This is a genomic window from Bradyrhizobium sp. JR4.3 (genome assembly GCF_040547695.1).
In the GTDB taxonomy this organism is placed as follows: domain Bacteria; phylum Pseudomonadota; class Alphaproteobacteria; order Rhizobiales; family Xanthobacteraceae; genus Bradyrhizobium; species Bradyrhizobium canariense.
Genome location: NZ_JBEPQF010000027.1, coordinates 1 through 56,661 on the forward strand (window position 1 = coordinate 1; position 56,661 = coordinate 56,661).

The following is a 56,661-nucleotide window of genomic DNA, read 5'->3' on the forward strand; positions in this document are numbered from 1 at the left end:
ATCGACCAGATCGGCGAAGTGCTGCGCCTCGCCGAGGACGGCATGGAAGAAAACCCCGTCAATCTCGACCCCCGCATGGCCAAGCTCGCCGGCGGCGTCCACCGTCTCGACGGCCAGCTCATGGTCGTCCTCGACGTCGACCGCGTCCTCGAGCTCAAAACCGAAGTGCAAATGGCTGCGTGAGCCCCAAAAACATCGAAGCCGGAGAACCAAAATGAAGACGTGCTTGGTGGTCGATGATTCCAGCGTCGTGCGCAAGATCGCACGCCGGATCCTGGAAGGCCTGGAATTCGAAGTCACGGAGGCCGAGGACGGCTCCAAGGCGCTCGAGGTCTGTCAGCACAAGCTGCCCGACGCGGTGCTGCTGGACTGGAATATGCCGGTGATGGACGGCTTCGAGTTCATGGGCCACATGCGCCGCCTGCCGGGCGGCGACCAGCCCAAGGTCGTGTTCTGCACCACTGAAAACAACGTGGCTCATATCGCTCAGGCGCTCAGCGGCGGCGCCAACGAGTACATCATGAAGCCCTTCGACAAGGACATCATCGCCGACAAATTTGCTGAAGTCGGCTTGATCCCGGTCGGACAAGCCATGGTCTGAGTGTCTGGCGGAGTGTTCCGGCCATAGTGTTCCCAGTACAGCTTCCGAGAGGCCCATCCGTGACCCCGACCGAATATGAGTATCTGCGTAAGTTCCTGAGGGATCATTCCGGGCTCGATCTGTCCGCAGACAAGCAATATCTGATTGAAAGCCGGCTGTTGCCGCTGGCGCGCAAGGCCGGGATCTCCGGCATCGGCGAGCTCGTGCAGAAGCTGCAAGGCGCTGGCTCGGGCGCGCTCGTCACCAGCGTGGTCGAGGCGATGACCACCAACGAGACCTTCTTCTTTCGCGACAAGGTCCCGTTCGATCATTTCCGCGACACCATCATGCCGGAGATCATCAAGGCCCGCGCCGGCCGCCGCAGCGTGCGCATCTGGTGCGCCGCCGGCTCGACCGGGCAGGAGCCCTATTCGCTGGCGATGAGCCTGAAGGAGATGGGTGCGGCCCTGACCGGCTGGCGCGTCGAGATCATCGCCACCGACCTGTCGCAGGAGGTGCTCGAGAAGGCCAAGGCCGGCATCTACAGCCAGTTCGAAGTGCAGCGCGGCCTGCCGATCCAGATGCTGATGAAATATTTCAAGCAGACCGGCGAGACCTGGCAGATCAATCCCGAGCTGCGGGCGATGATCCAGCACCGGCAGCTCAATCTGCTGCACGATTTCGCTCAGCTCGGCACCTTCGACGTCATCTTCTGCCGCAACGTGCTGATCTATTTCGACCAGGACACCAAGATCAACATCTTCAACCGCTTGGCTCGCCAGATCGAGGGAGACGGTTTCCTGGTGCTGGGCGCGGCCGAAACGGTGGTCGGACTGACCGATACGTTCAGGCCGATTCCGGAGCGGCGCGGTCTCTACAAGCCGAACGACGCGCGTGCCGCGGCCGCCAAGCCGGCTCTTGCCGGCGCAGCGCCGCGCGTCGCGGTCATGGCAGGACGATAGGCATGGCCGAGGATGGCAAGGGCGCGGAACGCGTGACGTTCAGTCGCGGCTATGATGTCTGCATCATGGCCATCGACGGCACTTGGCGCCGCGACTGCAAGCTCAACGCGATCTCCGACACCGACGCCATCCTGACGGTGGAAGGCTCGATTCAGGGCCTGAACCTCAAAGAGTTCTTCCTGCTGCTGTCGTCCACCGGCCTCGCCTACCGCCGCTGCGAACTGGTGCGCGTCAACGGCGTCGAAATGGACATCCAATTCCTGCGTGGCAAGAACCGGAAGAAGCGCGGCGCGGCCGGGGGCCGTGACGAGGCGGCGTGATCTTCACGTGCGTCTCGTCGCCGTTTTCCGCGATGTTGGTTCACATTTGCTGAAACATCCGACTGAATTTGCCGTCGCGGCTTTACATCGCCTAAGCGCGAACCGTGTATCCATTGCCGGTCTCAATCTCAGGATACAGTAATGCCCAGAAGCTCTTTCTCACCTCTCCCGTCAAACCTGCCCGACAGCGCCGAGCGGCGCGCGCTTCAGCTTCTGGTGGTCGACGACGACGCCACGCAGCGCAGCCTGATCACGGTCGCGGCCAAGCAGGCCGGCCACGAAGTCACCGTGGCGCCGTCCGTGGCCGAAGCGATCGAAAAACTCCGCACTGCGCGCTTCGATTGCGTGACACTTGATCTCGTGCTGGAGGATGGCGACGGCATCGACGTGCTGGGCGAGATGGCGAAGGCGAAATTTGGCGGCGCCGTGATCGTCGTCAGCGGCATGGACGGCAAGCGCCGCAGCGCCGCCCGCAGCTTCGCCCGTTCCGTCGGGATCGAGCTCCAGAGCCTGCCCAAGCCGCTGGATCTGGCCGCTTTGCGCATCAGCCTCGCCAATCTCGGCAAGACTGCGATGGGCCTGCCGGCGATCCACACCTGGGGTGGCGTCGCCACCGACGCGATCGTGGAGCGGCACCGCGCCTGAGCCGCGGGCCGGCCATGCGATGAAACAATGCGGTCGCCGCGTCGCAGCGATCGCGATTTACACCGTGCGGCCGGCTTCCCACAGGCATTCCAGGGCGTGGCCAAGGCCGGCCCGGCAGGCGTCGAGAGCGGCGATCGCCGTGGCATACCGGAGTGTGACATCGTCGAGTACGAAGACGTCGGCGGAACCTTCCGGATCGCTCCCGTGTTCTTGATCCATGGTTGTGGCCGTCCGGCCCATGCTGGTCTCGATCTGCGAGATCAGCTTGCGAAGGTCAGCCGCAATCAGCTCACGGCTATCGACTTCGGGCATTGCGACGAGAGGCGGCGTAGCGGCCAAATTTAGCATGGATATTCTCCGTCCTCCGCAATTAGGCGCCCTGCCGCTACTTGTGCGTTAAGTCCATGTCCCGTACAAATACGGTGGGCCGAATCCGCGCCGAACGCCATAACGGTTGGGGCGGACGCGAGTCCTTCATGCCAACCGGATGTGTGGCACATGGCCGAACAAAGCTCTCGCGGTGAAATCTTCGTGGTCGACGACGACGCTGCCGTTCGCGACACCTTGTCGATGGTGTTGAAGGCGGCGGGCTATGAGGTGATCTGTTTTGCGGACGGCGCAGCATTGCTCTCGGTCGCGCGAAACCGCACACCTGCAGCGGTCCTGCTCGACGTGCACATTCCCGGCAAGTCGGGCCTCGATATTCTCAATGAGCTGCACGGCGAGGACTATCCGGCACCGATCTTCATGATCTCCGGACAGGGCGATATCGCGATGGCGGTAGGGGCCATCAAGAGCGGCGCGCTCGACTTCATCGAGAAGCCGTTCCGCGGCAGCGAGATCGTCGGCCGGCTGGACGAGGCGATCGGTGCTTATGCACGCAGGCAGTCGGAGAACGCGGCGCCGAAGTTCGGCTCGCTGCATTTCCCCGGGCGCGAGCCGTTGACGCGCAGGGAGCGCGAGGTGCTCGAGCAGTTTGCCGCCGGCGCCTCCAACAAGGAGGCCGGCCGCACGCTCGGCATCAGCCCGCGCACCATCGAGGACCACCGCGCCAACATCATGAAGAAGCTCGGTGCGCGCAATGCCGCCGATCTGATCCGGATCGTGATGACCGCGGCGCAGCGCGCGTCGTAAATTCCGTGGGTGACATTTCGTAGCCCGGATGAGCAAAGCGACATCCGGGACTTGGCTCGTAGTGTTCCCGGGTATCGCTTCGCTCACCCGGGCTACGGGTTCTCACCCAGCCCGACGCACCATCAACTGCTCAGCGCCTTGCGGATGGTCCGTGCCAGATCCGATTTGCGATAGGGCTTCGCCAGCAGCAGAACGCCTGAATCCAGCCGGCCGTGATGGATGATCGCGTTCTCGGTATAGCCGGACGTGTAGAGCACCTTGAGATCCGGACGCGTTCTCTGCAGTTCGTCGGCGAGCTGCCGTCCGTTCATCTTTCCGGGCATGATGACGTCGGTGAACAGGAGGTCGAACGGTTTTCCGGCGGCGACGATGGCGAGCGCCTCCGCGGCGTTCGCAGCCTGCAAGGTGACGTAACCGAGCGAATGCAGCTGCGCCAGCACGTAGTCGCGCACCAGCCGGTCGTCCTCGACCACCAGGATCGTCTCGTGTCCGCCCTCGATGGTCGCCGGCGTCACGCCCTCGCCGACCACCGTCGGCGTCTTGCCGGGCGGCAGGTACATCTTGATCGTGGTGCCGTGGCCTTCCTCGCTGTAGATCTTGATATGGCCCGCGGACTGCTTGATGAAGCCGTAGACCATCGAAAGCCCGAGTCCGGTGCCCTTGCCCGGTCCCTTCGAGGTGAAGAAGGGGTCGAACACCCTGGCCAACATGTTGGCGGGAATTCCGCTGCCGGTGTCGCTCACGGCGATCAGCACGTAGTGTCCCGGCGGGACGTCGTTGACGCTGGCATAGGCCTCGTCGAGATAGGCCGCGCCCGTCTCCACGATCAGCTTGCCGCCGCCGGGCATGGCGTCGCGGGCATTGAGTGCGAGGTTGAGGATCGCGGTGGTGAGCTGGCTTGGATCGACGGTCGCGACGCAGTTCTCGTCCTCGAACACCGATTCGATATGGATCTGCTCGCCCAGCGTCGGCCGCAACAGTTTCGCGGTGTCGATGATCAGCGCGTTGACGTCGATTTCGCGCGGCTGGAGCGGCTGCTTGCGCGCAAACGCCAGCAGGTGCTGAGTCAGCTCGGCGCCACGCCCGGCGGCCTCGTCGATCATCTTCGTGATCGCCGCGAGCTCCGGCTCCCCGGCCACCGCGTCGGCCAGGATCTCGATCGTTCCGGTGATGACGGTGAGGATGTTGTTGAAGTCGTGCGCCACGCCGCCGGTGAGCTGGCCGACCGCCTCCATCTTCTCGGCATGGCGGATGCGCTCGTCGGCCGTGATCTTGTCGGTCAGGTCGCGGTAGAACGAATTGAAGAGGATACCTTCGCGTCGCCGGAGCGCCGTGACGCTGAGCTCGGCCTTGAATTCCTTGCCGTCACGCCGCCGCACCAAAACTTCGCGCCGTGGATTAGCCAGCGATGGGTCGGATTCGAGAAAGAGCTTCAGTCTGGCCGTGACGCTTTCGCGCTCAGTGGGGGCGACAAAAAGTTCAATCGCATTCTTGCCGATCGCCTCCTCACGCGTCCATCCGAAGAGCTTCTCGGCCTGCGAGTTCCAGCTCAGGATGGCACCGGTGTGGTCTGTCTGGGTGAACGCGTCGAGCGAGGTCTCGATGATGTTGCGCGCAAGTTGCTCGCTCTCCCGCAAGGACTCCTGTGCAAGCCTCGCCTCCGTCATGTCGCGCCCGACGAAGAAGTAGCGCTTTGCCTGGGCGGACCAGCTGCCGAGCCAGGACAGCCAGACCTCGTGGCCATTCTTGTGGAAGCAGCGGGTGTCGGCGAGCCTCGGACGTTCGCCGCGCCGCAGCGCGCGCATCTCGTCGCGGGACCGGTCGAGATGGCTCGGATGAATGAAATCGGCGCCGCTGCGGCCGATCATCTGCTCCGGCCGGTAGCCGAGAATGGCCTCGCTGCTCGGACTGATCTGCGCGATGTGGCCGCGCGCGTCCATCACCATGATCAGATCCTGCGAGGTGTCGAAGAGCTGTCGCCGTTCCTCCAGCTGCTGCTGCAACGCCCGCTCTGCCCGCCGCGCCTCGGTCAGGCTGCGCGCGGTGCCGGAGGCGCCGATGATCTCGCCCGATGGGCCCCTGATCGGCGACAGGCTGAGTGAGATCTCGACCGGCGTGCCATCCTTGCGCAGGCGCACCGTCTCGAAGCGTTCGATCGGTTCACCTCCGGCGATCCGCCGTAAATAGTCCTTGCCTTGCTCGCGTCGGTCGGGTGGGACGATGATCGCGGTGGATTTCCCAATCGCCTCATTCGCCGAGTAGCCGTAGAGGCGCTCGGCGGCGGCATTCCAGCCGGTGATGATGGCGTCGAGCGATTGCATCACGATTGCGTCGTCGGAGGATTCGACGGCGGCGCTGAACAAGCGCTCGCGCGCTTCATGATGGCTTCGCGCGGCCTCGGTGCGGCGATGCTCCTCGATCTCGCGCTCAAGAGCGGCCGTCTTCGCTCTCGTTTCTTCGACCATTTGGGCGAATGCCCGCGCCAGCACACCCGTCTCTCCGCTCGCATCGACGGGAATCTCGGCGTGCCGTCCGCTGCCGATCGCCTCCACCGCCGCAGTCAGGCGCCCGATCGGCCATGTCAATGAGCGCGCCAGCAGCACCGCAAGCAAAGCTGCGGCAAGGACAGCAAGCAGGCCGACCAGCGAGGAGGTTTTTTGAATGGCCGCCGGAACGCGGCTGAACACCGACGGTGGGGCCGTCTCGATGATAGCCAACCACTCCTTGCCGGCCAGCAGCGCCGGTGCGATCGCCGCTCCACTCGGCCGGCCCGCTTGGTCGCTCGTAAGCTGCGTGGAACCTTGCGGCAGGCCGGCCCGGGCTGCAAAGAAAGGAAAGTCACGACGCCAATCGTTGCCGTTGCCATGCAATGCACCGAATTCCCGCGTGCGATCGGGATGGACGAGATAGTCGCCACGCGAGTTCACGACATAGATCTCTCCCCCTGCGCTCGCGGTCGAGCGGATGCGGTCGAGCGCGGGACGCATGTCGATATTGGCGATGACGATGCCGAACGGCTTGCCATCAGGCGTGAACAGCGGCGTCGCGACGCGCATCGTGGGAATGTGAGGGTCCGTGGTTCCTCCCTGCCGGGTGGCGAGATCGATGGGCGAAACATAGATGTCGCCCGGCGCCAATCGAATCGTCTCCTGGAAGTAGGTTCGGTCGCTCTTGCGTTCCAGTTCGTCGTTGGGGACAATCCGTGCTGCTCCGTTCGGGCCGGCGCGATCGACGCGGACCAGTTCGCGCTGGTCGTCGTCAAGGCCGATAATTCGAAATTGCCCGTAGCTCGGCTTCGCGTCGATCTCGGCTGCGAACCGCGTGGCGATGCGCTCGCGCCAGGTTTGCTCCGAAACGCCGTCGACAGCGTCGATGCCTCCACCGATATGAGCGCGGATCATGCCATTGATGGCAGCGGCGGAGCGATAACCGAGCAGATCGCCACGAGCGCCGGCCACATAAGATTCAAGATGGGTGGCCAGCAGGCTCGACTGGGCTTCGATCCGTTCCAGGACCCGCGGAATCACGGCCTGGGTGATGTTGCGATAGCCGAGCCAGCCGACCGCGGCCACGGTGACCGCCACCAGCAGGATCATCGCGATGGCGAGCCGCGTAGCGAGGGTCATGGCGAAATTTGCACCGCTTCCTGAATGGCCGCGCTCGTGCTCGGTTGGAACAGAATGAAGGTTCTTGTCATCGGCGGCCGGTGCTGACATCCGGATTCCTCGCCGACGCCGTCCGCGCCGCGTCCAGGCAGCCGGCGACGGCGGCGAGCAGCGCGTCGGCCCGGAACGGCTTCTGCAAGCTTGCCACCGCGCCGAGCTTGGTCGCCATCTTGAGAAAGTCCGGCTCCGCATGGGCATCCGGCGCGGACGAACGGCCGGAAATGACGACGATCGGAATCGCCGGCTGCAGCGCCCGGACGTGGCGCATCGTCTCCAGGCCGTCCATGCCGGGCATGAAGATGTCGAGAAACAGAAGGTCGAACTGGCCGGCTTCGAACAGCGCAAGTCCCTTGCGGCCGTCTCCGGCGACGGTGACATGATGACCGGCCCTCTCCAGGAGCAGCCGGATCGTCATCTGCACGGCCGGGTCGTCATCCACGATCAGGATGTTGGCCACGTCTGGTATCCTCCGGGCTGGATGGGTTTTCCCAGCGACCGCAAATCAAACCATCAACTCTGAAATTGTTGCGCGGATTGCATCCGGCCTGCAAGCACTTCGCCATCGATCCGACGATTGCTCGCAAAAGGCGAACTCGGTTTGCGCCAACTTATGCACGGTGACGTGCACAAGCGCTCGCGACAACCGCGCGCCATAGGGCCTAGTCGGTCAAATATTCCGGATAGTGGCTTCGGATCGTGTCGAGCTCGCTCAACGCGCCCGACAGGTGCTTCCGCAGATGCTGTTGCGCAGCATCGGCGTCGCCGGCCTCGATCGCGCGCGTGATCAGCTTGTGGTGGCGGACGATGTTCTGGGCCTTGCCGGGTGAGGGCAGATGCAGCCGGCGCAGCCGGTCGATATGTCCGCTGCGGCTGCGCACCAGCGTCCAGAGTTCCTGCTTGCCGGCCGCGGCATAAAGCTGCGCGTGAAAATCATTGTCGCCGGCGATGAAGCTCTGGAAGTTTCCGGCCTTGGCGAATTGCTGCTGGAGCGCGATCGTGTGGTCGAGGCGTATGACCAGGGCTTCGCCGTGCTGCTGCGCGAGCAGCCGCACGATTTCGAGCTCCAGCGCCTGGCGCAGGAAATGGGCCTGCTCGGCCCGACCGACATCGACCCGGCTGACGACGGTGGCGTGCTGCGGAAACACGTCGACCAGCCCTTCTTCCTCCAGCCGCATCAAGGCGTCGCGGATCGGCGTCGAGCTGACGCCGAATTGTGCGGCGAGATCCGTGCGCGACAGCGGCGACCCCGGCGGCAGTTCGAGCGCAAGAATGGCGTTGCGCAGCCGCTCGAACACTTGCGGCGCGGCCTGCCGGGCCCGGTCGAGCCGCGCGCCGGGGCGGGTGATCCTGCGGGGCGCAGGGTGGGCTGGTTCCATGCGAAGAGCTCCGGCCACCTTGCCCTTGATGCACTAATACATTAGTGCATTAGCGGGATCGCTCGTCAATGGCGGCCGGAGGAAACGAACAACAATGATCAAGCAATTGCAGTGTGGCTTCACGGCCATCGCCCTGATCGCCGCATCGGCGCTGACGGTTTCGCCCGCGAACGCGCAGCAAAAATCCGAGATCTCGCTGTCGCGCCAGCCCGGCATTTTCTACATGCCGAGCCACATCATGGAAAAGCAGAAGCTGATCGAGAAGCACGCAGCTCAGCTCGGGGTCGCGGGTGTCACCACCAAATGGGTCACCTTCTCCGGCGGCGGTGCGCAGACCGATGCGCTGCTTGCGGGCGGCGTCGACATCCTCAACACCGGCACCGGCAATCTGCTGCTGCTGTGGGACCGCACCCGTGGCGGCGTCAAGGGCATCGTCGCGACCTCGGCACAGCCGATGACGCTGATCAGCCGTGACGCCAACATCAAGTCGATTAGGGATTTCGGCCCCGGCGACAAGATCGCGGTGCCGACCGTAAGAGTCTCGACCCAGGCGATCGTGCTCCAGATTGCCGCTGCCGAAGCCTTTGGTGCCGACCAATGGTCGAAGCTGGACGTCAACACGGTGCAGCTCGGTCATCCCGACGCCTATGCGGCGCTGTCCAACGCCAAGCACGAGGTGCACACCCACTTCTCGATTCCGCCCTTTTCGTTCCTGGAGCTGAAGAACGTGCCGGGCGCACATGTCGTGCTGTCGTCGCCTGACGTGATGGGCGGCCCGCTCAGCCAGGCGCAGTTCTTCACCACCACGAAATTTGCCGATGCCAACCCGAAAATCATCCAGGCCGTGCGCGATGCAACCAAAGAAGCGCAGGATCTGATCCGCAGCGACACCAAACAGGCGGTCGAGATCTACAAGGAGATCACCGGCGACAAGACCTCGGTGGAAGAGCTGCTCGAACTCCTGAAGGAGCCCGGCATGATGGAGTGGAATCTCGAACCGCAGGGCACGATGAAATTCGCCGCCCATCTGTTCAAGACCGGCACGCTGAAGACTCAGCCCAAGGCCTGGACCGATTACTATCTCCCCGTCGCCCACGACCTGAAGGGCAACTGATGGCGCTGCTCGACGTCAGCTCCGTGACGCTGCGCTACAAGACCTCCAGCGCCGTCGTCACCGCCACGGAAAGGGTGAGCTTCACCGTCGACAGGTCCGATCGCTTCGTGCTGCTCGGACCGTCCGGCTGCGGCAAGTCGACCCTGCTCAAGGCCGTCGGCGGCTATATGAGCCCGAGCGAAGGCCGCATGACCATCAACGACCGCGAGATCCACGGTCCCGGCGCCGATCGCATGATGATCTTCCAGGAGTTCGACCAGCTGCTGCCCTGGAAGAGCGTGCTGGCCAACGTGATGTTTCCGCTGCTGACCGCGCGAAAATTGTCGCGGAAGGACGCCGAAGCGCGGGCGCGGGCCTATATCGAGAAGGTCGGCCTGACACGCGTCGTCGATGCCTATCCGCACACGCTCTCCGGCGGTATGAAGCAGCGCGTCGCGATCGCACGCGGCATGGCGATGGAGCCTGATATCCTGCTGATGGACGAGCCGTTCGCCGCGCTCGACGCGCTGACGCGCCGGACCTGCCAGGACGAGCTGCTCCATCTCTGGAGTGAGACCAAATTCACCGTGCTGTTCGTGACCCACTCGATTGCGGAGGCCATCCGCATCGGCAACCGCATCCTGCTGCTGTCGCCGCATCCCGGCCGCGTCAAGGCCGAGGTGGTCGACGTCGACAAGGTCTCCAATGACGATGGCAGTGCCGGCCGGCTCGAGAAGGAGATTCACGATCTCCTGTTCGCCTCCGAAGCAACGGCGCATTGAAGGAGGCTCTCATGGGCGAAGCGAGAATATTGCTGCGTGAGGCGCCGGTCGCCGGCAGCGCAGCCGAGGTCGAGCGCAAGCTGAGTGTGCTTGAGCTGTTGTGGAACGACGGTTTTGTCCGCAAGGCCGTCATTATCCTGTTCCTCGCGGCGGTCTGGGAGGCCTACGGCCTCACCCTCGACAATCCCCTGCTGTTTCCGACGCTGCACGACACCGTCATCACGATGTTCGAGCGTGTGAAGGACGGCACCATCCCGATGCGCGCCTGGGCTTCGCTCAAAGTGCTGTTCATGGGCTATTCGGCCGGCATTGTGCTGGCCGCGATCTTCACCGTGCTCGCGATCTCGACCCGTATCGGCACCGATTTCCTCGAGACGGTCACGGCGATGTTCAATCCGTTGCCGGCGATCGCGCTGTTGCCGCTCGCTTTGATCTGGTTCGGTCTCGGCAATGGCAGTCTGGTGTTTGTGCTGATCCATTCGGTGCTGTGGCCGGTCGCGCTCAACACCCATTCCGGCTTCAAGAGCGTGTCCAACACGCTGCGGATGGTCGGCCGCAATTACGGCCTGCGCGGATTGCCCTACGTGGCGAAAATCCTCATCCCCGCGGCGTTCGGCTCGATCCTGACCGGTCTCAAGATCGGCTGGGCTTTCGCCTGGCGCACGCTGATCGCGGCCGAGTTGGTGTTCGGCGTGTCGTCGGGGCAGGGCGGGCTCGGCTGGTTCATCTTCGAAAACCGCAACCTCCTCGACATACCTGCGGTCTTCGCCGGCCTCTTGACGGTGATCATCATCGGGCTTTTTGTCGAGAACCTGATCTTCCGCGCCATCGAGCGGAACACCGTGCAGAAATGGGGCACCCAATCATGACCAAGAAGAAACTAACGCCCGACCAGCTCCGCAGCGCGCGCTGGTTCGCACCCGACGATCTCCGCTCGTTCGGCCATCGCTCCCGTACCATGCAGATGGGCTACGCGCCGGAGGAGTGGAAGGACCGCCCGATCATCGCGATCCTCAACACCTGGTCGGACGCGCAGCCCTGCCACATGCACTTCAAGTCGCGTGTCGATGACGTCAAGCGCGGCATCCTGATGGCCGGCGGCCTGCCGCTGGAGCTGCCGGCGCTGTCGCTGTCGGAATCGCTCTTGAAGCCGACCACGATGCTTTATCGCAATCTGCTGGCGATGGACGCGGAGGAGCTGCTGCGCAGCCATCCCGTTGACGGCGTGGTGCTGATGGGCGGCTGCGACAAGACCACGCCGGCGCTGCTGCTGGGCGCGACATCGATGAACATTCCGGCGATCTATCTGCCGGCCGGCCCGATGCTGCGCGGCAATTGGAAGGGCAAGACGCTCGGCTCGGGCTCGGACGGCTGGAAATATTGGGACGAGCGCCGCGCCGGAAAAATCTCCGAGAAGGACTGGCTCGACATCGAAGCTGGCATTGCGCGCAGCTACGGCACCTGCATGACGATGGGCACGGCTTCCACCATGACCGCGATTGCCGAGGCGATCGGCATGACGCTGCCGGGCGCCTCCTCGATTCCCGCCGCCGATGCCAACCACATCCGCATGGCCTCCGAATGCGGTCGCCGCATCGTCGAGATGGTCTGGGAAGATCTGACGCCGAAGACGATCCAGACCCGCAAGGCGTTCGAGAACGCGATCGCAGTGGCGATGGCGATGGGCTGTTCGACCAATGCGATCATCCATCTGATCGCGCAGGCTCGCCGCGCCGGTCTCGACATCGGTCTCGACGATTTCGAGATTGCGAGCCGCAAGGTGCCTGTCATCGCCAATGTGCGGCCGAGCGGTGATACCTATCTGATGGAGGACTTCTTCTATGCCGGCGGCCTGCCGGCGCTGATGGGGCAGATCAAGCCGCATCTGCATCTCGATTGCATCACCGTCACCGGCAAGACTCTCGGCGAGAACATCGCGCAGGCCGAGGTCCACAATGACGACGTGATCCGCTCGATCGACAATCCCATCTACAAGGAAGGCGCGCTCGCCGTGCTCAAGGGCAATCTCGCGCCCGACGGCTGCGTCATCAAGCCGAGCGCCTGCGCGCCGCGCTTCCTCAAGCACACTGGGCCTGCGCTGGTGTTCGACGATTATCCGTCGATGAAGAAGGCGGTCGACGATCCCGATCTCGACGTCACCGAAGACCACATTCTCATCTTGCGCAATGCGGGGCCGCAGGGCGGACCGGGCATGCCGGAATGGGGCATGCTGCCGATCCCGACTAAGCTCGTGAAGCAGGGCGTGCGTGACATGGTGCGTATCTCGGATGCGCGCATGAGCGGCACCAGCTACGGCGCCTGCATCCTGCACGTCTCGCCGGAATCCTATATCGGCGGTCCGCTGGCGCTGGTGCGGAACGGCGACCGCATCACGCTCGATGTCGCGGCCCGCACCATCAATCTCGACGTGTCGGAGGCCGAGCTCGACAAGCGCCGCGCCGCCTGGAAGCAGCCCGAGCGCCGGTTCGAGCGCGGCTATGGCTGGATGTTCACCAAGCACATCAAGCAGGCCAATGACGGCTGCGATTTCGACTTCCTCGAGACCGATTTCGGCGCGCCGATCGGCGAGCCCTCGATTTACTAGAGAGCGTGAAAATGACGAAACTTACCGAAGCCACCCGCAACAAGCTCAAATCCGTCTCCACCGCCACCGTCGCCACAGCGCTGTTCAAGCGCGGCCTGCGCATCCAGATGATCCAGGATGTGCACCCGCTCGGCGCCAATCAGCCGACCATGGTCGGTGAAGCCTTCACGCTGCGTTACATGCCGGCGCGCGAGGATCTCAACACCATCGACGTTTTCAAGGACCGCTCCCATCCGCAGCGCAAGGCGGTCGAGGATTGCCCGCCAGGCAGCGTGCTGGTGATGGACAGCCGCAAGGACGCGCGCGCCGCTTCCGCCGGTGCGATCCTGGTCACGCGCTTGATGAAGCGCGGTGTCGCCGGTGTCGTCACTGATGGCGGTTTCCGTGACTCGGCCGAGATCGCCAAGCTGGGGATCCCCGCCTACCACCACCGCCCGAGCGCACCGACCAATCTGACGCTGCATCAAGCCATCGAAATCAACGTGCCGATCGGCTGCGGTGACGCGCCGGTGTTTCCCGGCGACGTCATTCTTGGCGACAGCGACGGCGTGATCGTGATTCCCGCGCATCTTGCTGACGAGATCGCCAACGAGACCTTCGAGATGACCGCGTTCGAGGACTTCGTCACCGAAGAAGTCAACAAGGGCCGCGGCATTTTCGGTCTCTATCCGGCGACGGACCCGCAGACGCTGACCGACTTCGCCGCATGGCGGAAGGCGAACGGAAGGTAAAGGCCGACAACTCGTCCCACAATCTCTGTCGTCGTCCTGGCGAAAGCCAGGACCCATTACCCCAGGGAGTAATTTGGCGAAGACCCGGAATTGTCGTGTTTTCGCGCGGTACTGACACCGACCTTCTTCGGATAGATCACGCGGTATGGGTCCTGGCTTTCGCCGGGACGACGATGGGGAGGCATATGAACGCCTACACCCCGGCCTCCGCCATCCCAGCCGCCCACAGCGCGAACGCATAGACGATCGCGACTTCATCGAGCCGGTTGAAGCGTCCCGAGGCGCCGCCGTGGCCGGCGCCCATGTTGGTGCGCAGCAACACCGGGCCGCCACCGCTCATAGTCGCGCGCAGGCGCGCGATCCATTTGGCGGGCTCCCAGTAGGTGACGCGCGGATCGGTCAATCCGCCCATTGCCAGGGTCGCGGGATAGTCCTTCGCCGCGACATTGTCGTAGGGCGAATACGACAGGATGGTGCGGAAATCCTTTTCGCTCTCGATCGGGTTGCCCCATTCCGGCCATTCCGGCGGCGTCAGCGGCAGCGTGTCGTCAAGCATGGTGTTGAGCACGTCGACGAACGGCACTTCGGCGACGATGCCGGCGAACAATTCTCCGGCGCGGTTGGCGACCGCCCCCATCAGCATGCCGCCGGCCGAGCCGCCGTGACCGATGATGCGCTTTGCGCTGGTGTACTTCGCATCGATCAGTGCGCGGGCGCTGGCGGCGAAGTCGTCGAACGAGTTGGTCTTCTTCTCGCGCTTGCCATCGAGATACCAGCCCCAGCCCTTGTCGGCGCCGCCGCGGATATGGGCGATGGCATAAACGAAGCCGCGATCGACCAGCGACAGCCGGTTGGCGCTGAACGAAGCCGGCATCGCCATGCCGTAGGAGCCGTAGCCGTAGAGCAGCAGCGGCGCCGCGCCGTCGAGCGTGAGCCCGCGGCGATGGAGGATCGAGACCGGCACCTCGGCGCCGTCATGCGCCTTCGCCATGATGCGCGTCGTAACGTAGTCGCTCGCATTGTGGCCGGACGGAATCTCCTGCCGCTTGCGCAGGGTACGCGTCCGCTTGACCATGTCGTAGTCATAGACTTCCGACGGCGTCGTCATCGACGAATAGGCGAAACGCAAATTCGTCGTCTCGAATTCGTAGGAGCCCATCGTATCCAGCGAATAGGCCGCTTCGTCGAAGGCGATGGCGTGCTCCTCGTTCGAGGCGAGGTCGCGGATCACGATGGACGGCAGCGCATTGGCGCGCTCCAGCCGCACCATGTGGCCGGCATAGAGATCGAGATCGATGATGTAGATGCCCGGGCGATACGGGATCAGATCGCGCCAGTTCTTGCGCTCGGGTGATGCCAGCGGTGCGGTGACGATCTTGAAGTCGATCGCGTCGTCGGCATTGGTCAGGATGAAGAGTTCGTCGCCACGGTCGGCGAGCGAGTATTGCACGCCTTCCTCGCGTGCCGCGACGAGGCGCGGCGGTGCGTCCGGATGGGCGAGGTCGATCAGCCGCTGCTCGGAGGTCTCGTGGTCGCCGCCCGCGATGACGCAGAAGCGCCCGCTGGTGCTCTCGTGCAGATGGGTGAACCAGCCGGAATCCTGCTCTTCGTAGACCAGCGTGTCGTCGGCCTGCCCGGTGCCGAGCTTATGCCGCCACACCTGCATGGGGCGATGATTGTCGTCGAGCTTCACGTAGAAGAACGACGTCGCATCCTTGCTCCAGACCACGCCGCCGTCGGTCTCCTCGACGACGTCGTCGAGGTCCTTTCCGGTCGTCCAGTCGCGCACGCGGATGGAGAAATATTCCGAGCCCTTGGTGTCGGCGCTCCAGGCCTGCAGCCTGTGGTCGTTCGAGTGCCGGCTGCCGCCGAATTTGAAATATGTGTGGTCCTTGGCGAGCGCGTCGCCATCGAGCACGATGTGGCCCTCGCCGCCATCGCGCGGCATGCGGCCGAACAGCTCGTGCTGGCCGCCTTCGCGGAACTTGCGGAAATAGGCGAAGGGACCATCCGGCGACGGCACGCTGGAATCGTCCTCCTTGATCCGCCCCCGCATCTCGCGCACCAGCGTCTTCTGCAGGGCTGCGGTATGGCCGAGCAGGCTCTCGGTGTAGCCATTTTCTGCGTCGAGATATTTGCGGATGTCGGGATCGAGCACCGCGGGGTCGCGCAGCACCTCCTGCCATTTCTCGTCCTTCAGCCAGGCATAGTCATCGGTCACGGTGATCCCGTGCCGCGTGAAGGAATGCGGCCGGCGCGGGGCGACGGGGGGCTGGGAAGGTGGTTTGGCTTGTGTCACTCGATCCTCATCATGTCACGTTCGCGCGCGGCCTCTTCTTCACCTCGCCCCGCTTGCGGGGAGAGGTCGGATTGCATCGAAGATGCAATCCGGGTGAGGGGGGCTCTCCGCGAGTCTCGCTGTCACCGTCCTCGTGGAGACTCCCCCTCACCCCAACCCTCTCCCCGCAGGCGGGGAGAGGGAGAAGATGCGTCCTGCCTTATATCGTCCCGATTCCACGGATTGCCAGCGCCACTGCGCCAAGGACTGCGCCAGAATAGCGTCAAGTCGCCGGGTTGTTGATCGGTCCCTTCTATGCTTTAGGCTTCCTAATCCCCGCCGCCGGTCCAGCCTGATGCTGTTCAATTCCTACCCGTTCATCCTGCTGTTCCTGCCGGCCGCGCTGGCTGGCTATTTCTGGCTGGGGCGGCGCAGCAATCTGGCCCCGGTGATCTGGTTGGCGGCGGCCTCGCTCACTTTTTATGCCATCGGCAATTGGCAGTTCGTGGCCCTGTTGCTGATATCGATCGCCTTCAACTATGGCATAGGCCATCTTCTCATCGTGGCGAAGCTCACTTCGTCGCAACGCAAGGCGGCCCTTGCCCTCGGCGTCGCCGGCGACCTCCTGGTGCTTGGCATCTTCAAATACGCCGGCTTTGTCACCGAGAACATCAATGCGCTGGCCGGCACGCACTTCGCGGTCCATATCCTGCTGCCGGTCGGCATCTCCTTCTACACCTTTACCCAGATCGCGTTCCTGGTCGATGCCTGGCGCGGGCAGGTCGCGGCCTACGCGCTGCCGCACTACGCGCTGTTCGTGACATACTTCCCGCATCTGATCGCCGGACCGATCCTTCACCACAAGGACATGATCCCGCAATTCGAGCGGGAGGAAACTAAGCATCCGCATGCGCATCTGATCCTGTGCGGCCTCATCATCTTCGCGATCGGCCTGTTCAAGAAGACGTGCCTCGCCGACGGAATCCAGCCGCTGGTCGCGCTCGCCTTCGATGCGCGCGCGCCGAGTTTTGATCAGGCCTGGCTTGGCTCCCTCGCCTACACCTTCCAGCTCTATTTCGACTTCTCGGGCTATTCGGACATGGCGATCGGGATATCGCTGATGTTCGGCATCTTCCTTCCGGTTAATTTCAACTCGCCCTACAAGGCCACCAGCATCGTCGAGTTCTGGCGGTGCTGGCACATGACGCTGTCGCACTTCCTGCGCGACTATCTCTACATCCCGCTCGGCGGCAACAGGCGCGGCCGCGTGCTGCGCTACGTCAACTTGCTGCTCACGATGCTGCTCGGCGGGCTCTGGCATGGCGCGGCCTGGACGTTTGTCATTTGGGGCGCGCTGCACGGCGCCTATCTCTGTATCAATCACGCCTTCAACGCGCGGGTGCCGAATGTTCCGAAATTGCTCGCGCGCCCAACTCGCGTCGCCGGGGCCGTGCTGACCTTTCTCGCCGTCGTTGTCGCCTGGGTATTCTTCCGGGCCGAGCGGGTCGATTGGGCCATGCGGATTCTGAATGCGATGGTCGACCCGGCGAATATCGTGTTCGGCCGCGAGGAGATTGCGGCGTCGGTGATGGTCGCAATTTATGCCGCGCTGGTGTGGCTGGCGCCGAACACGCAAGGAATCATGGGGTACGACCACGCCAATCGCAGGGTCGGCGACGGCCTGATGGTCGGACGGATGCGGCCGCTGGTCCTCTATGGTGCGTCGCTGGTGCTTGCGTTCGGGATTTTGGGTATCCAGAGCCACAGCGAATTCATCTATTTCCGGTTCTGATGCAAGGCGCGTTCACACATCCAGGGCGTCTTCTCCTCGCGAGCATCGCGTGCGTGCTGGGCGCGGCTGCGCTCACCTATGTCATCGATCCCCTGCAGCTGTTTCGCCCCTCGCGCCTCGTCGCGCCGTTCTATTCCGATGACACGCGCGTGCAGAATGCCGGGCTGATCCGTAGCCAGCCGTTCGACGCCGCCTTCATGGGCACCTCGCTCGCGATCCATTTCCGCCAGAGCGACATCGACCATGCGCTCGGCGTGCACTCGCTCAAGCTGGCGATGACCGGGTCCAATTCGCGCCAGCAGGGTTTTGTGCTGGAGCAGGCCATCGACCGCGGCGCAAAGCGCGTGATCTGGGCGATGGACGACTTTATTTTCGTCGATGCGGCCGACATCGAGACCGATCCTTATCTCTCCGCCGATCTCTATCGCGGGACGGCAAAGGGCATCGCGTCCTACCTGTTCAGCGCGGCGATGGCGAAGGAATCCCTGTTCGCATTGCTGCGGTCGGTTCCGCCGCTGCGGGAGCCGCTGACCCGGGCCGCGCCTTATCTGCCCGTCAAGTTTGCGTTGGCCGACGTCGACGACATCTATGCGCTGCCGCGCGATATCGACGTCGCGCGCGCCTATAATGCGAAAAGGACGCTCGCGGCCTTCGCCTATATCACCCATCCCGTGCGCAGCCACTTTCTCGGCGAAGGCTATCGCTACGACGCCATGGTGCGGCATTTCGAGCATGACGCCGTCGGCCTGATCGCGCGCCATCCGGACGTGACCTTCGACATCTACTTCCCGCCCTATTCGATCCTGCAGTTCGTCGCGATGCGCGACGCTTCGCCTCCGACGCTGAAGATCGTTACCGACCTCACCGCCGTCATCGCGCAGCGCCTGACGCAGCTTCCCAATGTGCGCCTCTACGATTTCCGGGCGATCAAGGACGTGACGCATAACCTCGACAATTACGGCGACGTCATCCACCATTCGCCGATCGTCGATGCGAAGGTGCTGTCGTGGCTGGCGCGTGGGGAATATCGGGTGGATCCGAAGGCGCCGCTTGCCTCGCTGGAGGAGCTGAAGGTGCAGGTCGAGGCGTATCGGATCCCGCCGCTGCCGTAGCCCGCATGAGCGAAGCGACATGCGGGGACTCACGCAAGAATCCCGGGTGTCGCTTCGCTCACCCGGGCTACAAGATTGCTCCCCCAAGGGGAGAAGGAAAAAAGACGCTTACGCCGCCACCTCTTCGCCGAGATACGCAACCGCCGCTTCGAGCCCGCCCTTGCCGTGCGGGATCTTCAGCGCGTTCAGCCCGACCTCGATCACCCCCAACGTGCCGAGCAGCATCGGGGCGTTGACGTGGCCCATATGGGCGATGCGGAAGGCTTGTCCCGAGAGATCGCCGATGCCGGTGCCGAGCACGACGCCGCACTTCTCCTTGCAATAGCGTTGCAGGATTGCCGGATCGTGGCCGTTGCTCATGGTCACCGTGGTCACGGTGTTGGAGCGTTCGCTGGCTTCGGCGATGTTGAAGCCGAGCACCTGGCCTTCCGACCATGCGCCGACCGCGCGGCGCGCGGCTTCGCCGAGCAGGCTGTGGCGGCGGAAGGCGTTCTCCAGCCCTTCCTCGTGCAAGAGGTCGATCGCCTGACGCAGCGCGAACAGCAGATGAACCGGCGCGGTGCCGGCATATTTGCGGTAATGCTCGCTGCCTTCGCGCTCGCTCCAGCTCCAATAGGGCGTCGCCATATTGGCCTTCTTGTGGACCTCGAGCGCACGCGCATTGGCCGTGACGAAGCCGAGGCCGGGCGGCGTCATCAGGCCCTTCTGCGAGCCCGACATCGCGACGTCGATGCCCCATTTGTCCATCTCGAACGGCATGCAGCCGAGTGAGGCGACAGTGTCGACCATGTACAGCGCCGGATGGCCGCTCGCCTTGATCGCCTTGCCGATCGCCTCGATGTCGTTCTGCACGCCTGAGGCGGTGTCGACCTGGACGACGACGACGGCCTTGATGGTGTGCTCCTTGTCACGGCGCAGGCGCTCATCGACTTCGTGCGGCCGCACCGCGCGGCGCCAGTCACCCTTGAGCACCTCCACCTCGGCACCCATCAGCGCCGCGGCATGGCCCCAGCCGATCGCGAACCGCCCGCTTTCGAGCACCAGCACCTTGTCGCCGCGCGACAGCACGTTGCTCAATGCTGCTTCCCAGGCGCCGTGACCGTTGGCGATGTAGATGTAGGACTTGCCCTTGGTGGCAAACAGTTTCGAGATGTCGCTGAGCAGGCTCTCGGTCAGATCGGTCATCTGCTTGGAGTAGATGTCGATCGCCGGACGATGCATCGCCCGCAGCACCTCGTCGGGCATATTGGTGGGCCCGGGGATGGCCAGAAATTCCCGGCCCGCGCGAACGGTCATTGCTGTTGGTCCTTGTTGCCTGAGAACAGGATGGTGGGTCGCTGATTCACACTTTTACGCGGCGCTGCGGTGCAAGAAAAGGCCGGAAAACGCAGGTCTGACGTGGGTTATCTCTTAGTCTCGCGGCAGCCCGCATCTTCCGCTTCCTCCACCGAGCAGAACCAGCGCGTGCCCTTGCTGATCTTCATCTTGATCTGCGCATACCAGCGGCTGGTCGGCCGGTGATAGATGCACTCGCCGGCGGTGTTGACGTTGCCCTTGATGGTGCAGTCCGGCGAGGGCGCGACGGGCCCCGAGGCCGAAGCGAGCAGGATCGCATGCGCGCCGTCGGGCGGCTTGGTGGCGCCGAGGATGGTGGTCTTCTTGTTGCGCACGCGCCAGTCCCAGGGCGCGATGAAGGCGCCCTGCCACATGCCGGCCTTGGCCTCCCGCGCGGCCTTCTCGTCCGCCTCATAGTCGTGCGACATGCGGGTGTAGGCCAGCGCCCAGCCTGCGCGCACCAGCCATTTCTGGATATCCTCGCCGCCGACATCGCAACGCGCCACGGTGCGGCCGCGCCGGTCGATCGACCTCGCATGGCAGACCCAGTTCTTGCCGTCGACATATTTGGCGAGCTCGTCGCGGGCCGCGATGCCACAGGTCCAGCGCTCGCCCTTGTTGTTGAGGCAGAGCTGGTCGACCGCGGGCGCGTCGATGCCGCCGAGCCTGATCCGCGTGTTGCCGATCACCACGGCATCGCCGGCGCGAACCTTTGCAGGCCCGGTGATGTCGGCGGCCTCAGCCTGCGACGCCAGGCCGGGCAAGGACAAGGCGAGCAATGACAGCGCAATCAGGAATTTTCGCAACATGCCGGTCCGCGTGTGATGAAAATTGCGATAGACGTCGCAATTGTGGTCGGCTTTTGTCCGCCCGGCCAGCACATGCCTGGCACTTGGGCTTTCAACTTCCCGTCATCGAGCGAAGTTTTGTAGGGTGGGTTAGCCGAAGGCGTAACCCACCTCTTTCGTCTCCACGGCGGCAGAAGTGGTGGGTTACGCTTCGCTAACCCACCCTACGAAACCTATCCCCGCGTCATCGCCCGCTTGGCCACCGCCAGTGCCATCAGCACGAACGCCGACGTCACCTCCGGACCGCCGACCAAAATCCGCGTTGGCGTCTTCATCTTGTTCCATTCATAGGCACGGAACGGGCCGCGGCGACCGCCTTCGCCGAGGCTCGCGACGATCACGTTCAGCGCCGGCGCAAAGGCGCGCGGGTCGGCGCCGAGATGGCCGAGCGCGATCAGGGCGAGCGCTGCGTCGAACACGTTCATCTCGGCGGCCATCAGCTCGCCCTTGACGTAAGACAGCACGCGGTGGCGGATGAAATCGAAATCGCCGTCGGGATCGATGATCGCCTGCGCCGCCAGCGGCAGCGCCAGGAAGGCGGCGTAACAGCGGCCGAAATAGGCGCTGTAGAGCTCCGGCAAATAATAGATGTGCGAGCGCGGATTGGCGAAGGCGCCGCTCGCCGCCAGCCGCTTCTGGAAGCCGAGGATGCGATGGACGGTGGCAAGCCGCGCCGGCGTCTCCAATACTTGCCAGCGCACGAGGTTGCGGAAGCTGACCTCGAGAATGTCGAGATTGAGCGTCGGATCGAGATCATTGCCATAGGGCCGCTCGCCCTTGAGGTTGTCGATCCAGGTCGCAACCCCGCCCTCATAGTCGATATTGTCGTTGATCGGCACGGTCACGCGCGGCTCGTTGACGCCGGCGCGCACCTGATAGCCGGCATAGAAATCCAGCAGCGGCTGGTCGAGGATCGGATCGGTGCAGCCGGCCTGCGTCGCCGCGGAGATCGAGCACGCCGTGGTGTCGCAATCCGGCACGTAGACGCCGAAACCGAGGTCCTGCTTAATCTGGGCGAAGTAGCGCGAGAAGCGCGGATGCGGCGCCGGCGCGAGCGCGGTGATGACGTTGAACCGCGCCCCGTCGATGCCCTCGACCTCTTCGCGGCTGATGTTGACGCAGAAATCGACCATGTCGGCAACCGCGCGCTTCGCCGCCGTCATCTCGGTAGGCGAGGCGAGACCGCTCTCGACATAGCCGAGCAGCGCCTCGATGAAGAACGCGTCGTAATAGGCCGAGCGGTGGCGGATCTGCACCGGTTCCCACATCGGTTCGGCAACCCCTCGCCAGGGCGGATTGACGACAGCGCGCGCCGGCGATCGCGCGATGAAGACACGGGCGAGGTTGAACAGCAGCGAGGAGTTCTTGTAGCCGCGCGCGTTGAGACCCGAGAGCGCGATGGTCAGCTCGCGGCCGCGGAAATCGGGGTCGCCGATCAGGTTGAACGCAGCGTAGGTCGGCAGAAAGCCATTCTTGCGGTACGAGCCCAGCAGATGCAGCGCGCAGTCGCGGATCACGCCGTCGATCTGCGATTGTTGCGGCATGGCGCCGGTGAACATGGCCGGCGGCGGCTTGGGATGATCCAGCGCGATGCTGTCGACGAGGTCGGCAACGGGCTGGCCGACCGCCGCCCAATCGGGCTCGGCCTCGTCGCGGGCGCGCACCAGCGCGTGGCGCAGCCGGGCCAGTTTGCCTTCGTCGCGCAGTTCGGGCAGACCGGCCCGGCGGAGCAGCACCCGCAATGCGGGATTGCCGAGGGCGGTCTTGTAGAACTTGGCCAGATGCGGATCGCCGCTGGCCGCAACGGACAATACGGGATCGCAGACGTCGTAAAGCGAGGGGCCGTCCTTCCGCGCCGTCAGCGCCCGGCAGGTGGCGCCGGCAAAATATTGAAAGCTCATGAAATACCTGGTCGCGGGAATTTGGCCGAGGGCGCCGGCCGGCACGCTCCCAGCCGCGCGCCACCCCCTGCAAGTCGTTGAAAAAGCTACCCGGATTCGCAGGAAATACAAATGTGATGACAGTCACAGAAAAAGCCGGCACGAAGCCTGCATAATCAGGCTCCGGAAGGCTACGGGGACGCAAAAAAATCACACTTTTGGCGGTGCAAATTAGCGCGTACTTCCAGTGACTTAGCTCAAATTTTCGGCGATCTATTGCGGGGGAGGCGATATCCGGTTAAGGCTTTGTTTGGTGCGGCGCCGCAAATTGCGCGCAATTCGGGGGCACACCCCCGGCCAATCCCTCAAACCCAAAGACGCTATCGCGCTACTCAAACAGTGTGCGCGTGCTTGGCTGGTCTTTGGCAGTGACAGGAATGACGCGAGATGAATGTAACGCAGCTCGACATTTCCCGACGCACGATCGCGCTGGCCGCAGCCCTCATCGGCACGGTCTCGCTCGTGATCGGCGCCCATGCTGCCCTGAACATGCGGGCGCTCGATGCCGCCAAGGCCGTCTCGACCGACCAGGTCACCGGCTCGATCGGCCAGGCCTCGCGTCTCGCCCTCGTCATCGGCAATGGGCACTACCCCGACGCCAATGCGCCGCTGACGCAGTCGATCAACGACGCCCGCGCGCTGTCTTCGTCGCTGCGCAAGAACGGGTTTGACGTCGACATGGTGGAAGACGCGACCAAGGACGACATGGTCCGCGCCGTCAATCGCCTGAAGTCCCGGATCAAGCGCGACACCGTCGTCATGCTGTTCTTCGGCGGCTACGGCGTCCAGGCCGGCCGCGAGAGCTACATGCTGCCGGTCGATGCCGTGATCTGGAAGGAAAACGATGTCCGTCGTCAGGGCGTCTCCATCGAAGGCGTGCTCGACATGATGAAGGAGCAGGGCGCCAAGGCCAAGCTCGTCGTGGTCGACGCCTCCCGCCGCAATCCCTATGAGCGCCGCTTCCGCTCCTACAGCCACGGCCTCGCGCCGATCAGCGCGACGGACAATGCGCTGATCCTCTCCTCGGCTTCGCCCGGCAAGGTCGTCGACGACGGCAAGGGCGAGCACAGCGTGCTTGTCAGCGAGTTCCTCAACAACCTCAATGCGCAGGGCAGCGCCGAGAGCGTCTTCAACAAGACCCGCCTCGCCATCTCCCGCGCCAGCGAAGGCGACCAGGTCCCGACCGTCTCCTCCTCGCTGCTCGAGGACGTCCATTTCGGCGAAGCCGGCGGTTAGTTTTTCTTACGTTCTGTGAAGTCTTGTAGGGTGGGCAAAGGCGCAACGCGCCGTGCCCGCCATCTTTCCAAAATCGCTGACAGAACTGGTGGGCACGCTTTCGCTTTGCCCACCCTCCGAGACCGTCTGCTACTTCGCCGCTTCCGCGGCCATCACCGTGCGCACCGGATCGCCTTCGCGCAGCAGCGCGCCGGCACGGGCGACGACGATATCGCCTTCGTTGAGGCCGTCGCGAATCTCGATATTGCCGCCCGACATCAGTCCGACCTCGACGCGCTTGGTCTCGACGCGGTTGCGGCGGATCACCTGCACGACGGTGCCGGCGGAGGAATACTGCACCGATGTCAGCGGCACCGCGACGTTGCAGCTCTGGCCGGACTTGATCAGCGCACGGCCGCTCGCATTCAGCAACAGCCGCTTCTGCGCGGAAATGCCGATATAGACCATGCCTTGCTGGATGTTCGGCTCGACCGTCGGGCCGATGCGGCGCACCTTGCCGTCGATGTCGCCGGCGCCGGCGATGCGCACCGTCGCCACCTGGTTGACCGCGAGCTTGCGCATATCGCTGGTCGCGACGAGGGCGACGAGATCGTACTCGCTGCGCGCCACGATCGTGAACAGCGCCTCGCCCTTGGCGGAGGCGAGATTACCGATCTGCGCTGTCGACGTCGCGATCACGCCTGCGACGGGGGCGGTGACCTGAAGCGTGCCGCCCTCGGGCAGTGCGAGCCGCGCCAGCACCTGGCCGGCGGTGGTGGTGTCGCCGGCTTCCGCCAGCACCTCCGTCACCTTCAGGCCGGGCCGCTCCGGCCGCACCGAGCTTGCCTCGCGCGCGAGGATGGTGCCGGTGCCCTCGACGATGTCGGAGAAACAGGATTTTGCGACCTTCAGCACCGTGACCGCCGGCCCCTTGGGCGCGTCGTCATCGGCGGCGGCAGCGGGCTGGGCCGAAAGCAACAGCAGTCCGGTGAGCGCAACGAGATGTCTGGAAACAGAACGCGCAGGCAATGAACGCATGGGTCATTCCGGTTGGGGCCTTGACGGCCTTATCGTTAGCAGAAGCGATCGCTGCGAGCCAAGGGCACATCAGGGCCGGCCGAATGAGAATGCCGCAGCAGCACGGGCGGCGCGATGCCGCCCGTTGATTTAGTCTTCGGGACCGGCGCCAAGGTTCGCTGTCTTCCACTGTCCCTGCGGCCATCCTTCGAGACGCCCGCCTGCGGCGGGCCCTCAGGATGAGGTCATGCTTCGCGGCGGGATGTCAGACCCTCATGGTGAGGAGCCCGCCAAAGCGGGCGTCTCGCACCATGCAGGCCGAACTCATCCCGCAGCGGAGCAATCTCACGGCAGGCTCAAGAACTCCACCCAGTTCGGCTTCTTGCCGGTGGCATAGGACTTCAGCTTGGCGAGCGCGCCGCTGCTCTGGTCGATGGCATAGACCGTCATGCTGTCGGAGAGCTCGCCGACTGCGGCGAGGTAGCGCCCGCTGGGATCGATGTGAAAGCCGCGCGGCTGCTTCTCGGTCGGCACGCTGCCGATGGTGGTCAGCTTGCCGGTGGTTGCATCGACCTTGTAGGCGGTGAGCGTGCTGGTGGTACGCTCGGAGGCGTACAGGAAACGGCCGTCGGGGGTAATGTGGATGTCGGCGGCCCAGGGCTTTCCGGTAAATCCTTCCGGCAGCGCGCTGGTGCGCTGGATCTCGTCCCATGCGCCGCCCTTGGCCTCATAGGCGAACGCCGCGACGTCGCCGTTCAGCTCGTGGAGGAGATAGACGAACTTGCCGTTGGGGTGGAACACGAAATGCCGCGGCCCCGATTTCTCTGGCACCTTGTGAGCCGGCGGATCGCTCGGCGTGAGCGTGCCGGTCGTGGCGTCGAACGCGAAGGCAAGAATCTGGTCGGAGCCGAGATTGGTCGCGAACGCGAAGCGGTTGTCGGGCGAGGGCAGGAAGGCGTGTGCGTTCAGGCCGGTCGGGATCACCTGCTTCGGCTCGCCCGCGACGCCGTTGGCGAGCAGCGGATTCAGCGCGACCTTGTTGCCGCCATAGGAGGCGCTCAACAGGAATTTGCCGCCGCGGTCGATGGCGATGTTGGCCATGCTGTCGGCGAGCGGGCCGTTGCCGATATGGCTGAGCTGGCCCGTCTTGGGATCGATCGCAAAGCTCACCACAACGAACGGCTGCGAGCGGACACCGGCGATCAGCACGCGATGATCGGGCGTGATCGCGAGCGGCGTCGAGGAGCCGGGCTTTTCGACGCCGGTGAAGGCGGCCTTCTGCACGGGCGTCATCTCGCCGCTCTCGGCCATTTTGAACACGCTGATGTCGTTACTGTCGGCATTGCCGACATAGGCGAAGGTCTCGGCCATGCCGGCGCGGACTCCAGAAATGAGAGTGAGGAAAGCAAGCGTGGTGGCGATCGCGGCGCGGGGTACGCCGGATCTGATGCGTCGGGTCGGTCTCAGCATGGGGTCCCTCCTGGATGCCGGTGCGGCATTTGTCGTTTGCCGGGAGGATAGCGGCAGCCGCCCCGCCGCACCAAATTCCAATTGGGATCGATTGATGCCGAAATGGTATCGGTGGGAGGCTTACCGTATCGCCGCTGTGCGGGAGGGCAGATGGGGCCCGGGCGGGGTGTGGGGCGGCCCGAGCACGGTCCACACGGTGACCGCGAGCAGCGCGCAGGTCAGGATCGTCCAGGCGACAAGTCGTTTCCGCATCAGGCCGAATCCGTCAGTCATATGAATGAGAATGCTCCCGGGGGTGGGCCTGGCGATCGTGCGCTGCAAATCGCGGCGATCCTATGAACTCGTTCACAGGCGAACCGAACCAATGCCGCGCGAGCGCATTGAACCGGCATGCCCCGTGAAAACGATCTCGAAGGTAAGCCCGACATGGGCGGCAAGCATGGCGGTCAGGCGGGCCAGCCCAAGTCGCCGCCGCGCCCGCGTCAGGCCGAGCGCGATGAGGACGTCGTGGCAAAGCGCCACACCGGCCAAACCGATACCAACGCCGCGCCGACCAAACCAAAATAGCACCTCGCCCGCGCCGCTCGCGGACTGGGAACGGCAGCCTCGCCTTGCCGTTACCCTGATCCCGCGGGCGGAGCAGATCGAAACGGAGGCTGGCACGTGTTTTGGATTTATTGGGACACCGCCTGGTCGCTCATCATCAGTGGCATCATGTTCGCCACCATCGTCGCCCATCCCGACGCCGAGTTCGTCGAGATCCACGCGGCCAAGCAAATCAAGTGAGCCCGCGCCGTCCGGTTCAAGGCGCATCGTTGCATGCTGCGCCGCGCCCGGGACATTAGAATTCAAAATCTCAAATCATGCTGCCGGGCATGAAGCAGCGGATCTTGGCGCGGCCGTTGACGTAATATGGCCAGACCATGGTGCGGCCGGCGCGGTTCGGCTCGGTGATCACGGTGTCGTCGGGCACCTCGATCCAGTCGCCCAGGAGTCTCACGCGATAATGTCCGTTGCTCGTGTCCCAGTCGACATCGTCCAGCGCCGTGCCGTCGGCGTCGGCACAGCAGGGACCTCCGCCCTTGCTGTGCAGGCTCTCGAACCAGCCCTTGAGGGGAGAGTTCGCGTAGCGACCGTCGTCGCGGGCCTGCACGGATGGGCCGATCATGGCAGCAACCGCTACGAGAGTGATCATCCTGAATGCCGCGATCGCCATATCTCCTCGCTCGATCTCGCGCGCGCAAGAGCGCAGACGAGGAGCCGCCTGCGCTGCACGTGACGCAATGCCGGCTGGCGCCCGCTGATCGGGTTCCAGCCGTCTCAGCAGGGCAACCGCGAGGATCGATGTTTGATCCTATTTTCAAGGGCGCGGACTTATCGAGTCCGCGCCCTGCTTCAGCTCTAACCCGGCAAGCGGTCAGTAGTCCCAGAACACCGGCACCCAACGGAAGGCCTCGCCGTCGGCTGCCACCCGGCCCACGGACGGGAACGGCAGGTGGGTGGCCACCAGCATTTCGCCGGTCTCGGCAAGCTGTCGCAACAGACGAACGCGAACGCGCGCGGCCTCCTCGGGGTCGTGCTCGAAGCCGTTAAACCAGTCGGGTTGCTCGAACCCGACGGCAAACACGGCATCGCCGGCGAATGTCAGCGCGTCGTCGCCGGACGCCATGCGAACCACGCTGTGTCCGGGGGTGTGACCGCCAGTGCGGCGAGCGATGACGCCTGGCGCAATCTCCTGCTCGTCATCGAACAGCCGCAGCTGAGGGCCGTACTCCTTCAGGAACTGCTTGGCGGTCGATCGAAGCGCGTCCGGGAAACCTTCCGGCATGGCAGTGCGAGAGAAATCAGGCTTTTCCCAGAATTTGACCTCGGCGGCCGCAACGTGGATACGCAGGTCCTTGCGCAGCTGCTCCTTCACGCCGTCGACCAGCAGGCCGCCAATGTGGTCCATGTGCAGATGGGTCAACACCAGATCGGTCACCGCCGAAAGATCGATGCCGGCGGCCGCCAGTCGCCTGATCAATTGTCCGGCGCGCGGCAAGTTCAGGTTCGGGTCCGAGCCCAGTCCGGCGTCGATGAGGATGGTCTTGCCGCCGCTGCGAACCATGACGGCGTTCAGCGCCCAGTCGAAAGCGTCCTGTGGCAGGAACATGTCGTGCAGCCAGGTCGCCCGCACCGCCGGGTCGGCGTTGTGCGCGAGCATCTTGGTCGGCAGCGGCAGCACGCCGTCGCTGACCACCAGCACGTCGATCTCGCCGATCTTCAGCGCGTAGCGCGACGGAACGAGCTCTTCGGGTCCCGACGACACGGGATATGAGGTGTTGTGCAGATTCATGTTGGTCTCCTGTTCGAGCGTTGGGCGCTTGGTTGGTGTTGACCCCGGCTGGTCCTGGTTGAGCAGGCCGCGCCGCCAGGGAGAGCGCGGCCGTCATCGCTTGGTGGATTAGAGGCCCGTCACGCGCTCATTGCGCGGTCCAGCCGCCATCGACGGAGATCGTCGTCCCGGTGATCTGGTCGGCCGCGGCCGAGCACAAGAAGGCGACGGTGCCACCGATCTGCTTCGGGGAGGCGAAGTCCAGCGACGGCTGCTTTTCGGCGAGAAGCTCTTCGGCTGCTTGCTGCTGGCTGATGCCTTTCTCCGCCGCGATGTCGCTAATCTGTTTCTCCACGAGCGGCGTGCGCACCCAGCCGGGACAGACCGCGTTGCAAGTGACGCCACTGCCGGCGGTTTCAAGGCCTACCACCTTGGTAAGGCCGACGAGGCCATGCTTGGCCGCGACATAGGCTGCCTTGTGGGCGGATGCGACGAGACCATGCGTGGAAGCGATGTTGACGATGCGACCCCATCGCTGCTTTTTCATCTGGGGCACGGCCGAAGCGATGCCGTGAAATGCCGCCGACAGATTGATGTCGAGAATGGCCTTCCACTTGGCGGGCGGAAACTCCTCGACCGGCGCGGTGAACTGGATGCCGGCATTGTTGACGAGGATGTCGAGCCGTCCGAATTTTTCGATCGTCGCCTCGATCATTCCGCGCACGGCCTCGCCATCCGACATGTCGGTGCCGTCATACGCGACGCGCACGCCGTCCTCGCGTTCGATGCCGGCCCTGATGTTCTCGATCGCTCCCGGTTCGCCAAAGCCGTTCAGGACGATATCGGCGCCGAGGCTGGCCAGCTCTCTTGCGATCCCGAGGCCAATGCCGCTGGTCGATCCGGTGACGATCGCTACTTTGCCTTTCAACATGAAAAACTCCTTTCGATGATGGTTGCCGGCGACGTCAATCGCGGCGGTGAATGTCGTGGGTGACGATGCCGAGTTCGGAAGGCGGCGGCTCGAGGCGCCGTCCGTCGGCCAACGTGCGGCGGATGTCGTCCCGCCCGCTTTGCCAGTGCGCGCGCATCGCCTTGGGTCCGAACTCGTAGTCCTTGGAGTGACCCTCATGGAGCTTGGACTGGTAGATCAGGTGGATGATGTTGTGGGAGCGGTGACGGGCGAGCTCGGCGATGGCGTGCATCTCCGGATCGTTTCTTGCGGCCTCCGGCAATCTGTCGATCGTCCGCTGCAGCGCCTGACGCATCTCCTGCATCCGCAGCGCCTGGTCGGTGACGGCGCGGGTGCGACTGGAATACTGAATGTCCTTCTGCCGGCTCGAAACCTCCATCATGTCGTGCGGCACGCGGCCCCGCGCCGACCAGAGATCGATCTGGAACGTCAGCGTGTCTTTCGCATCGCCCGACAGCACGCGGGAGAGAGGCGTGTTGGAGACCACGCCGCCATCCCAGTAATGCTCGGAGTCGATTTCGACGGCGGGAAATCCGGGCGGCAGCGCGCCCGAAGCCATGAAGTGTTTCGGACCGAGCCGCCGCTCGGCTGTGTCGAAATAGGTGAGATTGCCGGTGCGGACGTTGACCGCGCCGACGCTGACGCGCACTTCGCCCGAGTTCAGCCGGTCGAAATCGACCAGCTGTTCCAGCGTCCGCTGCAACGGCGCCGTGTCATAGAAGCTGGTCGACGCGCCGCCCGAGAAGGGCGACCACAAGGGCGAGGGGAAGCGCGGCCTGAAGAAGCCGGGCTGGCCCTGGAACAGCGCGCGCATCGCGGCAAGCGTGTTGTGCAGGGAGTTGAAGTCGAACGCGAAGGGTAGCGCGCCGGCCAGTCCCTCGCCGGCAGGCCATTCCACCGGGGTTGCGCAGATCGTCTCCCAGAACTCGCGCAGCCGCGCCACGCGCTCGTCTTCCGGGGAGCCCGCGATGATGGCGGCGTTGAGCGCGCCGATCGAGATGCCCGCCAGCCAGTTCGGCCGGATCCTGGCCTCGTGCAAGCCTTCGTAGACGCCTGCCTGGTAGGCGCCGAGCGCGCCGCCACCCTGCAGCACCAGCGCAACGACATCGTAGGGCAGCGGATTGACCGGTCGTGCGGAATCGACTTGTTCGCGCGTCACGTTGAACATGGCGACTACTCCTTGCAATGCGACCCGTTCGGTCAGCCGGCCTGTGTTTCGGTCAGGATTTCAGCTTCGGCTCCACGCGATCGCGCCACCGCGGACCGCTCCAGATAGTCGTGCACCACGGTTCCTAATCCGAGCGTCAGGTCGGCAACGATATGCTTGGCGGAGAGCACCTGAAGAACCGGCAGCTCGGCGACCGGCGCGAGCGCGTGGGAGAAGAGATCGAGCGCGGCGGGCCCCGTCCATGCGCCCTTCACCGTCACGTCTTCGAGATGGAAGCGGACCAGCTCGCAAATGCGTGCGGTGCCGTCGACATGCGGAATGATCTTCAGCAGGAAATTGGGCGCGATGAGCTTCCGTGCTTCGGCGGAAAGATCGAGGGCGCGATGCTTGTAGCCCATGGTGCCGGTGGCGATGCGCACCGAACCGTAGTCCAGCGTACCAACCAGGGTATCGGTCTCGACGGCCAGCCTCGGCTGGGCCAGCTTCTTGGGAAAGCCCCACAGCTCGCGGCCACCGGCGATCGGCGGATGATCGTTGAGGAACATCTGGTGGACGAAGCTGCCGGTCTGGCCGCGGAAGGACACCGGGATGATCTGGCCGCTTTCCGTGTAGTCGCCAAAGCCGGTGGAATCGGGCATGCGAATGAATTCGTAATTCACCACAGGCTCGGTCAGCTCCAGCGGCTCCGGCACGATCCGGCGCAATGCCTCCGGGTCGGTCCGGTACTGGATGATGAAATATTCGCGGTTGATGAAGCGATACGGGCCGGGCGGGAAAGCCGGGTTCGTCAGCGGCATCGCGAACGCGACGTTGCGGATCTGCTGGTTCATGCTGTGGGCTCCTGAATGATCGGTCTGCAGTGGCGGGCCGCGCGCCCCGCGGGAGCGCGGCCATCATCACGTGGGGCGTCTAGACTTCGGTCACCCGTTCCGGATCGGCCGACGCGAGCGCCAGGGCGCGCTCCGCCTTCGGCGGATAGATCCAGACGGTGTTGATCTCACGCTTGGTCTTCTTGGCGACGTCGCCGACCAGCTCGACCTTGCGCTCCCAGCCGCGTGTGAACAGCGCGCCGGCTTCGCCGAGGTCGAGGCACGTGACATAGGCCTTCTGGTGGTAGGGCCTGGTCGGAACGCCGAGCAATTCGGCCGCGGCGTTGTTGCCGGCAAAGGCACCCATCCGCGTGGCGTGCTGGCACGACATCAGCGCGTAATTGCCCTCGTCGTCGCAGGCGGCGCGTGCTGCGTCGCCGGCCGCGAAGACACCCTGAACGCCTGGCACCTGCAAGCAGCGATCGACCAGCAACCGTCCGAAATTGTCGCGCTCGGCGGGAATCTGCCCGGTCAACGGCGCCGCACGAATGCCCGCCGCCCAGATCACCGTCTCGGTTTCGATGTGCTCACCGCTGGACAAGGTGACGCCGCTCTCGTCGAGCGCGGCGACGCCGGCGCCGAGCCGTGTCTCTACCCCAACCTTGCGCAAGGCTTCCTCGATGATGGGGCGGGCGCCTGCACCCGTGTCGGGTGCGATCGCAGTGTTGCGATCGACGATGACGACGCGCGTCCCGGCATTGGGGCCCAGGATTTCGCGCAGCCGCGCCGGTATTTCGGTGGCCGCCTCGATCCCGGTGAAGCCGCCGCCGGCGACGACGACCGTGTCGCGTCCGTTCACGGCAGGCCGCTTCGCGAGACCATGCAGATGCTTGTCGAGTGCAACGGCATCGTCGAGCGAATCGACGCTGAAGCCGTGCTCGGCGAGGCCCGGAATGTTCGGACGGAACAGCCGGCTGCCGGTGGTCACGACGAGGCGGTCGTAGGACAGCGTCTTTCGCGCGCCCTTCGCGGGCGTGATCTGCACCGTTCGGGCCTCGGTGTTGATCGTCTCGGCGCTGCCCTGGATGTAGTCGACGTCGATCGCCTCGAGGACGTCGAGCAGCGGGGCCGTCAGGGTTTCCGGCTTCGGCTCGTAGAGCCGCGGACGGACCACCAGCGTCGGCTCCGGTGAGACGAGCGCGATCTGCAGATCTTGCGGCGAGACGCCTCGGATGTCGCGCAGCCGGGCTGCGGAAAGGGCGGCGTACATGCCGGCGAAGCCGGCGCCGATGATGACGAGTCGCATGGATTCTCTCCTTGGTTGCTGTTCGAAAGACCGCGCGCGACCGCGCTGCTGCGTTGGGGGCAGCGTCCGGCGTCAGCGCGTGGGTTTGGTTGGGTCGCTGGTCTTAAGGCGCGATGCAGCGTGCCTGCAGCGAATTCGGTGGCCGGCCGTAGCCTAGGACAACGGGCTGAAGCTCACTTCGACTCCAGTCCTGATAGGGAAGGCCGGGGCCATTTCGGATCATGATGGAAACGGGCGGCTGTGCCGGGTGCATGGTGTAAGCTGGAATTTCCACTTCCTCGCCCGTCGCCGACGTGAAGCGAACGGCCAGCGAGAGTCCGTACAAGGTCGCGGTCGCAAGGCTTCGGCGGCGTGAGGCAATCAGCCGTCGGTTGACGAAGTTTTTCCAGGTCATCTTTGGTCTCCCTCGATTGGTCTGGACATGGAGATGATGTAGCTGACCCGATTTGCGGGTGCCCCAGCGCGATTGCCGTCGTTGTCGAGAGATTGCTGCTAACGCATGCGCCTGCGCCAATCGCTCGGCGTCTCGCCCGTCAGCTTCTTGAATGCCGCGGCGAAGGCGGTCTGCGAGGAGTAACCAAGCGCCGCGGCGACCGAGACGATCGATTCGTCGCTCTCCCGCAGCATGTTCATGGCCTGCTCGAGCCGGTGCTGGCGCAGCCAGGCATGCGGCGACAGCCCGGTGCTCTCCTTGAAGGACCGGCAGAAATGGAAGCGCGATAGCTCGGCATCGGACGCCAGCGCATCGAGCGAGACGTCCGCTTCGCTATCGGAGCGCAATCGTTCGATTGCACGGAGCAGGACCTTCGGCGCCAGTCCGCCCATGGTCGGCTGGAACGTGGTTGGCGAGCCTGCATGCGCAGCCAAAAGGCGCGTGGCCAGAAGATCCGTGAGCTGATGCCGGAACAGCGTATCAAGCACGCCATGGCTCTCCAGCGAATCCGCCGCGCTCAGGAGCAGTCGGGACGTGATCGTGTCGGGATGCGCCGTTCGCTCAATCAATTCGGCGGGCCCCGCGGTTCCGGCCTCGCCGGCGATGCGCTGCAGCGTTGCGTCGGGAAGGTAAAGCTGCACGACGTCGACGGGCTTCGGAATGTCCCATCGGGAGCTCGACCCTTCCGGAACGATGTTCACGACCCCTGGACGAAACGTGCCGATCGAGATCGATTTTCCCGAGCGCCGCTCCATGCGCTGCATCACGCCTTTATGCGCCATGACCACGTGGTGGCGCATGGGCTCGACGACGTCGTGCAGCGGATCATGCTTCCAGTGCGCGATACCGGCACCCGAGGAGTCCAGCGCCACGCGAAACGGCTCGGTCCTGAGCACACGCGCCATCTCCGCGTCGGCGGCGCGCCGATCGGAGGTCGAATTGTCGTCGGGTTGTGCGCCAGGGGCCGGCGGCAAGCTCTTGTGCGAGGGATTGCGCATGAGTGCAGTGTTCCCGGTCATGGTGTGGCTCCTCCTGATCAGCTCGGGCTCTCGATCAGTCGTCCGCATTTGTACGGAACGGCGCGTGTTCTATGCGCCGCGATTGCGGTGCGTATTTCCTGAACCCGGCATGCTTTGTCCGATCCTGCTCCAAGCCGGCCCGCGCTTTCGCGAACGCACGGCGGGCGGGCGGGGAGGGGAAGTGCTTGTAAGAAAAGGGGGGCAGGCCGCCACATGGCCGTCACATCGATGTCGCGATTAGGCACGCTTGTGGCGCGGGATGGCCGGATTTCGAAGCGGACAAGCCTTGTCCGATTCCGCGACACATCCTCCAAACGGCGGGACCGGACGACCGGGGCGCCGCTACGCCGCGGCCGCCTGTGCCGACAACAGCTGCTTCAGTTTCGCCGCCGGCACGGCAGGGCTGAACAGCCAGCCTTGCATCTGGCTGCATCCGAGCTGGAGCAGCACCGTGCGCTGCGCTTCGGTCTCGACGCCTTCGGCGGTCGTCGCCATGTGGCGGGCGGCGGCCATGTGCACCACCGCCTGCACGATCGGCGAGGAATCCTCGGGTTCGCCGATGTCGCTGATGAAGCTGCGGTCGATCTTGATCTTGTCGAACGGAAAACGATGCAAATAGCTCAGCGACGAATAGCCGGTGCCGAAATCGTCGAGCGCGATGCGCACCCCGAGTTCGCGCAACTGCTGCAGGATCGTCAGCGCCTCCTGGTCATCGCGGATCAGGACGGTCTCGGTGATCTCGAGCTCGAGCCGTCCGGGCGCGAGCCCCGACTCGGCGAGCGCGGCTGCCACCTTCAGCGCCAATGTCCGCGAGCGGAACTGCACCGGCGAGACGTTGACCGCGATGTGGATGTCGCCGGGCCAGCCGGCGGCCTCGAGGCAGGCCTGCCTCAGCACCCATTCGCCGATCTCGCCGATCAATCCGGTCTCTTCCGCAACCGGGATGAAATCGGCGGGCGACACCATGCCGCGCTCCGGATGGTGCCAGCGCAGCAGCGCTTCGCAGCCGGTGACGACATTGGCCGCGAGATCGACCAGCGGCTGGTAGTGCACCTCGAACTCGCCGCGGGCCAGCGCCTGCCGCAGATCGAACTCGAGCTGGCGGCGCAGCCGCGCCTTGGCGTCATATTCGGGCGCGAAGACGCGGAAGGTGCGGCGGCCCTCGGATTTTGCCGCATACATCGCGAGATCGGCGCGCTTGAGCAGATCGTCGGGATTGTCGCCGTGGTCGGGTGCGATCGCGATGCCGATGCTGGCATCGGTCGGGATGTCCTGGCCGTTGCAGTCCACGGGCGCGCGCAGCGCCTTCAGGATCTGCTCGGCCAGGGCCGTCAGCTCGGCGTCGTCGCGGGTGCCGGCCTTGACGATGGCGAATTCGTCACCGCCCAGCCGCGCGACCATGTCGTTGCCGCTGACGCAGGCGCGCAGGCGGTTCGCGACCTGGCGCAGCAACTCGTCGCCGACCTCGTGTCCCAGCGAATCGTTGACGCCCTTGAACTCGTCGACGTCGATATAGAGGATCGCGAACGGCTTGCCCTGGGCAAGCTCGGCGACGCGCCGCTCCAGATGGCCGCGCATCAGCACGCGGTTGGGCAGGTCGGTCAGCGCGTCGTAATGCGCCATATGCGCGATGCGCTCGTCGGCGCGGATGCGCTCGGTGACGTCGTCATGTGTCGCGAGCCAGCCGCCGGCGGCGCCGGGCTGGTTCTTGATCTCGATCAGGCGGCCATCGGAGGTCTCGACGATCGTGCTCTGCGTCTGCCCGGCATCGCCCAAAATGCGGTCGCAATAGGAATCGACGTCGCCGTGGAACGAGCCGGTGTCGTGGCGATGCCGGATCACCTGGCGGAAATATGCGCCGGGCTTCACCACATCGGCCGATAGCCCATACATCTCGATGTAGCGCCGGTTGCAGACGATCAGCCGCTCGTCCTGGTCGAACATCAGGAGACCCTGCGTCATCGTGTTCATCGCGGTGTCGAGCTGCTGCTTCTCCACGGCGAGCCGGCGGGTCATCTGGCGGAAGATGAAATAGAGCGTGAGTACGAGCAGGCCGATCGACAGCACGGCGACGGCCACGAAGAATTTCGTTTGCGTGTGCCATGTCGCCAGCGCCGCATCCAGCGACTTGGTCGCGACCACGACCAGCGGCTCGCCGGTCAGGAGGCGTGCGGCGACGATGCGATCCTTGCCGTCGATCGGGCTTGCGAGCTGCATCGTGACGAAGGTTCGCTCGAATACCGCCATCTGCTCGCGCGTGCCGTTGCGGAAATTCTGCCCGATCATCGCCTCCACATGCGGAACGCGCGCGAGCAACTGGCCGTTCTGGTGATGCATCGCGATCGAGGAATCCTCGCCGAGCCCGCTCGAGGCGAAGAAGGATTCGAGTTGCTCCGGCGCGATCGCGCGCGAGACCAGCCCGAGGAATTCGCCGTGGGGGCCGGAGACGCGGCGCGCGAATACGATGACCGGTCCGCTGCCCAAGCGTCCGGGCACGACCTCGACCTCCTCCTGCGAAGCCGGATCGTTCTTGAGGCGATCGAAATAGCCGCGGTCGGCGACCGAAACATCGGCGACCGGCCAGCGCCGCGACGAGTTGATCAGCACGCCCTTGGCGTCGAACACGTTGGCACCGGCGACGTCGGACCAGCCGCTGGCTTTGGCGCGCAGCACCTCGTGCATGGCGAGCGTGCCCATCTCGCTGCGGAAGACGTCTGCGGATTCGATGCCATGGCTTTCGAGTTCCGCGATGATGCTCTTCTGCAGCACCGCAAAATCCTCGAACTCGCGGTCGAAATGGCGGGCGAGCAACCGGACCGCGCTCTCCACGCTGTCACGGCCGCTTTCAATTGCATTCTGCCGGAAGCGGTCGACGGTGAGCGCGGTGCCGATCGCCATTGCGGCCATCAGCACGAAGCCGCCTGCGATCAGCCATGTCAGCGGCGCTCCGCGCCAACGGCGCAGCAACGCGCGCATGCGCGCGCTCCATCGGATCGATGTGCCCATGCAGCCCTCCCGTGGGATGCAAGATGCGGCAAAACCGACAAGAGCGCGTTACCAGTGAGGGTTAGAAAAGCATGAATCGGAACGGAATCAGAGGGTTGGTTCCATCGCTTGTCTGAAGGCGCGGTGGGGCATGGTTCCCTCAGCGTCGGATTTGCCATCGCAATGCTTCCGCATTGGTCTTGGCGAACATCGCCGGCACGTCGAAGGCCCCGGTCTTGAGATCATAGCGGCAGCGCCAGTCGGCCAATCCCTTCACGGCGACGTTCTTCGGGTGCTTGTCCATTTCGCCCGACAACGAGATCACGAGGTAACGGTTGTCCGGCCAGTGCACGCCAAGGCCGCGATAGGCCTCTTCGGTGCCTTTCACGAGATTGGCCGAGATGTGGTAGTCGAGCTTCATCTTCCCAGTGTCCGGCCGGCCGTGGAAATAGGCCCAGGCCAAGTCGCTGAGCGAGGTCTTCGTCGCGCTGACGAAGGCACCCTTCTCGGCATGGTAGAGATAGAGGTCCTGCTCGCCGGAGCCGGTCTTCTGCATCCGCACCAGCCATTGCGAGTCGGGGGTCCAACGGAAGCCGGCCCCGTAGCCCTGCTCGGGCTTCAGCTCCGTCATCTGTTCGCCACGCCTCGTCCAGGCCTGCCATTTGACCTCGAAATCCCCGCCCTCCTTCATGTACTGCTCGATCCCCGTGGCGCCGTCGGGTGAGGTGAAGGCGAGATCGGCATTGTCGGTGAGGATGTAATCCGGCGGCGGGCCGGACGCGGCGAGCCCTGGAGTTGCGGCCATTGTCAGGGCAAGCACCAGCCCAACAGGCCATTGTGCGGGACGGCAAAATGCGTTCACGGGACAATTCCTCGAGAAAAATGCCGCGATGCGGCCTTGAGCATTTGACACCGGCGGGGGTGCGTCGGTTCATCTCCGTGCCGGCTCATCATCCTATCGACCGTCTTGCTGCCGTGACCAAAACGGCGCACCTTGCCGGGCCGATTGATTTGCAAAATTCTTCCTGATCAGGGTTCGTTTCCGATGTTGACCGCATCCAAGGCCTTCATTGCATTCTGTCTGCTCGCGGTGGGCGGCACCGTGCTGGTGATCGGCCCCACCGAGCTGCGTCGCCTGTTGCCGATGGGGGCGAAGACCGACATCGCCGCCAAGCCGGAACCCAAGGTCGAGCCCAAGCCGGAAGAGCCCAAGCTCGCCGCGGTCGCGCCGCCGGCGCCAGCTGCGTCTCCGGCACCGGCCCCCGAGCCGAAGGCGGGTGCGCTGGCCGAGACGCAAAAGCAGGTCACGGCCGCGCTTGCCGATCTTGCACCGGTCAAGCCGCCGCCGGCGGTTGCCGATAGCGGCCCCCGCTTCGACGTCGCACGCGTCGACGATCACGGCGAGGCGGCGGTGATCGCGGGCCAGGCGACGCCGGGCGCCAAGGTCGAGCTGTTGCGCGACGGCAAGCCGCTCGACAGTGTGGTGGCGGATGCCTCGGGCCAATTCGTCATGACGCCGCCGCAGCTTCCCGCCGGTTCCTATGAGCTGACCCTGCGGGCGAAATCGCCTGACGGCACCGTCACGCAATCCGGCCGCAGCATGCCGGTGACGATCGCCGAAGCCGCGCCGCCGCCCGCACGCCCTGCACCCGCCGCGAGGCAAGAGACGAAGCAGGAAGCGAAGGCCGAGAAGCCCGACGACAAGTCGGATGTTGTGGCATCTTTATCGGACAGGCCTGCGGCCCGGCCCCGAGTGATGGGCGCACCGAAACCGAAGGGCGGGTCGGGGGTGATGGCGCGGGCGCCCGCGGCCACGACCGTCGCATCGGCCTCGCCGGCGGAAATCGTCAGCGGTGCACCGGCGGAAACAAGCGGCAGCCGGGTGATCTCCCGCGGCGACAGCCTGTGGGCGCTCAGCCGGCTCGCTTACGGCGACGGCGCCCGCTTTGCGGTGATCTACAACGCCAACCGCGCCAAGATCCACAATCCCAATTTGATTTATCCTGGCCAGACCTTCGTGCTGCCGCAGAAGGCGGAGTGAAGGCGGCGCTTCGCCGCTGCGCCTGCGGCCGTCCTTCGAGACGCCCGCCTGCGGCGGGCCCTCAGGATGAGGGATGAGTCTGCGGCGGCAATTTCAACGCAGACGGATGTGCTGCCAAGCCTCATTCTGAGGGGCCGCGAAGCGGTCGTCTCGAAGGACGAGGCGCTCGCTCAGGCGCCGCCGAGACGCCCTAAGCAAATACCGCGGCGCTTTGCCCTGTGCGCTTCCGGAACATTTGGTTCCCTCGCGCGTCATTGTGATGCGACGCGATGCGCGCTTGGCGCCGGAGGAGGGCCAAGGTGGACAGGTCAGTGGTCATGTCGAGATCACGCTTGGGGCCGAAGCTGGGTCCCAAGCTGGGGCTCGCGCTAACGGGCGCAACCCTGGTGATTCTGGCGGTGCTGTTGCCAAATCGCGCCGAGGCGCAGTTCGGATTGCGCGGCGGCCCGCTCGGTGTCGCGCGCTTTGCCGTCGGCCACATGATCGGCATGTCGCGCTTGCGCCATGCCCGCATGGCGGTGCGGGGTGGCCGATACCGCTCCGCAGCGCTGCGGTCGCAAGATCCGCGCGGCGCAGAGCGCGGTCTCCCTGCCAATCCTTACGTCCTCCGTGCGGCGATGACGGCGCAAGCCGCGCTGTCGGGCTGGCATGGCGGCCGCCGCCCGCAAGGCTGGTGGCGCCACCCCGACGGCAGCTATGGCTGGGTCGGCCCGGTGTTCTGGCCGTTCGCGCATGACGATCTCACCACCGCGATCATCCTCGGCGATACGACCAGCCTCTCGCTCTATGGCTATGGCGACATCTATGCCGCGATCTTCGCGCCCTATGCGGCCACCGAGCTTGCGGCCTACACCACGCCGCAAGGCCGTCGCGGCCGGCGAGTCCCGACTGCGGAGGCCGTCTGCGATGCCAGCGACACCGGCGGCCTGCCGGTCGAACGCATCGCCGCTGCCGTGCAGCCGAACGAATTGCAGCGCACAGCGCTCGACGAGCTCGCCACCGCGTGGGCAGCCGCGCGCGACACCATCCGCGCCGCCTGTCCAACGCAGGTCCCTGCGACGGCGATGGAGCGCCTCGGCCTGATGCGCGAGCGCATCGAGGCCATGATCAAGGCAACGGACGGCGTCGCACCTTCGCTCGCCAAATTCGTCGATCTCCTCGATGACGACCAGAAGGCCAAGCTCGATGGCCTGGCCAAGGACCGCCGCGCCGCGCTTGCAGCGGTCCAGCAAAAGAATCCCCAGGCGGCATCGGCCTGCCAGGCGGACAGCGATCCCCGCTACGACGAGAAACTGCAGCGCCAATACGAGCAGCTCGTGCAGCAGCAATGGCCCGCGGCCGAGATCGCCGCCACGCTCAAGCTCGACGACACCGCCCGCGCCCGCCTCGACGTGCTCCAGGACACCACGCTGCGCACGATGGAAACGCTCGGCGCCTGTCCGTCACAGGCCGGACCGACACCACAGGCCCGCCTCACCGCCGCGAAGGCGCGGCTGGAGACGATGCTGCAGGCGGTGAACGGCGTCAGTGACGCGCTCGATGATTTCGAGGCGGACCTGAGCGACGAGCAGAAGGCCGGGTTCGAGGCGATGGGGCCGAAGCGCGGGGCGTGATCACCCGCACCGCTTCCACCCAATTCCGTGCCCGCGTAAGTCACTGATCTTGCAGGCCCCGGCTACTGTGCATGGGGTTGTTTTCGCACTTTTTGTTTTGGCTACCCGCGCCGCCTTGCCGCCGCGGCGTCCACCACGTTCTCCACCTCCTCGCGCCACGACAGAATCTCCATCGCGAGCACGGGGTGGTTAAAACCCTTGAGCACGAGATCGTCGAGCGCGCGGGCTTCGACCCAGGGCTCGACCATGCCGTAGACGCGGCGGCTGACGACGACCTGGCCGGCCTTGGCTTCGTCGCAGAGGCGGGAGGAGAGATTGGTGACGCTCCCGATCGCGGCATATTCGAGCCGCTGCTCGAAGCCGATCTGGCCGAGCGTGGCGTAGCCCATGGCGACGCCGACGCCGAAGCCGAGCGAGTGGCCGCGGTTCTTCCATTTCTCGGTCAGGGCGCCGATCGTGTCGCGCATCTCGACCGCCATCTTCACCGCGCGCTTGGTATGATCGGCGAACTGGATGGGCGCGTTGAACAGGATCATGACGCCGTCGCCGGCAAAGCGGTCGAGCGTGCCTTCATAGCGGTGGATCAGCTCGCCGAGCGCGGCGTGATATTCGCGCAGCACGTTCATCGCCTCTTCCGGCTCGGTCGCCTCCGTGAACGAGGTGAAGCCGCGCAAATCACAGAACACGACGGTGACCTCGCGGCGGTGGCTGTCGAGCAGCGCATCGTGGCCGTCGGACGAGGCGATCAGTTGCGCGACTTGCGGCGCGAGGAAACGTTCGAGCCGCTTAATGCGGCCGATCTCGCCGAGTTGTTTCTCGACCCGCTCTTCCAGCGAGCGGTTCCAGTTGCGCAGCTGCTCGGTCTGCTCCTGGAGCTTGGCGGCCTGCTGCTGCACGGTTTCGTGCGCAGCCGCGAGCTCACGGCCCTTGTGGTCGACCTCGGTGAACAGCCGCGCATTGCGCATCGCCAGCACGGCCTGGTTGGCGAAGGTGCGCATCAGGCCGATGATGCTTGGGGCGAACTCGCCGCTGGCTCGGCGCAGCACCACCAGCGAGCCGAGCGTGCCCTGCTGGTCGACTAGCGGCACCACCAGCACCGAATGGAAGCCGGCGTCGATCGCGACGTCGCGCAGCGGCTGCTCGGAGGCCTGGTCGAGATCTGAAATCGCGATCGGCTCGCCGCTCCCGGCCGCATCGCTCAGGATATCCTGGCCTTCGTCGATGGTGACATGGGCGCCGTCGGCGGATTTGTCGATGCCGTTGGCCTCGACCAGATTGAAGCGGCGCACCTGCGCGTCATAGCCGTAGATCAGCACGGCGTCGGCATGGGTGATCTCGATGGCGCGCGCGGCGATCGTCGGCAGCACGGCGTTGAGATCGAGCGAGGCGGCGACCGCGCGGCCGACCTCTTCCAGCACCTTGAGCTCGTTGATCGACTGCGCGAGATCGCGGGTGCGCTCCTCGACCTTAGTCTCCAGGTCCGAATAGGTTTCCTGGATCTGGCTGGCCATGCGGTTGAACTGGCCGGCGAGATCTTCCAGCTCGTCCGCGGTGTGCACCTCGATGCGATGGCTGAAATCGCCCTCACCGAGCTTATGCGCGCCGTCGCGCAGCGCGGTGATCGGAATGATCATGCGGCGCGCCAGAAGCGTGCCGGCAAGGATTGCGACCAGCAGGCCCATGCCGATCAAAAGCGCGATGCGCACCAGCTGGTCGCGAATCGGCATCAGGGCCTGCGTGGTCGGCTGCTCGAACAACACGCTCCAGCCGAGCTTCGGCACGGTGCTCGCGGCGCTCATCACCGCATGGCCGTTGAAGTCTGTGCCCGAATTGTCGGGCGCGTGGCCCGGCGCGACCGCGGCCGCAACCTGCGGCAGCTTCGACAGGTCCTTGCCGATTTCGGGCCCTTTCGAGGACGTCGCCAGCACGCGGCCGCGCGGATCGACCACATAGGCGAACGCCGCCTTGCCGACCTGAGCGTCGGAGAGGTACTCGGAGAGAAAGCTGAGATCGAGCTCGGCCACGGTGACGCCGGCGTTGAAACCGGAATGCGCCACCGAGATCGACATGAACGGCGTCCGGTCGGAGAACCAGGCCGGTGCGTAGCTGACGCCGCGGGCGACGGTGTCGGTGAAGCGCATGTCGCGGGAGAGGTCGGCATTGCTGCCGGTCGTGGTCGACTGGCGCGAGACGCGGAGCACCTCGCGGCCGTCGCCGTTGAGCTGGAACAGCTGAGTGACGACCGAGACCTGGTGCAGCAGCTGGGCATAGTCGGCGCGGCGCTTCTCGAGCGTGTCCTGGCTCGCCCGCGTCACCCAGCTGATCTGGCGCTCGAGCTCGGAGATCGACTGCTCGATCCGCCGCGCGGCTGCCTGCGCCTTGTCCTCGAGACCGTCGGTCAGCTGTGTCTTGGTGGCGCGGTAGGAGATCCAGCTCTCCATCGCGCCGTTGACGGCGAGCACGAACACGACGAGGCCGACAAGAGAGACGACGTATTTGGCGAACAGACCTTCGCGCAGAAACCGTGTCTTGTCGTTCGCTCCTGCCATCCCGATCCTCTCGCGCCGCCATCGGCGCCGGCGCTACGGGCCGCACGGACCCTGCGAGTCTTCTAGCACAATTTGGTCCAGGGGACTGTGAAGGGACTGGTCGGGGCCGCCTGACCGGCCGGTGTGGTTACCCGCTGTGGACGCTGGGGCAGGCGGAAGGATGGTGAATTGTCGCAGTCTCATCCGTTTGGAGGAAGCCGCGGCCGGGGACGCCGATGTAAGGGGATGGCCTTGGCAAGGGAGGCTGGGAGTCCAGCGCTTTGGTCCTGCAATCATCGATTAAAGAGCTGCCGCAGCACGTCGTTCATCGGCTGGCTGTCCTGCTGCACCGCCGGCGGGTCCTCCAGGGCGGGGGACGCCGGCGAGGCTTGCGGCACCGATGTGGATGGCGCTGCAGGCAGGCTGCGGCTGCGGCCGGTGCCAGTCCCGGTGCCGTTTCCCGCGCCACCGGAAAGTCCCTGCTGGATCAGATTGCCGAGCGCCTCGCCCAGGGGGCCACCGAGCAAATTGTTCTGTCCGGCGGGCTGCTGGGTTTGCGGATTGGCATTGCCGGCCGCATTGCCGCCACCCGGCGCGGCGGTCCCTCCGAGACCAAGGTTGCTGCCAAGGCTGCCCAAGATATTGCCGAGCCCGGCGCCATCAGCGCCGAACAGCCCCTTGCCCATCTCGCGCAGCTTGGCATAGGCGGCATCCGGATTGTCCAGCATGCCGGCCATGTCGGGATAGATCCGCGGCTGCGACCAGGTGCCCTGGATCATCACGGGGATACCGAAGCCGACCGGCTCGGCGGCGCGGCCCTGGCCTTCGGTCGTCATCACCAGCTTCGGCTCGACGCGAAAGCCCATCATCTTGGTGTCGAGTGCGATCGTGCCGGCGCCGGTGACGCGGACCAGCGGTCCGGTCAAGTTGAGATCGGTGGTCACCGCCTGGCCCTTGTCGATGCGGAACGACGCCGAGAGCTGCGACAGATCCGTGCTCTGCTCCCGATTGCTGTCTCCGTTTTCCTGCCAGCCGGACAGCGTGCCCGATGTCAGCGAGCGGATCATCTGTGCGACGTTGATGCCGCGAATGGCGCCGTCCTGGAAATTGACGAAGGCCGTGCCTTGCATGTTCGCCATCAGCGCGCGCTGGCTGGTGCCGGCGCTGCGCAGCGCGAGCTTGGCCTGCAGCTTGCCGTCGATCCGGTCGAATTCGGCGAGGCCCTGCAGCAGCGGCAGCGCGCGCACGCCGGCGAGGTCGGAATGCATGGCAAAGCTCGGCGCGCCGCTGGTGGCATCCAGGATCAATTCGCCCGTGACCTGGCCGCCATAGGCGCCGAGATTGGCGGTGCCGGCCTTCAGCACGCCGCCGGCGAGTTTTGCATCGACCGCCAGCGGCGCGAGGCGCGCCTCACCGATCACCGCCTCGTGCGCGGAGATCCTGATTTGCGCATCGACATAGTTGAGCGCGGACACATCGATCGGCGCATCGCTCCAGGGCTGGCCGGACGCGCCTTCCGGCGATTTCGCCAGCGGGATCGCGAGCCGCTGGAAGTCGAGATCGAGCTTGACCAGAGGCTTGCTCGCGATATCGACCGAGGCCCAGCCGTTGAACGCGCCATCGCCGAGCGTGCCATTCAGGCCGTTGATCATCACCACATCGCCGCTCAGCCGCATCTCGGCATGACCCGCGAGCCGGGACTTCAGCACGTCCGGCATGTCGATGGCGAAATCCACCGGAATCGTCGGCCGGTCGGCCGGCGGCGCCGGCGTGGTTGCCTTGATGTCGAACTTGGTCGGATGCTCGCCGACCCGTGCGGTGCCGGTGATGTTGATCTTGCGGTCGCGGCCGACAATCGCATCGGCATTGATGGCGCTGATGCGGCTCTCGACGCGATCCCGCGCTCGCGCGAATGCGATCTCGCCATCGGTGACCTTGACGCGGTCGATGGCGGCGCCGTCGGTATCGAGCGCGATCGGCCTCGACGTGCCGCCGGCATTCGGCAGGCGCTCGCGCAGCAGCGGCTGGTAGAGCACGGGATGGGTGACGACGAGTTCGCTGATCTTCGGACGGCCCGACCAGACGCTCGAGAGCGACATGTCGGCCTGCACACTGTCGATGGTCAGGCGGGTGATGCCGCTGCGGTCCTTGGGATCCTGCAGCGTGAGGTCGTTCAGCGTCACATTCAGCGTCGGCCACAGGCTGATTCTGGTCGTGCCGTCGATCGACAGGCGATAGCCGGTCGCGCTCTCGACCCGCGAGGCGATCGTCGAAGTCAGAAAGCCCGAGGGAATCCCGACCACCAGCAGGAGTGCGATCACGATGACGACTGCGGCCACCGCCGCGCCGGCGAATTTCACGGCTCTCATGTCGACTTTCCAGCGGCGGACGATCGGCGTCGAATCCGGCAGATGACCGTCATTTGCACGCGTCCTTTGCACCTGAGTTTATCCCCGGACGGGAAGCGGCTCCAAGCACGTAAAAATAGTCTGGGGGTGCTGCAAAGTTATGTGACTTATGGCACACTTCCCGGGCGCGGTTTTACGCGATCCTGATGTTGATGGTTCCAAGCGTTTGCCAACCAAGATCACAAGGACATTGAAATGAGCAAGCAGGCCGAATTTGCGGTCATCCTCAAGATGAATGCGATGTTCGCCGACCTCGGCGCAGACGAGCTCCAGCGGCTGGCGAATCTCTGCCACACCCAGCATCTGGGGAACGGCGAGGTGCTGTTCCAGAAGGGCGACGCGGGCGATGCGCTGTTCGGCGTGCGCCGAGGCCAGGTCCGTATCGAGACCGGCGCCTCCGACGGCAGCCGCCTGACGCTGAACTTCATGGGCCCGGGCGACCTGTTCGGCGAGGTCGCGGTGCTGGACGGCCAGAGCCGCACTGCGGACGCGACCGCGGGCGAGGCCAGCGAACTGTTCGTCCTGCGGCGCGAAGACTTTCTCGCTTTCCTCGAACGCGAGCCGAAGGTCGGGATCAAGATCATCGCGCTGCTGTGCCAGCGCATTCGCTGGCAGAGCGAGCGCATGGAAGAGTCCATGCTCCAGCCGCTGCCGGTTCGCCTCGCGCGGCGCCTCTGCGCGCTCGCCGCCGATTTCGGCTCGGAGGTGCACATTTCGCAGGAGCAACTTGGCGTCTTCGTCGGCGCCGCCCGCGAGAGCGTCAACCGCCAGCTTCAGGCCTGGCGCAAGGAAGCGATCCTCGATCTCCAGCGCGGCCGCATCCTGCTGCGGAACATGACCAAGCTGACGGCGATCGCGCGGAACGAGTAGGGGCGTCAGGTCCGTGCCTCACGGCCATGCCAGATTCTCGTGATGAGAATATCGCCTGTCTCGGGAACGATGATATATCGCACGATGTAACCTGACGAGCCGAAGCGGACGATGATTTGTCGGATGACGGCATCCTCAGTCGGTTTGCCCAGCGCCGGCAATTCCGGCAGCCGATCGATTGCCTTCCAGATCGAGGTCAAGGCGCGTTTCGCGGCGCCAGGATTAACAGTGTCGAGGAATGTTCGCAGCCGCTCGATGTCTTCGACAGCGGCGGGTGAAAGCTGGATCATTTCACCTTGCGCGGCTGGGGACGGGGCAGCTCGTCTGCCGAGTCCCAGCTTGCCACCCACGCTTTAACGTCATCGAGTGGGACAGCTAGGCCGGTGCGCTTGAAGTCGTCGTAACGACTGCGGTCCTCTGCGAGGTCTGGACTGGAAACGTCGATCACTGAATCGAGCAATGCGACGGCCTCTGCGAGAACCGTTGCTACGTCCTTTCCCCGCTCGGACGCGATCTCCCGGAGACGGGCATCGGTGTCGGCGTCGATCTCGAGCGTTCGGCTTATGAGGTTCATGCCCGAAAGATAGCACTTCACCTACCGATGTCGAGGCCGAGATCTGAAGGCAATAGCTACTCCGCCGCAGGATGCACGATGTTTTTCGGCGCTGGTGCCGCTCCCGCCGGCGCCGCTTCGTGATGACCGGCGTCCTCAGCATCTTCGCTGTGCACGACCAGCCGCTTGCCGAAGCGCCAGATCAGGGCGCCGAGATCGTCCATCACCATGAACATCGCGGGCACGAATACCAGCGACAGGATGGTCGAGAAGATCAGGCCGCCGATCACCGCGAGCGCCATCGGCGAGCGGAACTCGCCGCCCGCGCCGACGGCGAGCGCGCTCGGCATCATGCCCGCAGCCATGGCGATCGTGGTCATCACGATCGGGCGAGCGCGTTTCATGCCTGCGTCGATCATGGCTTCTTCGCGCGGTGTGCCGGCGTGAATGGACTCGATGGCGAATTCCACCAGCATGATCGCGTTCTTGGTGACGATGCCCATCAGCATCAGGATGCCGATCCACACCGGTGTCGTGAGCTGCTTGCCGGTGATCAGCAGGGCCGCGATCGCGCCGCCGATCGAGAGCGGCAGCGAGAACAGAATGGTGATCGGCTGCAGGAAGGTGCCGAACAGCAGCACCAGCACGGCGTAGACCATCATCAGGCCCGCCGTGATCGCGGTGGCAAAGCCTTCGGATAGTTCGTTCAGGCTTTCGGCGTCGCCGGAGGGGGAGACCTTCACGCCCTTCGGCCGGCTCTTCATGACCGGCAGGTCGTAGATCTTCTTGGTGGCGTCGCCGAGCGCGGCGGAGCCGACGAGATCGGCCGCGACGGTCGCCTGTCGCTCGCGATCGTAACGGTTGATGCTGGTCGGACCCTGGTCGAGCTTGACGTCGGCGATGACGGAGAGCGGCACGCCGCCCTTCTCGCCGTGTTCGCCGAGCGGCACGCGCAACTGTTCGAGCGTTTTCAGATTGCCGCGCGCGGCATCCTCGAGCTGCACGCGGATCGGCACCAGACGGTCGCCGACGTCGAACTTGGCGAGCGCGGGGCCGACGTCGCCGATGGTGGCGACGCGGATGGTCTGCGACAGGCTTTCGGTCGAGACGCCGAGCCGTGCGGCGAGATCGGCGCGCGGTTCGACGCGCAGCTCGGGCCGCTCCAGCGTGGTTTCCGAGATCACGTTGGAGATGGTGGGAATCCGCTTCATCTGCGTCGCGAGTTCGCTGGCGACGTTGTTGACGATGTTGGCGTCTGCGCCGGTCACGACCAGCGAGATGGCGCGCAGGCCGTTCTCGTCGAGGAACCAGAAGCGGATGTCCGGAATGTTCTCCAGTTCCTGGCTGATCGAGAATTCGAGCTCGCGCTGCGTGATATCGCGGCTGTCCTTGGGCGTGTAGTTGATGATCAAGGCGGCGCGCCGGACTTCCTGGGTCCCTGGGGGAACGCGGCCGCCATCGACGAAGATGCTCTTCACCTCAGGGCGCTTGCGCAGGCGCGCCACGATGTCTTCGGTGACTTTTTCGGTGTAGGCGAGCTGCGTGCCCGGCGGCAGCTCGAGGGCAACCAGCGAGCGCGAGCTGTCCTGCGCCGGCAGGAAACCCTGCGGCAGCAGCGTGATGCTCCAGATCGAGGCGGCGAAGACGCCGAAGCCGGCCAGCACCGTGATGAAATAGTGCTTCACCGACCAGCCCACGATCCTGTGATAGGAGCGCAGCACGCGGCCGGGCGGCGGCTCTTCGTGATTGCCATGTTTGAGGAAGTAGGCGGCGAGCACCGGCGTGACGAAGCGCGCCGCGAGCAGCGAGAAGAACACCTGCACCGAGACGGTGATGCCGAACTGCTTGAAGAACTGTCCGGCGATGCCCGACATGAAGCTCGCGGGTGCGAAGATCGCGATGATCGTCAGCGAGATCGCGATCACCGCGAGGCCGATTTCGTCGGCGGCTTCCAGGGCGGCACGATAGGGCGACTTGCCCATGTTCATGTGCCTGACGATGTTCTCGATCTCGACAATGGCGTCGTCGACCAGAATACCCGTCGACAACGTGATGGCGAGGAAGCTGACGAGGTTGAGCGAGAAGCCGAGCAGGTCCATCGCCCAGAATGCCGGGAAGATCGACAACGGCAGCGAGATCGCGGCGATGATGGTGGCGCGCAGGTCGCGCAGGAACAACAGCACGATGACGACGGCGAGGATGGCGCCCTCGAACAGGGTCGAGATCGCCGCGTGGTAATTGCCGTTGGTATATTCGACCGAGGTGTCGATCACCTTCAGGTCGACGTCGGGATAGGTGGCCTTGAGCGTGTCGATGCGCTTCTGCACGGCCTCGGCGACCTTCACGTCGCTGGCACCCTTGGAGCGTTTGATGCCGAGCGCGACGATGGGCTCGCCGTTGAAGCGGGCGAAGGTACGGCGGTCGGCGATGGTGTCGGTGACGGTGCCGAGATCGTCGAGCCGGACCTCGCCGCCGCCGAACAGCGGAATCATGGTGCCGGCGAGGTCGCTCAGCGTCTTGGCGCCGGCGAGGGTGCGGATCGCCTGGTCGTTCTTGCCGATCTCGGCGCGGCCGCCGGCGACGTCGACATTGGTGCCGCGCAGGCTCTGGCTGACATTGACGGCCGTCAGCCCCATCGACTGCAGGCGGTCGGGATCGAGCGAGACCAGGATCTCGCGCTCGACACCGCCGATGCGCTCGACCTGGGCGACACCGCGCACGCCCTGCAGCGCCCGCTTGACCACGTCGTCGACGAAATAGGAGAGCTGCTCCGGCGTCTTGCCGGGCGAGATCGCGGCGTAGGTGACGATCGGCAGGCCGATGACGTCGACGCGCTGGATCAGCGGCTCGGTGACGTTCTGCGGCAGGTTGGAGCGCACGCGCGTCACCGCGTCCTTGACGTCGTTGAGCGCGCGGTCGGTGTTGGTTTCCAGCGCGAACTGGATCGTCGTCACCGACAGGCCGTCGGTGATCTGCGAGGTGATGTGCCTGACGCCTTCGACACCGGAGACGGCGTCTTCAACCGTCTTGGTGACCTGGGATTCGAGCTCGGCGGGTGCCGCGCCGAACTGCGATACCGCGACCGAGATCACGGGAATGTCGGCCGAGGGTAGCCGCGTCACCGCGAGCTTGGTGAAGGACACCCAGCCGAGGATCAGGAGGATGATAGAAAAAACCACCGACGGCAGCGGATTGCGAATCGACCATGCCGAGATATTGAGAGCCATCAGCGTACCCGCGTGCGATCGAGTTCATCAGCGAACATGGTCTTGATCTGGTCGCCGTCATGCAGCGAAGAGCCGGCGTCGGCGACGACGATCTCGCCCACGTTAAGGCCTTCCAGGATTTCCGTCGCGCTGTCCGACGACAGCCCGACCCGTACCTTGCGCGTCTCGACAATGTTGCTCTTGACGACCTGCACGGTGAGATGGTCGATCGCGGTTTTGGGAACCGCGACGCCGCAGCTTCGCTTGGCGTCGATCGAGGCGCGGGCGAACACGCCGACTTTCAGCGAGGGATTGTTGGTGACGCTGATGCGCACGCGGCCGAGCTGGGTGGCGCGATCGATTTCGGGGGCAACCAGCCTGACCCGCCCGATCAGATCTGGCGCGTCGTCGCGGCTGATGCGCACTGTCGCGCCGGAGCTGAGCTTGGCCATGTGCACCGCCGGGACCTGCGCGTCCAGCTCGATCTCGTTGTTGACGGCGATACGGAACATCGGGCCGGCCTGGGGCGAGGCCGGTGCGCCGACGATGGTGCGGACCTCGGTGACGAGGCCCGGCGCAGGGGCTTTCAGCGAGACCGGGCCTTGCGGGCCGGGCCGCTGCGGCTGGCCCGGGATCTGGGGCGGTGCAGTCAGGCGCGCCAGCTCCTGATTGTCGGTGACGAGGGTGCCTTCGGTGACGAAGAGGTCGGTGACCCTGGATCCCTCCTGGTCGGCGACGACCACGGCTTCGCGGCGCGGCACGAAGAAGCCGGTCACCCGGACCAGGTCGGAGAAGCAGGCATTGGTCGACTTAGTCACGATGACCAGCGCCTCGCTCGGCGTTTCCTTGGGCTCGGCGCGGTGCCGATGCTCGAACAGATAATAGCCGACGCCGAGCGCGACGACGAAGACCGCCGTTCCGGCCGGCTTGAGATATTGGGAGAGGTTCATCGCCGGATTGTCCTGGCCTGGCTCGCGGCCATCCGCGCGCGGCCCGTGGAGAGCGTTTCCCTGAAATAAAGCAGCGTCCCGCAAGCCTGCGGGACGCGCGCTGGGAGCGAGACTTTACACCACATCACGACTTGTCACTTCAAAGGATTACGTCGTGCTCACTTCGATGCGGTGGTCTTGTTTTCCATGTTGACGACCTGCACGCGACGGTTGACCTCCGCCATCGGCTGGGCCGGGTCCTTCAGCTTGCTCTTGCCGTAGCCGACGGTGACGAGGTCGGTCGCGGAGATGCTGTACTTGTCGACCAAATAGCGCTTGATCGAATCCGCGCGGCGCTCCGACAGATCCTGATTATAGCTCTCGCCGCCGGCGGCATCAGTGTGGCCGGCGACCACGAAGGTCGAGCCTTTCAGGTCGGGGCTGGTCAGCGCGCGGCCGAGCGCCTGGACCGAGGCAAGCGATTTGGCGCTGATATTGGCCGAGTTGTAGTCGAACGTGATTTCCAGATCGATGTTCGGCTTGTCCTTGGCCGCCGACGCGATTTCTTCGCGCTCGGTCGATGAAAGCGACCTTGTCGAGCGGCCGCGCACGGACTGGATCAGCTTGGTCTCCGTCGCACTCGGTGCTGGATCGGCCTGCGGAGCGATCGAGAGGCCGCGGGTCAGCGGCTTCTTCGGCGGCGGCGCCAGCGCGCGGACGATCTCGTCCTCGGTGACGTTCTTGCTGTTGCCGTCGTCGCCCGCGAATGCCAGCGGGATCGTCAGCGACAGCGCGGCGCCGACGGTGATGATGGACAGGATTGCGGTAAGTCCCTTTGCAGCCAATCTCATAGCCAGTCCCTCCTGCGCAGCCAGCTCGCGTCGTTCCAAAATCCCTGCAATAAGCCCCCGAAGGGACGGCCTGCGGCATCCGTTCGATTAGTCTTCGCGGGGCCGCCGCGGGTTCGAGGCACACCGGCCTCGATTCAAAAAAATATCAACGCACTCCGTAGCTTGCGAATTCCTGAACAATGTTCGGGTCCATCGCCTTGGCATTGGCGATGTCGAGTGCACCTTCCTGGGCCGAGCCGTTGCGCTGCTTGGCGATCCCGCGTCCGAACAGCGAGGAGGTCAGGCGCGGATTGATCCTCAGGGCTGCCTCGAAATCGGCGATGGCGTTCTTGACCGCCCCCGATTTCAGATTGACGAGCCCCCGGCTGTCCAGCGCGTCGACGAAGTTCGGCCGCAGCCGCAGGGCCTCGTTGCAATCCTTCAGCGCGCCCTGGAGGTCGCCGACCACGGTGCGGGTCCAGCAGCGATTGTTCAGCGCCTCGACGTCCTTCGGGTTGATCCGGAGCGTCTCGTCAAAATCCTTGATGGCCAGGCTGTAGGCGCCCTTGCTGGCATAGACCTGGCCGCGCCGGTAAAGCGCGTTCACGTCGTCCGGATTGGCCGCGATCTTGGCGGTCAGCCCCTTGATGGTGGGGTCCTCGGCCAGGACGGCCGCACTCGGCCCGCTCTCCATGCTCGGAGCGGTGACGGGGTCGGCCGGAATCACGGGCGGAGGCGGCGGCGGTGCAGGAGGCAAGGCAGCCTCGACCTGCGGCTTCGGTGACGGAGCCGGTGCTGCGACTGTGTCGGCCGGTTTCGGCGGCACAGGCGATGGTGCGGGCGGAGCCGGCGGCGGGTTATTGGCGACGGCCGGCGGCGCGGGAGGCGGGGGTGGCGGGGTCATTGTCGGGCGCGACCCGCCGGCCCCTGGAATGAACGAGAAATCCTCGGCCAGTGATGAGGATATCCACGGCACCTGCTCGCCCCGCGAGGCACGGGTGACGCCCATCTTGGTGCGGTTCAGCGTCTCCTCGGCCATCAGGTCGGGGACGCGGATTTCCTTGAGGAGTTCCTGGACGAACAGGCTGTGCTCGCCGCCGGCGTCCGAGACTACTGACGCCAGCGCCGCCGAATACATCACCAGCGTGCCGTTCGGCGCGATGACGGGGGTGAGGCCGGCCGAGAAGCTGCGGAACCGGCGCTCGAACGGGTTGCGCCTGGAGGCGTCGACCAGCGCGATCTTGACGCCGGCGCCGCGAGTATTGAGCTCGCCAAGCACGGTCTCGAGGCTGATGCCGTCGCGGCGCACGTCGGATTCGGTCCAGATCTGCGCATCGATCGGCAGCAAATAGCTCTGCCGCGCGGACTGGATGCCGAAGCCGCTGAAGAACACCAGTGCCACCGACCCGGGCTTGATCTTGCCGTAGAGCTTGTCAAAGGCGCGGCGCATGCCGTCGCCGGTCAGGTTCTCACCGATCTCGACGGAAAAGCCGTCGCGCTTGAGCTCGTCGGCGACGTCGCGCGCGTCGTTGAGCGGTTCCTTCAGGGGAGCGTCCGCGTCCGGATATTTGGCATTGCCGATGACCAGCGCAAAGCGATCGCCGGCCGCAAGCGACGAAGCGGTCGGGACGAGCGACACGAGCAAGGACAGAACGAAAAGCAAGCGAATTTTCATAATGAGCGCGATCCAGCCAAAAAGGCGCCGTTTCCAGCTTGCGCCGCGGCGACCTTAACTTACGCAATGTGCATTATCAAACCGGGGAAGGGGGGCGTCAACCGCTTGCAGATTCGGCGCTATCGCGACAATCGACCGCGACGCATGGGCGTGTCGCGGGGGGAATAATCGGGCGGTCATGATTGCACGCGATGCATTCTGGTTGTCATTGCGGCTGCACGTTAGGGCAGCCATGGCGACAACAATGTGATTGGTCTCACATTGCGGACGGGCCTCCTTCGCAACCTCCGATGTTTGACCTTTGCGGCGGACGATGGCTTGGTGCGGTCAATCGTTCCTGAAGGTCCACCCAGAAAAAGCGCAAGATCAAAACTATGGGAAACGCCTACGAAATCTACGCACTGCGCTACGCGACGATGTCGCCGCGCACACCCCACATGAACTTCCTCGCGCCCGACCCGCATGACAGCGCGGCGCAGGATCTCGACTATTTCGTCTGGCTGATCCGCGGCGACGGCCGCGACATCCTGGTCGATACCGGCTTCAATGCCGAGGAGGCGGGCTTGCGCGCGCGCAAGCTGACGCTCAATCCGGTCGACGCGCTGGAGCGCTTTGGTGTCGCGGCAGCGAGCATTCGCGATATCATCGTGACGCATCTGCACTACGACCATGCCGGCAATCTCGACCGCTTCCCGAACGCGCGCTTCCATCTCCAGGAACGCGAGATGGCTTACGCGACGGGGCGCTGCATGTGCAACGGACTGCTGCGACATCCGTTCTCGGTCGAGCACGTCACCCAGATGGTCCGCCATGTCTATGGCGAGCGCGTCAATTTCTATTCCGGCGACGGCGAGGTCGCGCCCGGCGTCACCGTGCACCGCGTCGGCGGTCATTCGGACGGCCTGCAGGTGGTGAAGGTCGAGACTGCGCGCGGGCCGGTGGTGCTGGCGTCGGATGCCGCGCACTATTACGCCAATCTCCAGCGCAGGAGCCCATTCCCGATCGTCTACAATGTCGGCGACATGGCGGTTGGCTGGGAGACGATCGAGCGTCTCGCTGGCCATCCGGACCGGTTCATTCCCGGCCACGATCCGATCGTGACCGAGATCTATCCGCGCGCCAGCGACGGCGATGTCTGGGCCCTGCATTTGCCGCCGTCGCGGTCGTTCGCGAAGTGATCAATACGCCTGCTTGGCGTCGGCCTCTTCGCTGGTCTGGATCAAATCGAGGCTCTGTTCGATCTTGCCGAGCAGCGTCGACAGCTGTTTGCGCTCCTGCGCCGAGAGGCAGGCGAGGATCTCGTCTTCCCGCCGCAGCAATTGCGGAAACAGCTCCTCGTAGAGCGTGCGGCCTTTCCTTGTCAATCGCAGGCGGAATTCGCGGCGGTCGGCTTCGTTCTCGACGCGCTCGATCAAACCCTGGTGCAGCAACATGGTCACCGCGCGGCTGATAGTGGATTTGTGCGTGCGGGTGCATTGCGCGACGTACTGCGCGCTGCAGGCATCGTTGCGGAAGCCGAGCGTCGCGATCACGCGCCAGGCCGGGATGTCGAGGCCGTGACGTTCCTGATATTCGACCGCGAGCGCGGAACTCACCTCCGCGGCGAGCCGGTTGAGGCGGAACGGCACGAACCTGAATAGGTCGAGCCGGGTTTTGGGCCGCGCTGAAGCCTCATCGGCCTCGCGTGTCTTCAGCGCGATGTCGCTGGATGTCCTCGCCAAGGAGAGCGCTCCGATTTGCAGTTGACGGCCGGCCGGCTCCGGTCCAAAATAGTTGCACGTGAGACTATTAGCAGATCAGGCCTCTCCTGACCAGAGCCGAGGTTAGCGCATGGCGAAGGCCAATACGCATCAGGCTAAAACCCAGTTCGGCTATCGCCGCCACCCCGATCAGGATCGTTCTGGCCAGAGCGCGGCCGAGCATCCCGTGGTGGTCGTCGGCGCGGGGCCGGTCGGGCTGTCGTTGGCGATCGACCTTGCCCAGCGCGGCCAGCCCGTCGTCCTTCTGGATGACGCCGACCGCATCGGAGAGGGCTCCCGGGCGATCTGCTTCTCGAAACGTTCGCTGGAATATTGGGACCGGCTCGGCGTCGGCGATCGCATGG

The 56,661-nt window shown here is 64.9% G+C and carries 51 protein-coding genes (1 of these 51 only partly in view); 21 read left to right on the forward strand and 30 right to left on the reverse strand.

The features are described from left to right. The 5 genes from ABIB91_RS31235 to ABIB91_RS31255 form a co-directional block, all read left to right on the forward strand. Positions 1-183, forward strand: a 183-nt coding sequence (locus ABIB91_RS31235; RefSeq protein WP_354170244.1) for a chemotaxis protein CheW, incomplete at its 5' end; no start/stop codon positions are given. Positions 184-214: 31 nt separating this feature from the next. Next, positions 215-601: a response regulator gene (locus ABIB91_RS31240; RefSeq protein ID WP_007598955.1), complete on the forward strand. Its 387-nt coding sequence runs from the start codon at positions 215-217 to the stop codon at positions 599-601. A 59-nt stretch (positions 602-660) separates the two neighbouring features. Next, the gene (locus tag ABIB91_RS31245; RefSeq protein ID WP_007598956.1) at positions 661-1,542 is read left to right on the forward strand and encodes a CheR family methyltransferase; all 882 of its coding nucleotides are present in this window, start codon (positions 661-663) and stop codon (positions 1,540-1,542) included. 2 nt (positions 1,543-1,544) lie between these two features. After that, positions 1,545-1,862: a hypothetical protein gene (locus tag ABIB91_RS31250; protein WP_007598957.1), complete on the forward strand. Its 318-nt coding sequence runs from the start codon at positions 1,545-1,547 to the stop codon at positions 1,860-1,862. A 141-nt stretch (positions 1,863-2,003) separates the two neighbouring features. After that, positions 2,004-2,507 carry a response regulator gene (locus ABIB91_RS31255; protein ID WP_354170247.1) on the forward strand — a complete coding sequence of 168 codons (504 nt, stop codon included), beginning with the start codon at positions 2,004-2,006 and terminating at the stop codon, positions 2,505-2,507. Between the two features lie 57 nt (positions 2,508-2,564). Here ABIB91_RS31255 and ABIB91_RS31260 read toward each other — a convergent pair whose 3' ends face one another. Further along, on the reverse strand, positions 2,565-2,855 hold the full coding sequence (locus ABIB91_RS31260) for a hypothetical protein (RefSeq protein WP_354170249.1): 291 nt from the start codon (positions 2,853-2,855) through the stop codon (positions 2,565-2,567). Positions 2,856-3,005: 150 nt separating this feature from the next. Here ABIB91_RS31260 and ABIB91_RS31265 point away from each other — a divergent pair, with 150 nt between their 5' ends. Then, complete coding sequence (locus ABIB91_RS31265) at positions 3,006-3,641, forward strand: response regulator transcription factor (protein ID WP_007598960.1); 636 nt, start codon at positions 3,006-3,008, stop codon at positions 3,639-3,641. A 122-nt stretch (positions 3,642-3,763) separates the two neighbouring features. On the opposite strand, the gene ABIB91_RS31270 is transcribed toward ABIB91_RS31265, so the two are convergent. The 3 genes from ABIB91_RS31270 to ABIB91_RS31280 all read right to left on the reverse strand — a co-directional run bounded on the left by ABIB91_RS31270 (position 3,764) and on the right by ABIB91_RS31280 (position 8,682). After that, positions 3,764-7,357 (reverse strand): PAS domain S-box protein, encoded by a 3,594-nt coding sequence (locus ABIB91_RS31270; RefSeq protein WP_354170251.1) that lies wholly within the window; start codon positions 7,355-7,357, stop codon positions 3,764-3,766. Next, positions 7,335-7,763 (reverse strand): response regulator, encoded by a 429-nt coding sequence (locus tag ABIB91_RS31275; protein WP_007598964.1) that lies wholly within the window; start codon positions 7,761-7,763, stop codon positions 7,335-7,337. The genes ABIB91_RS31270 and ABIB91_RS31275 overlap by 23 nt, the downstream gene beginning before the upstream one ends. A 202-nt stretch (positions 7,764-7,965) precedes the next feature. Next, complete coding sequence (locus ABIB91_RS31280) at positions 7,966-8,682, reverse strand: GntR family transcriptional regulator (protein ID WP_354170254.1); 717 nt, start codon at positions 8,680-8,682, stop codon at positions 7,966-7,968. Between the two features lie 94 nt (positions 8,683-8,776). Between ABIB91_RS31280 and ABIB91_RS31285 the strand changes: the two genes are divergently transcribed. Genes ABIB91_RS31285 through ABIB91_RS31305 form a run of 5 tightly spaced genes read left to right on the forward strand, consistent with a single transcriptional unit; the run spans position 8,777 to position 13,893 of the window. Next, positions 8,777-9,796: an ABC transporter substrate-binding protein gene (locus tag ABIB91_RS31285; protein WP_354170256.1), complete on the forward strand. Its 1,020-nt coding sequence runs from the start codon at positions 8,777-8,779 to the stop codon at positions 9,794-9,796. Continuing rightward, positions 9,796-10,557, forward strand: coding sequence for an ABC transporter ATP-binding protein (locus tag ABIB91_RS31290; protein WP_354170258.1), 762 nt, complete (start codon positions 9,796-9,798; stop codon positions 10,555-10,557). Before ABIB91_RS31285 ends, ABIB91_RS31290 begins: the two co-directional genes overlap by 1 nt. 11 nt (positions 10,558-10,568) lie before the next feature. Continuing rightward, a complete protein-coding gene (locus tag ABIB91_RS31295; RefSeq protein ID WP_354170260.1) occupies positions 10,569-11,426 on the forward strand; it encodes an ABC transporter permease in 858 nt (285 codons plus the stop codon). Then, complete coding sequence (gene araD, locus ABIB91_RS31300) at positions 11,423-13,162, forward strand: L-arabinonate dehydratase (RefSeq protein WP_354170262.1); 1,740 nt, start codon at positions 11,423-11,425, stop codon at positions 13,160-13,162. The genes ABIB91_RS31295 and araD overlap by 4 nt, the downstream gene beginning before the upstream one ends. A gap of 11 nt (positions 13,163-13,173) precedes the next feature. Beyond that, positions 13,174-13,893, forward strand: a complete 720-nt coding sequence (locus ABIB91_RS31305; RefSeq protein WP_354127117.1) for a ribonuclease activity regulator RraA — start codon at positions 13,174-13,176, stop codon at positions 13,891-13,893. Between the two features lie 193 nt (positions 13,894-14,086). Here the strand turns inward: ABIB91_RS31305 and ABIB91_RS31310 are convergent, their stop codons facing one another. Next, on the reverse strand, positions 14,087-16,192 hold the full coding sequence (locus ABIB91_RS31310; RefSeq protein WP_354170264.1) for a S9 family peptidase: 2,106 nt from the start codon (positions 16,190-16,192) through the stop codon (positions 14,087-14,089). A 334-nt stretch (positions 16,193-16,526) separates the two neighbouring features. Between ABIB91_RS31310 and ABIB91_RS31315 the strand changes: the two genes are divergently transcribed. Together ABIB91_RS31315 and ABIB91_RS31320 are read left to right on the forward strand one after the other, a co-directional pair. Continuing rightward, entirely contained in the window at positions 16,527-17,963 is a 1,437-nt protein-coding gene (locus ABIB91_RS31315) for an MBOAT family O-acyltransferase (RefSeq protein ID WP_354170266.1), read from the forward strand. Next, positions 17,963-19,075, forward strand: a complete 1,113-nt coding sequence (locus ABIB91_RS31320; protein ID WP_354170268.1) for a hypothetical protein — start codon at positions 17,963-17,965, stop codon at positions 19,073-19,075. The genes ABIB91_RS31315 and ABIB91_RS31320 overlap by 1 nt, the downstream gene beginning before the upstream one ends. Positions 19,076-19,183: 108 nt before the next feature. Here ABIB91_RS31320 and ABIB91_RS31325 read toward each other — a convergent pair whose 3' ends face one another. From ABIB91_RS31325 to ABIB91_RS31335, 3 genes are all read right to left on the reverse strand, one after another. Then, on the reverse strand, positions 19,184-20,371 hold the full coding sequence (locus ABIB91_RS31325) for a pyridoxal-phosphate-dependent aminotransferase family protein (protein WP_354170270.1): 1,188 nt from the start codon (positions 20,369-20,371) through the stop codon (positions 19,184-19,186). A gap of 107 nt (positions 20,372-20,478) precedes the next feature. Next, positions 20,479-21,219, reverse strand: a complete 741-nt coding sequence (locus ABIB91_RS31330; RefSeq protein WP_354170272.1) for a thermonuclease family protein — start codon at positions 21,217-21,219, stop codon at positions 20,479-20,481. A 212-nt stretch (positions 21,220-21,431) separates the two neighbouring features. After that, positions 21,432-23,159, reverse strand: a complete 1,728-nt coding sequence (locus ABIB91_RS31335; protein ID WP_354170274.1) for a hypothetical protein — start codon at positions 23,157-23,159, stop codon at positions 21,432-21,434. Positions 23,160-23,585: 426 nt separating this feature from the next. On the opposite strand from ABIB91_RS31335, the gene ABIB91_RS31340 reads away from it, so the two are divergent. Beyond that, positions 23,586-24,434, forward strand: coding sequence for a caspase family protein (locus ABIB91_RS31340; RefSeq protein ID WP_219683378.1), 849 nt, complete (start codon positions 23,586-23,588; stop codon positions 24,432-24,434). 129 nt (positions 24,435-24,563) lie between these two features. Here the strand turns inward: ABIB91_RS31340 and ABIB91_RS31345 are convergent, their stop codons facing one another. The 3 genes from ABIB91_RS31345 to ABIB91_RS31355 all read right to left on the reverse strand — a co-directional run bounded on the left by ABIB91_RS31345 (position 24,564) and on the right by ABIB91_RS31355 (position 27,152). Continuing rightward, complete coding sequence (locus tag ABIB91_RS31345; RefSeq protein ID WP_354170276.1) at positions 24,564-25,451, reverse strand: efflux RND transporter periplasmic adaptor subunit; 888 nt, start codon at positions 25,449-25,451, stop codon at positions 24,564-24,566. Positions 25,452-25,775: 324 nt separating this feature from the next. Beyond that, on the reverse strand, positions 25,776-26,900 hold the full coding sequence (locus tag ABIB91_RS31350) for a lactonase family protein (RefSeq protein ID WP_354170278.1): 1,125 nt from the start codon (positions 26,898-26,900) through the stop codon (positions 25,776-25,778). Between the two features lie 120 nt (positions 26,901-27,020). Then, complete coding sequence (locus tag ABIB91_RS31355; protein WP_354127119.1) at positions 27,021-27,152, reverse strand: hypothetical protein; 132 nt, start codon at positions 27,150-27,152, stop codon at positions 27,021-27,023. 138 nt (positions 27,153-27,290) lie between these two features. Here ABIB91_RS31355 and ABIB91_RS31360 point away from each other — a divergent pair, with 138 nt between their 5' ends. Both ABIB91_RS31360 and ABIB91_RS31365 read left to right on the forward strand, forming a co-directional pair. Then, positions 27,291-27,467 (forward strand): hypothetical protein, encoded by a 177-nt coding sequence (locus tag ABIB91_RS31360; protein WP_219683392.1) that lies wholly within the window; start codon positions 27,291-27,293, stop codon positions 27,465-27,467. A gap of 96 nt (positions 27,468-27,563) precedes the next feature. Beyond that, positions 27,564-27,686: a hypothetical protein gene (locus ABIB91_RS31365; RefSeq protein WP_007599008.1), complete on the forward strand. Its 123-nt coding sequence runs from the start codon at positions 27,564-27,566 to the stop codon at positions 27,684-27,686. Positions 27,687-27,756: 70 nt separating this feature from the next. Here ABIB91_RS31365 and ABIB91_RS31370 read toward each other — a convergent pair whose 3' ends face one another. The 10 genes from ABIB91_RS31370 to ABIB91_RS31415 all read right to left on the reverse strand — a co-directional run bounded on the left by ABIB91_RS31370 (position 27,757) and on the right by ABIB91_RS31415 (position 38,766). Then, positions 27,757-28,116, reverse strand: coding sequence for a hypothetical protein (locus tag ABIB91_RS31370; protein WP_219683375.1), 360 nt, complete (start codon positions 28,114-28,116; stop codon positions 27,757-27,759). A 201-nt stretch (positions 28,117-28,317) separates the two neighbouring features. Further along, a complete protein-coding gene (locus tag ABIB91_RS31375; protein ID WP_354170282.1) occupies positions 28,318-29,235 on the reverse strand; it encodes an MBL fold metallo-hydrolase in 918 nt (305 codons plus the stop codon). 127 nt (positions 29,236-29,362) lie between these two features. Continuing rightward, positions 29,363-30,145, reverse strand: a complete 783-nt coding sequence (locus ABIB91_RS31380) for a 3-hydroxybutyrate dehydrogenase (RefSeq protein ID WP_354170284.1) — start codon at positions 30,143-30,145, stop codon at positions 29,363-29,365. Between the two features lie 34 nt (positions 30,146-30,179). Next, positions 30,180-31,352: a patatin-like phospholipase family protein gene (locus ABIB91_RS31385; RefSeq protein WP_354170286.1), complete on the reverse strand. Its 1,173-nt coding sequence runs from the start codon at positions 31,350-31,352 to the stop codon at positions 30,180-30,182. A gap of 32 nt (positions 31,353-31,384) precedes the next feature. Further along, the gene (locus tag ABIB91_RS31390; protein ID WP_354170288.1) at positions 31,385-32,182 is read right to left on the reverse strand and encodes an acetoacetate decarboxylase; all 798 of its coding nucleotides are present in this window, start codon (positions 32,180-32,182) and stop codon (positions 31,385-31,387) included. Between the two features lie 79 nt (positions 32,183-32,261). Next, the gene (locus ABIB91_RS31395; protein WP_354170290.1) at positions 32,262-33,467 is read right to left on the reverse strand and encodes an NAD(P)/FAD-dependent oxidoreductase; all 1,206 of its coding nucleotides are present in this window, start codon (positions 33,465-33,467) and stop codon (positions 32,262-32,264) included. A 103-nt stretch (positions 33,468-33,570) separates the two neighbouring features. Continuing rightward, positions 33,571-33,861, reverse strand: coding sequence for a hypothetical protein (locus ABIB91_RS31400; RefSeq protein WP_007599017.1), 291 nt, complete (start codon positions 33,859-33,861; stop codon positions 33,571-33,573). 98 nt (positions 33,862-33,959) lie between these two features. Continuing rightward, positions 33,960-34,919, reverse strand: a complete 960-nt coding sequence (locus tag ABIB91_RS31405) for a helix-turn-helix domain-containing protein (RefSeq protein WP_354170292.1) — start codon at positions 34,917-34,919, stop codon at positions 33,960-33,962. 342 nt (positions 34,920-35,261) lie between these two features. Further along, positions 35,262-37,925 (reverse strand): bifunctional diguanylate cyclase/phosphodiesterase, encoded by a 2,664-nt coding sequence (locus ABIB91_RS31410; RefSeq protein ID WP_354170294.1) that lies wholly within the window; start codon positions 37,923-37,925, stop codon positions 35,262-35,264. Between the two features lie 139 nt (positions 37,926-38,064). Beyond that, the gene (locus ABIB91_RS31415) at positions 38,065-38,766 is read right to left on the reverse strand and encodes a TolB-like translocation protein (protein ID WP_354170296.1); all 702 of its coding nucleotides are present in this window, start codon (positions 38,764-38,766) and stop codon (positions 38,065-38,067) included. Between the two features lie 183 nt (positions 38,767-38,949). Here ABIB91_RS31415 and ABIB91_RS31420 point away from each other — a divergent pair, with 183 nt between their 5' ends. Next, on the forward strand, positions 38,950-39,945 hold the full coding sequence (locus ABIB91_RS31420) for a LysM peptidoglycan-binding domain-containing protein (RefSeq protein WP_354170298.1): 996 nt from the start codon (positions 38,950-38,952) through the stop codon (positions 39,943-39,945). Positions 39,946-40,262: 317 nt separating this feature from the next. Next, positions 40,263-41,558, forward strand: coding sequence for a Spy/CpxP family protein refolding chaperone (locus ABIB91_RS31425; RefSeq protein ID WP_354170300.1), 1,296 nt, complete (start codon positions 40,263-40,265; stop codon positions 41,556-41,558). 101 nt (positions 41,559-41,659) lie between these two features. Here the strand turns inward: ABIB91_RS31425 and ABIB91_RS31430 are convergent, their stop codons facing one another. Continuing rightward, positions 41,660-44,107, reverse strand: coding sequence for an adenylate/guanylate cyclase domain-containing protein (locus tag ABIB91_RS31430; protein ID WP_354170302.1), 2,448 nt, complete (start codon positions 44,105-44,107; stop codon positions 41,660-41,662). Positions 44,108-44,379: 272 nt separating this feature from the next. Beyond that, positions 44,380-46,455 (reverse strand): AsmA family protein, encoded by a 2,076-nt coding sequence (locus ABIB91_RS31435; protein WP_354170304.1) that lies wholly within the window; start codon positions 46,453-46,455, stop codon positions 44,380-44,382. 234 nt (positions 46,456-46,689) lie between these two features. Between ABIB91_RS31435 and ABIB91_RS31440 the strand changes: the two genes are divergently transcribed. After that, positions 46,690-47,364, forward strand: a complete 675-nt coding sequence (locus tag ABIB91_RS31440; RefSeq protein ID WP_007599026.1) for a Crp/Fnr family transcriptional regulator — start codon at positions 46,690-46,692, stop codon at positions 47,362-47,364. A gap of 5 nt (positions 47,365-47,369) precedes the next feature. Here ABIB91_RS31440 and ABIB91_RS31445 read toward each other — a convergent pair whose 3' ends face one another. The 6 genes from ABIB91_RS31445 to ABIB91_RS31465 form a co-directional block, all read right to left on the reverse strand. Beyond that, positions 47,370-47,714: a type II toxin-antitoxin system RelE/ParE family toxin gene (locus tag ABIB91_RS31445; protein WP_354170306.1), complete on the reverse strand. Its 345-nt coding sequence runs from the start codon at positions 47,712-47,714 to the stop codon at positions 47,370-47,372. Further along, entirely contained in the window at positions 47,651-47,938 is a 288-nt protein-coding gene (locus ABIB91_RS41780; RefSeq protein ID WP_502917036.1) for a hypothetical protein, read from the reverse strand. The genes ABIB91_RS31445 and ABIB91_RS41780 overlap by 64 nt, the downstream gene beginning before the upstream one ends. Positions 47,939-47,994: 56 nt before the next feature. Continuing rightward, on the reverse strand, positions 47,995-51,144 hold the full coding sequence (locus ABIB91_RS31450; protein ID WP_354170308.1) for an efflux RND transporter permease subunit: 3,150 nt from the start codon (positions 51,142-51,144) through the stop codon (positions 47,995-47,997). Next, positions 51,144-52,073: an efflux RND transporter periplasmic adaptor subunit gene (locus ABIB91_RS31455; RefSeq protein ID WP_354170310.1), complete on the reverse strand. Its 930-nt coding sequence runs from the start codon at positions 52,071-52,073 to the stop codon at positions 51,144-51,146. Before ABIB91_RS31455 ends, ABIB91_RS31450 begins: the two co-directional genes overlap by 1 nt. A gap of 158 nt (positions 52,074-52,231) precedes the next feature. Next, positions 52,232-52,903 (reverse strand): OmpA family protein, encoded by a 672-nt coding sequence (locus ABIB91_RS31460; RefSeq protein ID WP_027515084.1) that lies wholly within the window; start codon positions 52,901-52,903, stop codon positions 52,232-52,234. A 145-nt stretch (positions 52,904-53,048) separates the two neighbouring features. After that, positions 53,049-54,557: a caspase family protein gene (locus ABIB91_RS31465; protein ID WP_354170312.1), complete on the reverse strand. Its 1,509-nt coding sequence runs from the start codon at positions 54,555-54,557 to the stop codon at positions 53,049-53,051. A 374-nt stretch (positions 54,558-54,931) separates the two neighbouring features. On the opposite strand from ABIB91_RS31465, the gene ABIB91_RS31470 reads away from it, so the two are divergent. After that, the gene (locus ABIB91_RS31470) at positions 54,932-55,735 is read left to right on the forward strand and encodes an N-acyl homoserine lactonase family protein (RefSeq protein WP_354170313.1); all 804 of its coding nucleotides are present in this window, start codon (positions 54,932-54,934) and stop codon (positions 55,733-55,735) included. On the opposite strand, the gene ABIB91_RS31475 is transcribed toward ABIB91_RS31470, so the two are convergent. Continuing rightward, a complete protein-coding gene (locus ABIB91_RS31475) occupies positions 55,736-56,278 on the reverse strand; it encodes a MarR family winged helix-turn-helix transcriptional regulator (protein ID WP_007599039.1) in 543 nt (180 codons plus the stop codon). A gap of 109 nt (positions 56,279-56,387) precedes the next feature. Between ABIB91_RS31475 and ABIB91_RS31480 the strand changes: the two genes are divergently transcribed. Continuing rightward, positions 56,388-56,661 carry the beginning of an FAD-dependent oxidoreductase gene (locus ABIB91_RS31480; protein ID WP_354170314.1) on the forward strand. 1,355 nt of this gene lie beyond the right edge of the window, so 274 of the gene's 1,629 nt are visible here — the first part of the coding sequence; the start codon lies at positions 56,388-56,390; its stop codon lies beyond the right edge, outside the window.

What these genes read in the sequence shown, in the direction of transcription:
- ABIB91_RS31240 (WP_007598955.1), top strand. Translation starts at nt 215, where the DNA reads ATGAAGACGTGCTTGGTGGTCGATGATTCCAGCGTCGTGCGCAAGATC.
- ABIB91_RS31250 (WP_007598957.1), top strand. Translation starts at nt 1,545, where the DNA reads ATGGCCGAGGATGGCAAGGGCGCGGAACGCGTGACGTTCAGTCGCGGC.
- ABIB91_RS31255 (WP_354170247.1), top strand. Translation starts at nt 2,004, where the DNA reads ATGCCCAGAAGCTCTTTCTCACCTCTCCCGTCAAACCTGCCCGACAGC.
- ABIB91_RS31260 (WP_354170249.1), bottom strand. Translation starts at nt 2,855, where the DNA reads ATGCTAAATTTGGCCGCTACGCCGCCTCTCGTCGCAATGCCCGAAGTC.
- ABIB91_RS31265 (WP_007598960.1), top strand. Translation starts at nt 3,006, where the DNA reads ATGGCCGAACAAAGCTCTCGCGGTGAAATCTTCGTGGTCGACGACGAC.
- ABIB91_RS31270 (WP_354170251.1), bottom strand. Translation starts at nt 7,357, where the DNA reads ATGTCAGCACCGGCCGCCGATGACAAGAACCTTCATTCTGTTCCAACC.
- ABIB91_RS31280 (WP_354170254.1), bottom strand. Translation starts at nt 8,682, where the DNA reads ATGGAACCAGCCCACCCTGCGCCCCGCAGGATCACCCGCCCCGGCGCG.
- ABIB91_RS31285 (WP_354170256.1), top strand. Translation starts at nt 8,777, where the DNA reads ATGATCAAGCAATTGCAGTGTGGCTTCACGGCCATCGCCCTGATCGCC.
- ABIB91_RS31290 (WP_354170258.1), top strand. Translation starts at nt 9,796, where the DNA reads ATGGCGCTGCTCGACGTCAGCTCCGTGACGCTGCGCTACAAGACCTCC.
- ABIB91_RS31295 (WP_354170260.1), top strand. Translation starts at nt 10,569, where the DNA reads ATGGGCGAAGCGAGAATATTGCTGCGTGAGGCGCCGGTCGCCGGCAGC.
- araD (WP_354170262.1), top strand. Translation starts at nt 11,423, where the DNA reads ATGACCAAGAAGAAACTAACGCCCGACCAGCTCCGCAGCGCGCGCTGG.
- ABIB91_RS31305 (WP_354127117.1), top strand. Translation starts at nt 13,174, where the DNA reads ATGACGAAACTTACCGAAGCCACCCGCAACAAGCTCAAATCCGTCTCC.
- ABIB91_RS31315 (WP_354170266.1), top strand. Translation starts at nt 16,527, where the DNA reads ATGCTGTTCAATTCCTACCCGTTCATCCTGCTGTTCCTGCCGGCCGCG.
- ABIB91_RS31320 (WP_354170268.1), top strand. Translation starts at nt 17,963, where the DNA reads ATGCAAGGCGCGTTCACACATCCAGGGCGTCTTCTCCTCGCGAGCATC.
- ABIB91_RS31325 (WP_354170270.1), bottom strand. Translation starts at nt 20,371, where the DNA reads ATGACCGTTCGCGCGGGCCGGGAATTTCTGGCCATCCCCGGGCCCACC.
- ABIB91_RS31330 (WP_354170272.1), bottom strand. Translation starts at nt 21,219, where the DNA reads ATGTTGCGAAAATTCCTGATTGCGCTGTCATTGCTCGCCTTGTCCTTG.
- ABIB91_RS31335 (WP_354170274.1), bottom strand. Translation starts at nt 23,159, where the DNA reads ATGAGCTTTCAATATTTTGCCGGCGCCACCTGCCGGGCGCTGACGGCG.
- ABIB91_RS31340 (WP_219683378.1), top strand. Translation starts at nt 23,586, where the DNA reads ATGAATGTAACGCAGCTCGACATTTCCCGACGCACGATCGCGCTGGCC.
- ABIB91_RS31345 (WP_354170276.1), bottom strand. Translation starts at nt 25,451, where the DNA reads ATGCGTTCATTGCCTGCGCGTTCTGTTTCCAGACATCTCGTTGCGCTC.
- ABIB91_RS31350 (WP_354170278.1), bottom strand. Translation starts at nt 26,900, where the DNA reads ATGCTGAGACCGACCCGACGCATCAGATCCGGCGTACCCCGCGCCGCG.
- ABIB91_RS31355 (WP_354127119.1), bottom strand. Translation starts at nt 27,152, where the DNA reads ATGCGGAAACGACTTGTCGCCTGGACGATCCTGACCTGCGCGCTGCTC.
- ABIB91_RS31360 (WP_219683392.1), top strand. Translation starts at nt 27,291, where the DNA reads ATGCCCCGTGAAAACGATCTCGAAGGTAAGCCCGACATGGGCGGCAAG.
- ABIB91_RS31370 (WP_219683375.1), bottom strand. Translation starts at nt 28,116, where the DNA reads ATGGCGATCGCGGCATTCAGGATGATCACTCTCGTAGCGGTTGCTGCC.
- ABIB91_RS31375 (WP_354170282.1), bottom strand. Translation starts at nt 29,235, where the DNA reads ATGAATCTGCACAACACCTCATATCCCGTGTCGTCGGGACCCGAAGAG.
- ABIB91_RS31380 (WP_354170284.1), bottom strand. Translation starts at nt 30,145, where the DNA reads ATGTTGAAAGGCAAAGTAGCGATCGTCACCGGATCGACCAGCGGCATT.
- ABIB91_RS31385 (WP_354170286.1), bottom strand. Translation starts at nt 31,352, where the DNA reads ATGTTCAACGTGACGCGCGAACAAGTCGATTCCGCACGACCGGTCAAT.
- ABIB91_RS31390 (WP_354170288.1), bottom strand. Translation starts at nt 32,182, where the DNA reads ATGAACCAGCAGATCCGCAACGTCGCGTTCGCGATGCCGCTGACGAAC.
- ABIB91_RS31395 (WP_354170290.1), bottom strand. Translation starts at nt 33,467, where the DNA reads ATGCGACTCGTCATCATCGGCGCCGGCTTCGCCGGCATGTACGCCGCC.
- ABIB91_RS31400 (WP_007599017.1), bottom strand. Translation starts at nt 33,861, where the DNA reads ATGACCTGGAAAAACTTCGTCAACCGACGGCTGATTGCCTCACGCCGC.
- ABIB91_RS31405 (WP_354170292.1), bottom strand. Translation starts at nt 34,919, where the DNA reads ATGACCGGGAACACTGCACTCATGCGCAATCCCTCGCACAAGAGCTTG.
- ABIB91_RS31410 (WP_354170294.1), bottom strand. Translation starts at nt 37,925, where the DNA reads ATGGGCACATCGATCCGATGGAGCGCGCGCATGCGCGCGTTGCTGCGC.
- ABIB91_RS31420 (WP_354170298.1), top strand. Translation starts at nt 38,950, where the DNA reads ATGTTGACCGCATCCAAGGCCTTCATTGCATTCTGTCTGCTCGCGGTG.
- ABIB91_RS31425 (WP_354170300.1), top strand. Translation starts at nt 40,263, where the DNA reads ATGTCGAGATCACGCTTGGGGCCGAAGCTGGGTCCCAAGCTGGGGCTC.
- ABIB91_RS31430 (WP_354170302.1), bottom strand. Translation starts at nt 44,107, where the DNA reads ATGGCAGGAGCGAACGACAAGACACGGTTTCTGCGCGAAGGTCTGTTC.
- ABIB91_RS31435 (WP_354170304.1), bottom strand. Translation starts at nt 46,455, where the DNA reads ATGAGAGCCGTGAAATTCGCCGGCGCGGCGGTGGCCGCAGTCGTCATC.
- ABIB91_RS31440 (WP_007599026.1), top strand. Translation starts at nt 46,690, where the DNA reads ATGAGCAAGCAGGCCGAATTTGCGGTCATCCTCAAGATGAATGCGATG.
- ABIB91_RS41780 (WP_502917036.1), bottom strand. Translation starts at nt 47,938, where the DNA reads ATGAACCTCATAAGCCGAACGCTCGAGATCGACGCCGACACCGATGCC.
- ABIB91_RS31450 (WP_354170308.1), bottom strand. Translation starts at nt 51,144, where the DNA reads ATGGCTCTCAATATCTCGGCATGGTCGATTCGCAATCCGCTGCCGTCG.
- ABIB91_RS31455 (WP_354170310.1), bottom strand. Translation starts at nt 52,073, where the DNA reads ATGAACCTCTCCCAATATCTCAAGCCGGCCGGAACGGCGGTCTTCGTC.
- ABIB91_RS31460 (WP_027515084.1), bottom strand. Translation starts at nt 52,903, where the DNA reads ATGAGATTGGCTGCAAAGGGACTTACCGCAATCCTGTCCATCATCACC.
- ABIB91_RS31465 (WP_354170312.1), bottom strand. Translation starts at nt 54,557, where the DNA reads ATGAAAATTCGCTTGCTTTTCGTTCTGTCCTTGCTCGTGTCGCTCGTC.
- ABIB91_RS31470 (WP_354170313.1), top strand. Translation starts at nt 54,932, where the DNA reads ATGGGAAACGCCTACGAAATCTACGCACTGCGCTACGCGACGATGTCG.